Source organism: Paraburkholderia metrosideri (genome assembly GCF_904848625.1).
GTDB lineage: Bacteria > Pseudomonadota > Gammaproteobacteria > Burkholderiales > Burkholderiaceae > Paraburkholderia > Paraburkholderia metrosideri.
The window spans coordinates 457,157-514,827 of sequence record NZ_CAJHCP010000001.1; the positions used below are offsets into that span (position 1 = coordinate 457,157).

A 57,671-nucleotide genomic window follows, 5' to 3' on the forward strand; every position below is an offset into this window, starting at 1 on the left:
TCGGTGCTCAACGGGCTGCATGCGCTCGCCGAGTTCGGCGCACATGACGACGACTGGGTGCTGGTGCACGACGCGGCTCGCCCCGGCATCACGCCGGCGTTGATCCGCACGCTGACCGGCGCGCTGAAGGACGATCCGGTGGGCGGCATCATGGCGCTGCCGGTCGCAGATACATTGAAGCGGATCGACGCCGGCTCGCACGATGGCCGCATTGCCCGCACCGAAGCGCGCGACGGCTTGTGGCAGGCGCAGACGCCGCAGATGTTTCGCATCGGCATGTTGCGCGAAGCGATCCTGCGCGCGCAGGCCGACGGTCACGATCTCACCGACGAAGCGAGCGCGATCGAATGGCTGGGTCACGCGCCGAAGCTGGTGCAGGGCGCGTTGCGCAACTTCAAGGTGACTTATCCAGAAGACTTCGATCTGGCCGAGGCGATTCTGTCGCGGCCGTCGGCCTCGTGATGGATTTCAATTTTAGCTAGCGGACTTGAGGACTTGACGCATATGGATTTCAGAATTGGGCAAGGGTATGACGTGCATGCGTTGGTGCCGGGACGTCCGTTGATTATCGGCGGGGTGACGATTCCTTATGAGCGCGGGCTGCTCGGCCATTCAGACGCTGACGTGCTGCTGCATGCCATCACCGACGCGCTGTTCGGCGCGGCCGCGATGGGCGATATCGGCCGCCATTTCTCGGACACCGACGCGAAGTTCGCTGGCGCGGACAGCCGCGTGCTGCTGCGCGAATGCGTGGCGCGCGTGACGGCCGCGGGTTTTTCGATTGCGAATGTGGATAGCAGCGTGGTCGCGCAGGCACCGAAACTGGCACCGCATATTGAAGGAATGCGCGCGAATATTGCCGCCGATCTCGGGTTGCCGGTGGATCGGGTCAACGTGAAAGCCAAGACCAATGAGAAGCTGGGCTATCTGGGCAGAGGCGAGGGGATTGAAGCGCAGGCGGCCGTGTTGTTGATCAGGAATTGATCGTCGGGTTTTGTTTCCCTCGGGCAGCCGAAGGAAACAAAACCACCGCGCTATTTCCCTTCAGCAGCAATGCACTGCGCGGTCGCATTGATCACCGCCGCGATCCGGCCCACGTCACGCAGTTGCGTCGTGCTCATTCCCTCGGCCACCAGCGTATCGAAGTGCGACTTCACACAAAAATGGCACTCGCCGATAATCGACGCCGCCAGCGCATACATCTCGAAGCGCCGCTTGTCCACACCGCCGTGCGACGCATAAGCGTTCATCCGTAACTGCGCCGGTTGCGATTTCAGATCGGCGTCACCCGTCATCTCGACGTACGGGTACCAGACGTTGTTCATGCCCATCAGCGCGGCAGCCGTCAGCGCGCCCTGGGTTTCTTCCGGCGACAGCACGCCCGCATTGCGGATTGCATCGACGATCACCGTGCTCTTCGCGGCGAACGCAGCAGCGAGCGCCACGCCCACCGAGTCGTTCCCTTCGAGCGACGACCGTGCGATCGTGCCATCGAGATTCAGCCGGATGTCCTTCGCGTAGTCCGGCACGAGCGCCTTAATCGAAGCCAGGAATTCCATTAGCATCTCCTATCGGTTTGTCGATAAAAAAGCCCGCGGCTTGTCAGGCCGAGCGGGCTTTCGGGCTGCTGGCTGGCAGCACGGCTTTACAGCGTTGCGCCGCCGACTGCGCGGTTGCAAGGACACAGTTCGTCCGTTTGCAGGCCGTCGAGAATCCGCAGGATTTCCTCGGGGTTGCGGCCCACGTTGAGGTTATTCACCGAAACATGCTGGATCGTATTGTCCGGATCGACGATGAAGGTCGCGCGCAGGGCGACGCCAGCTTCCTTGTCGCGCACGCCGAGCTGATCGATCAACTCGCCCTTCACGTCGCCGAACGAGTAGTGGTTCAGCTTGTTCAGGTCTTTATGCTCACGGCGCCATGCCAGCTTCACGAATTCATTGTCGACGCTACCGCCTAGCAGCACTGCATCGCGTTCTTCGAAATCTTTGGCGAGCTTGCCGAATTCGACGATCTCCGTCGGGCACACGAACGTGAAATCCTTCGGGTAGAAATAAATGATCTTCCACTTGCCGGGGAACGAATGCTCGGTGATTTCTTCGAACGCCGACGAGCCGTTTTCTTCATGATTGTTAAAGCCCGGCTTCGCAGCAGCGACGGTAAACGCTTCGACTTTATCGCCAACGGTTTTCATGCGAGTGCTCCTTCGTGGGTTGGAAAAACAGCATGTTGAGGCTATCTGCCCGTCATAACGGGCGCGTTACACCGTCCCACTATAGTTCTATTGAACTATCCGACCAATAGTTTGTTCCTAACGATCCGGATAGTTATTATTCAATGCGAAGCCCGTCTTCAGCGCGTTGGCGGAGCCCGGCGAAGCCCGTTCCGGTCATGCGCCTTTGGCGAGCGGAAACTCGATCGTGACCTCGAGTCCCGGTCCTGGCGTGCGATTGCGCAGACGCAATGCGCCGCGATAACGCCCCACCAGCCGCTGCACAATTGCCATGCCAAGGCCTGTGCCGTTGGCTTGCGTGCGTGCCGAATTGACACGATAGAACGGCCGTGTGACAAGCGCTAGCTGGTCTTCTGGAATGCCGGGGCCTTCGTCGACCACGGTCAGTTCGACTCGCGAGTGCGACACGCGGGTTTCGAGAATCACGTGCGGGATGCCGTCGCCATCGCTCAGCCCATATTTGCGCGCGTTCTCCAGCAGATTGCCGACCACACGGCGCATATCGGTTTCATCCGCTTCGATCACCGCCGACGGCGCGAGTCGCGTGATCAGCCGCATGCTGTCCTCGCTTTGCATCCGCGCAGCGAGTTCGCCGGCAATCACGGACAGGTCGACCGGCTCCGGCGTGCGTTGCACGGGACGCGCGTAGTCGAGGAATCGTCCGATGATCATGTCCATCTGCTCGATATCGTCGACCATCGCGTCCTTGGTGCTCTGGTCGGACGGACTCATTTCGGTTTCGAGCCGCAGACGCGCGAGCGGGGTGCGCAGATCGTGCGAGATGCCTGCGAGCATCAGCGCACGGTCGGCCTCGAGCTGTTCGAGGTCCTGGACCATCTGGTTGAAGCTTCGGTTTGTTTCGGCGGCCACACCCATGCCGCGTTCGGGCAACGGCTCCGGCGACTGGCCCGAACCGACCTTGCGCGCGGCCATGGCAAGCCGCGCGAATGGACGGTTCACGAGACTCGTGATGAAGGCCGCGCCGAATAGCGACAGCGCGAGCGCGAACACGCCCCAGCCGGCCCACTGCAGACCGGTTGCGTTGTCGAGCTGATCGCGGTCGAGCGCCACCCAGTAATCGTCGTCGTCGATCTTGAAGCTGATCCACACACCGTTGATGTCATTCACGCTCTGCGCAATGACAGTGTCGTCGCCGAGACGCCCGCGAATGTCGTGTTCGATCAGCCGGTTCAGCGACTCGTCGGGCTGGAGCTTGTATTTGTCGGTGGCTTCACGCGGATACACCCGCACGCCTTCATTACTCTCCAGATCCTGCAGCAGCGCGCGCCGCAGGTCGGGATCGGAATAAAGGAGCGCGGTGCGTGTGAGCTTCACGATGGCGACGAGCTGCAGCGCTACGCGCTGCGCGCGCGGCTCGCGTTCGATCACGCGAAAGCTCTGGAACCAGGCGGCGAGACTCACTGCGATCAGCAATGCGATCAACAGAAAGGTCCGCCAGAAAAGGCCGCCGAACGCGAGCGTCAGGAGGCGCCGGTCGATCCGCATGGGCCCTTCTTATCTGAGATCAAAGACAGCAACGATTTTGCATCGGACCGGCGTAAGCGCGGGAGCGCGAACGCTGGACGATGCCGTGCCTGGGACCAGGGTCAACGCTGAAGCGTCAACTCTGGTCGACGCGGTGCATGGGACCAGAGTAACCGCTAAAGCGTCAACTCTGGTCGACGCGGTGCATGGGACCAGAGTAACCGCTAAAGCGTCAACTCTGGTCGACATAAAAGATGAGAGCAAACTCAGGCCGCACCGTCGGGGATAAAGACGTAGCCCAGACCCCACACGGTCTGAATGAAGCGCGGGCTACCCGGGTCCGGTTCGATCAGCTTGCGCAGACGCGAAATCTGCACGTCGAGACTGCGGTCGAAAACTTCGTATTCACGCCCACGTGCGAGCTCCATCAGCTTTTCGCGTGACAGCGGCTGACGCGGATGGCGTGCGAACACCTTGAGCACCGAGAACTCGCCCGTGGTCAGCGGAATCTCCTGGCCGGCCTTGGTGAGCGTGCGAGTGGCGAGATTCAGCGCGAACTCGCCGAACTCGAACACCTCAGTGGTCTCCGACGGCGCGCCCGGCAATTCGGACGGCGACTGGCGGCGCAGCACCGCGTGAATTCGCGCGACCAGTTCGCGCGGATTGAATGGCTTGGGCAGATAGTCGTCGGCGCCCATTTCGAGCCCGACAATACGATCGACATCTTCACCCTTGGCCGTCAGCATGATGATCGGCGTGCGGTCGTTGCTGCCGCGCAGGCGGCGGCAGATCGACAGGCCGTCCTCGCCGGGCAGCATCAGATCGAGCACCAGCAGGTCGAAGCGCTCACGCACCCACAGCTTGTTCATGGACGGCGCGTTCTCAGCAACATAGACATTGAAGCCCTGTTCACCGAGGTAGCGGCGCAGCAGATCGCGCAGGCGCGGATCGTCATCGACGACGAGGATTTTCGAAGGGTTTTTGGTTTCCATGGTCGGCATCTTAGCGCGATTAGAAAGTGGTGCGCGGGCGCATCATTTCTGGGGTTACAGTCAGTTACAAAATTTACCCGGACTGTGGCACGACGTAAAGCGGCGGCAGGTAGACTCCTTTACTGAATGCGGCTGTTCGGTGGATACTTCACTCGACTAAAACTCTCGCACCCGGCTAGTTACCGGGGTCTGTATAAGCATTTGAGGTAGCCGGTTGCCGCGCCACGAAGGGAACAACATGAAGGGAGGGGTTTGGCCAAATGTGCGCCTGAGCGTCATTGCACTGGCAGTAGCCGGTACGCTCGCAGGCTCACTGGGACCAACGCTCGCCCATGCCCAGCCTTCCGCCGACAGAGCTGCGAGTGAGCGCGCGCCCAGATCGGGCAATTCGCGTGCGAACCACCACAATCTGAATAACGACGAACGTCCTGCATCAGACGTGATGTTGCGCACTGCAGTTCCCCCCGATCTTGATCAACGTCGTCGTGACGGTCATATGACGCCCGACGAACGACGCCTATTGCGGCAGCACATCGAAGATGCTGTCCGTGAACTTTATAAGCGGTAGCTATTTCTGTGCCTGACCTGGGCGCCTGTCTCATGCGGTTCCTTCGCGTGAGAAATTCTGTTTCAACTCCACCGTCAACTTCTCTACGCCGTCTGCCGTTGAAGCGTCAGGGCGATACGTGTATTGCTACGTCGACGTTTTTTGCGCGACGTGATCCCACCAGGGAGATGGACGATGAAGTTGCCGGCGCGTGGTAATCGCGGTCGATGGTTTGTAGCCTCTGCCATGTCATTGAGCGTGGCTTTGGGTGTGAGCTTGCTATGCGATTCGTTGGCCTTGGCCGCCCAGCGGGCTGTGCCGGCTACACGACATGCAGCGCATCGCACGGGGGCTAAAGCATTTGCAGCATCGGAGACTTCCGACGGCGAGCAGACCCTCCTCGACGCCGACGACGCGCGCTTCTTCCTGACGCGCGTCGGCTTCGAACCGGATCGCGCCGAAACTGCGCAATATGTTGGCCTTACCCGGCAACAGGCAGTCGACAAGGTGCTCGCTTCAGCACGAACCGAGGCGCTCACGCCATCGCCCGATTGGGTGAGCGAACCCATCCCCACACGAGACGCGCGCAAGGCGTGGACCGCCGATCAGCGTCGGGACGAGCAGCGACTGCGCGCGCAGCGTTACGAAGTATTACGCGCATGGTGGGTGCGTGAGATGTTGGCCACGCCATCGCCGCTCACCGAGCGCATGACGTTGTTCTGGCATAACCACTTCACGTCGGGGCAGGACAAGGTAGCCTTTCCGCAGCACATGGCACAGCAAAACCTGCTGTTGCGTCGAGACGCGCTGGGCAATTTCGGCGACTTGCTGCACGCCGTAGCGAAAGATCCGGCGATGCTGCAATACCTCGACGGTGCAAGCAATCGCAAAGGCCGCCCCAACGAAAATTTCGCGCGGGAAGTGATGGAGTTGTTCACGCTTGGCGAAGGGCATTACACGCAGCGCGACGTATCGGAGGCGGCGCGTGCCTATACCGGCTGGAGTCTCGATCCCGACACGCAGGCCTACGTGTGGCGCGCGAATCAGCACGACGACGGCGATAAGACCGTGCTCGGTCAAACCGGTCCGTTCGATGGCGACCAGGTGCTCGACATCCTGCTCGCGAGTCCTGAAACGGCGACGTTCGTGACCACCAGGCTGTGGCGCGAGTTCGTCTCCGATACGCCCGACCCGCTTCGCATCGCACCGATCGCGCAGCAGTTTCGCGCGAGCCACTACGAGATCAAGGTGGCGCTGCGCGGGCTATTTCTGAGCGATGCGTTCTGGGACGACGGCAACCGTGGTGTGCTCGTCAAATCTCCGGCGGAATTCGTGGTCGGCACGTTGCGCGCGTTCGATGTGAGCTATGACAACGCTGGGCCGTTCGTCGCGCAGATGCGCACGCTCGGCGAGAACCTGTTTTATCCGCCGAACGTCAAAGGGTGGCCGGGCGGTACGACGTGGATCAATAGCTCGACTCTGCTCGCACGCAAGCAGTTCGTCGAACAACTGTTTCGCGCGACCGAAGCGGCGCCGATGCGCATGAGTCGTCCACTTAACGCGAAGTTCGCGGCGAGTGATGTGACGGTCGGCATGCAGACAGATCCGCAGCCACCCCATGCCATTGCATCAGCCAAAAGCGCTCGAGGTGGCGTACGCTTTGACATCGATACGTGGCTTGCTCAATACAACACCGCTCCTGCTTTGAAGCCGGGGTTGTCCGCGGAGCTTCAGTTGCAGCACGCGGTCCTGCCGTTCACGCCGGTGGACGCGATCGCAACAGATTCGACCGCGAGCGCCTATCTGGAAGCGTTGCTGATGGACCCGGCGTATCAGTTGAAATGACCCGCCCGGTGGGTCGCCCATCGCAGCGCGACTCACGTCGTCACAAGAAAAAACGAGGTGCAGGATGAACCGACGCAGCTTTCTTTCGATGAGCGCAGCCGCCAGTGCAATGTTGTGGTTGCCGCGTGCGTTCGGTGCGCAGACGGCATTGCCTGATGGATTGTCGGGTAACGGCTATGACAATCTGCTGGTCCTCGTCGAACTGAAGGGCGGCAACGACGGCTTGAATACCGTGATTCCGTTTGCCGATCCCGCGTATTACGACTTGCGCAAGAACATCGGCATCAAACGCGAGCAGGCAATTCAACTCGACGAGCGCACGGCGCTGCATCCGTCGCTGCATCCGCTCGTGCCGCTCTGGCAAAGCCAGCAACTCGCAATCGTGCAGGGCGTCAGCTATGCGCAGCCGAACCTGTCGCATTTCCGCTCGATCGAGATATGGGACACCGCGTCGCGTTCCGATCAATATCTGCGCGAAGGCTGGTTGACGCGAACGTTTGCGCAGGCACCGGTGCCAACTGGTTTCGCGGCGGACGGCGTCGTGATCGGCAGCGCTGAAATGGGACCGCTCGCGAACGGCGCACGGGCGATTGCGCTGGTCAATCCAACCCAGTTCATCAAGGCCTCCCGGCTTGCCACTCCTGTGTCTTTGCATGAACGAAACCCCGAGTTGGCGCATATTCTCGACGTCGAAAACGACATCGTGAAAGCCGCGGATCGCTTGCGTCCCACGCAAGCTCAGGTGCCGTTAAAGACGGTGTTTCCTGGCGGCGCGTTCGGCAATTCGATCAAAACGGCGATGCAGGTGCTGGCCGCCGGCGACTCGCCGCAGGCGCAACCGCAAAGCGGGCAGGGCATCGCCGTGATCCGTCTGACACTGAATGGCTTTGATACGCATCAGAATCAGCCGGGCAGCAGGCCGCGTTGCTCAAACAACTCGCTGACGGATTCGTGGCGATGAAATCTGCGCTCGTAGAGCTAGGGCGATGGAACGAAACGCTGGTAATGACTTATGCGGAATTCGGGCGACGTCCGCGGGAGAATCAGAGCCGAGGTACCGATCACGGTACCGTGGCGCCGCACTTCGTCATGGGCGGCCGCGTGCGCGGCGGTTTGTACGGCGTTCCGCCAACGCTCGCGCGGCTCGACGGCAATGGCAACTTGCCGGTCGGCGTGGATTTTCGACAGCTTTATGCGACGGTGCTGGGGCCGTGGTGGGGGCTCGATGCGTCGGCCGTTCTGCAGCAGAGGTTCGAGCCGTTGCCGCTGTTGCGCGTTTGACGAGGGCCTGGTCTGCGTGGGCGACTTCGACGCGGGCGCCGGCGCGGCAGACGTGGCGGGTGATGGCTTGACTGGCCCGATGACGGTGAGGCTCATGCGCGCGTGAATGCGGTGTCGCCGAGCCGTGTCCGAACCAGCGGCGCACCTTCTGGCCGCGCTGGCGGTCTCCCTTTCTATTTGGCGCGCCACGAAATCCAGAGCTTGCGGATCGGCGTCAGTGCAATCTGCTGATGCAGAACCTGGTAGCCGTCGCGCTCGATTTCATCCAGCAGCGCCAACGCCAAGGCGGCTAGCGCAAGCAGCGTACGCTGCGAACGACGCTCGCAGCCGGGTATCGCATCCAGCGCCTTTTGCAATGCCGTGCGTGCGCGGGTGGTTTCGAAGCGCATCAACTCGGTGAATGCGTCGCTGTATTTGCGGTTGATCAGGTCGGCGGCGGTGACGTTATAGCGCTGCATTTCGTCGATCGGAATATAGATGCGCCCGTGGCGCGCGTCATTCCCCGTTTCGACGACGAACTGCGCAAGCAGCAGCGCCTCGCCCAGCGGCGCGGACCATTGCGCCGACTGCGCGGCGTCTTTTGCCGTGACGCGCGCGATCAGCGCAGCGAAGTTGCCGCCGACGCTGTCTACATAGCGGCGCAGATTCGGATAATCGAGGTAGCGCGCCTGGTCGAGATCCATTTCGAAGCCGGCGAGCAGCGCCTGCAACGCGGGATATTCCGCTTTCACGTCGGGTAGATAAGCCGCCAGCGCCTTTGAAACCGGATGCGACGGCGAACCCGAAGCCAGCGCGGCGATCTCGTTTTGCCACCACGCGAGCTTGGTGCGGCCGATGGTGGGATCGCTGGTCTCCTTGACCGTTTCCTCAAACTCGCGGCGCAACGCGAACAGCGCGGTGAGAAGCGGCTGACTTTTCGCGGGCGCTTGCCGAAGCGCGTAGTAAGTGCTCGATCCGGGGAGAGCCGCTTTCTGCTGGCAATATTCGTCGAAATTCACTGGATTGGCGTGGTGGGGAAGGGCAGGCGAAGAAGGCGGGCACGGTATTCGTGCGTCGAGCCAAAAATTGTAGCATCGGCGGTGAGTTGGGAGAGGCCACAGATGCAGACAAGCGCGAATCAATCGGTTAGAATCTCGCGCTTACGCTTTCGGACGCAGGTTGTTGGTGCGTCTGCAAGCAGGCAGGACATCGGGTGGGACGCACAGCGGCTCGCCCGGCTGCGAGGGTGGCGAAATTGGTAGACGCACCAGGTTTAGGTCCTGACGCCCGCAAGGGTGTAGGGGTTCGAGTCCCCTCCCTCGCACCATTTATTTGAAGCGAAAAACCCCGTTAAGTCTTTGGACTGACGGGGTTTTTTGTTTTGGTCCATGGCTCGTTCACCTGCCGGGCAATGCTTGCCCGGCAACGGTCACGCGGCCGGTGTTTCCGGTTGCGACGGCGAGCCCGGCAGTTCGGCCTGGGCCGCGCCTTCGAGGAAGCGACGGGTCGATTCGAAGGCTTGCAGCATCGGATCTGGCCACGGTGTTTGCAGCATGACCGCCTGATGATTTTCAAATGCCGACGACAAAAGCTTGACCAGTTCCGGCGAGCGCAGGTGGCGCAGCAGCACACTAACGGCGATTGCCGTCGCCTGGCTGGCGCCGGCGGTTTGAAGTTCCGAAGCGGTCAGGGCCGCAACCTGTTTATTGATGTCCACAGAAACTTCCTTGGATGAAAAGTGGGAGAGTGAAGGCTCGGTGGCCAATCCCGAATTTTGACATGGTTGGCAGCGCGTCGCGAATCTGACGCCACGGGCATGCGTGGGTGACGGCTTGTGAGTCGTGGAGGAATGACGCCCGTGCTGCTTGCTAGTTGGGTCTGAGATTTTTGGAGCGGGGCCTGCATGGGATCGCACAGCGCGAGCGCAGCCGGCTGCATGATTGCGCGGCGTACGCCGTACGGCACACGGCGCGACGGCGTTTTCCTCATTGCGGTGATTGCTCCATTCTGGCCGAGGTCTGCTGGTCTACGAATGTGGTGTGCTGTGGCAGCGAGCGGTCTGGCTTCTCGGGCAAAATGCGACGCTGCCGGATGGGTCAGTTCTTCGCGCTGCCTTAAAAACCGTTACCTCTGACACGCCAGATCACTTTAGTTTCGGTATTCTGGATAACCTGCGCCGCGGCCGCACAGATGGCGCAAGGTGGCGCAGTCGTGATGTTCGGCTTCACCGTCGATATGCTGCTGGCGCTCAGCGCTCATTCGGTTTTTTTTCGACTTGTCACAAGCGGCCGATATTGACGCGGCTCGTGCTGCCTGGCGGCTCGGGACGCACCAGCCCACCAGCGGCGTCTCGTACCGTTCCGTCATGTGGTTCTGGAAACCTGGCAATGAAGCATGTGTTGAAACTGACTGGCTGGTGTCTGGCAATGGTGCTCGTGTGGGTCGCGGCGCCAGCCGTCGCGGGCGACAATCTCGCGCCGCGCGATTTCGCACGACATTTCGTATTGCAACTCGACGACAGCGCTGCGTCATCTTTCAGTATGACGCTGCCGGCGAGCGTCTATGCCGCGAGTCAGCGCAGCGATCTCGGTGACATTCGCATATTCAATGGGGCGGGTGAGTCTGTGCCGTACTCGCTCGACACGCCACGATTGGCGTCGCGCGCGCTACCCAAAACGCGGTCGGTGGGTTGGTTCCCGCTGCCGTCGGCGCCGGCCGGCGGCAGCGCTATGCCGACCGGAGTGGCAATCGCGGCCGACGGATCATTGCGGGCAACGGCGGCTCCGCCGTCTGGCGCTCAACATGTGGCTGACCTGGTCGACCTCGGACGCCTACCGCGGACGGCACAGGTCAGCGCGTTGCTCGTTCATCTGCGGGATGACAATTTTCAGGGGCGCGTCACTGCCGAGGCCAGCGACGATCTGCGTCACTGGCAGCCTGCCGGCGACGCGCAACTGCTCAAGGTCAATTACAACGGCGGCACCCTGAGTCAGGACCGTATCGAACTGAACGGTGTACACGCACGTTATCTGCGCCTGCACTGGCTCGACGGTACGCCGTATGTCGATTCGATGGACGCGAAGATCGAGACCGTCGGCGCTGGCTCCGCCCAGACTGTCGACGCGAAGCGGGAGTGGCACGAAGGAATCGTCGCCCGTATGGGCCTGAAGCCGGGCGAGTACTTTTTCACAACGGGCGGTTCGTATCCCGTCGACCGCTTACGCCTGACTTTGCCGCAGCCCAACACGGTCGCTCCCGCCATCGTTTATTCAAGAACCGGACTGGACGCGCCGTGGCGACAGGTGTCCAGCGAGACGCTTTTCCGTCTGCACAACGGCACGGTGGAGCAGAGCAATGCGCTGCTCGAATTTAAAGCTGATACCGATCGTCAATGGCGTGTGGTCGTCGATACACCTAATGGCGGTCTGGGCAACGGGGCGCTGATCGTCGCGGAGGGCTGGCGTCCAGCAACGCTGACTTTCGTTGCGCAAGGGAGCCCGCCATTCACGTTGGTGGTGGGGCGCGCGGAGGCGGTGCCGGTGGCCGTGGGTCGCAACGCGTTGCCGGTGGATGCTGCGTCGGCGACCGGGGTCGCGCGGCTGACTAGCGAGCCGCCTGTGGCACAGCCGGCAAGTGCACAATTGGCGGCTAACGCGCCGGACCCGTCGCGCGGCTATTTGCTATGGGCTGCCTTGCTGCTGGCCGTGGGTTCGCTCGGCGCGATCGGTTGGCGGATGGCGCGCGGCGCACGCATTCGGACAACTGAAGTGCCGGACGGCTTCGCCAGCGGTGCTGGATCACTGAGCGCTACGGCTAACGACAATGCAGCGGCCGATGCCGAAGGTTCGGGCGACGTGAAGAGGTGATTTGGGGTGATTTGCCCTCGGCGAAGCGTGAATGCGCACGGGTCCCGGGCGCCATGCTCGATCAGCCAACAAACCTGTTCGCAAAGACGCGACCACGTAACGGCGTGGATGGGGAAAGCAGTTGCTACGCAAAGTGACGGGCGACCCATTGCCGTGCGCGATCCAAGTCGACGCGCGACGACTGCTTCTACCGCGCCGACATCGTTTCAATTATTTTGTCGAGTGCCTCGCCGAACGCGGCCTTTTCCTGTTCGTTGAGGCAATCGAACAGGTCCCCGTTCCATTTCCGGGCAATCGGCATCACCTTCCGAAAAAGCGCACGGCCTTCCGCTGTCAGCGAGACCAGTACCACGCGTCCATCGTCGGCACTCTGCTGACGTTGAACAAGTCCTTGCTGGATCAGCGCTTCCGCTGCGCGGCTCGCCTGGCTTTTATCCAGGTTGGCGTGTCTCGCCAATTCCATGATCGAGAACGGTCCGAACGAGCCCACCGACGCAATGACCCGTGCCTCGGGCAAAGTCACGCCGAGTTTCTCCTGATAGCGCTCGCTGATGCCACGCTCCGCGAGTTTGTTGAGCACATGCAGCCGGTATGTGAGGAGTTGCTCGAGCCCGGCTTTAACGGAGTCCTTCATGGTCATCCCGTGATGAGTGGAGCGGTCGTGGCGCTGCGATTGTTGCCGTAACCGCCCCTCCGGTCAACGCGCGCCGGGTTTCGGGTCGGAGGCCGGCCCGAACTTCAGACGCGTCAGTTGTTCAGCCTCGTTGGCTAACAGGTTTGCCGCGTCGCGAATCGCAATCTCAAGCGTAATCGGCCCGGGCGCGGGTGAAAAACAGCCGCTGAAATATTCGGAAAGACGGGGCAGCGCCGCGGAATCTATCGCGCCCGAGAGGAGCGTGGCGGGCACACCCGCTGCCTGCGCGTGACGGCAGGCGATGAAGGGCGCCTTGCCGTGCAGCGTTTGCACGTCCGAGCGGCCTTCGCCCGTGATCAGCCAGTCTGCGCCCTCGAGCGCCGCGTCGAGGCCGATCTGCCGTGCGACGGTTTCCGCACCTGGCTCGAACTTCGCACCGAGCATATGCAGCGCGAAGCCGAGTCCGCCCGCCGCGCCCGCGCCAGCCTGGTCGCGCGCCTCGCGCCCGAGCGCTGCTTCGAGCAGGTCTGCAAAATGGGCGAGGGCTGCGTCGATCGATTCGATCTGTTCCGGTTTTACACCCTTTTGCGGACCGAATACCGTCGTCGCGCCGTGATCACCGGTCAGCGGATTGTCCACGTCGGACATGCCGACGAACGTCGTGTCGACGAGCCGTGCGTCGAGTTGGGAGACATCGAGGCGCGCGACGCGCGCAAGCTGTTCCGGTGTGCCTTCGAGTTCGTTGCCCTGGGCGTCGATCAGTTTCAGGCCGAGGCCGGTCAGCAAGCCAGCGCCGCCGTCGTTCGTGCTGCTGCCGCCCAGCGCAACGAAAAACCGCCTCACGCCAGCGTCCAGCAGCGCCCGAATCGCTTCGCCCATGCCTCGAGTGCTGCGCGCTTCGACGGGCACGCCCATTCCAACCTGATCCGTAATACCGACAACTTCAGCCGTTTCGATAATCGCGCTGCCGTCTGCGAGAAGTCCTGTTAGCGCTTCGCGCAGCGGACCGGCGGCGCCGCGCACGTTCAGCTTGCGACGCTCGCCGCCGCTCGTGAGCATGGCCTCGAGCGTGCCTTCGCCGCCGTCGGCCATGGGGCAGAGCCGCACGCTGGCATCGGGCCGCGCGCGCTGAATGCCGGACGCAATGGCCTGCGCGACCTGCTCTGCGCTAAGCGAGCCTTTGAAGGAATCGGGAGCAATGACGACGACAGGCGAGGACGGCGAATTCGGCATGGTGTCTCTGAATGGTTGGAATCGTTTCGACGGGCGGGGATGGTCAATGAAGATCTGATGCTGGCCCAGTCCCAAGCTCGTTCGTTAGCTTATCAGCATGGGCGCGCGGACTGAATATGTCGAACGGCATAGCCGGAATGGTCCGCCGGGGCCCGCGGGTCGACCGGTACCGTTTCGCGATGTAGCGGGCTGGACGTCAGTGCGGCGTAGTGAGTGGCGACGGGTGATAGGGCGCGGTCGCCGCGGCCGTAGCCGCCGCTACGGCAACGGCCGCGCCTGCTGGCCCTCGTTGCCGCTCACTAGCCATTGCCGAATAAATGTCGCCGCTGATGAGCGAAAGGTGGCTTATGCCGGGGCGGCGTCCGACCCGCGCGGAAACCATGCCTAAACAACGCGGAAATCGACCGGAATACCTGGAAAAACGCGCTCATTCATCGAATCCCGGCTAGGCGCGCAAATAGTTTGCTAAAATATTCGGCTCTTTGGACCCAACCGTGCTGCCGGCGGCCTGCAAGCCCGCGGCGCAGGCGCGCAATCGATGCTAAACGACGGAAACGGACGCAAACGCGAACGTACGCGCGACATCGAAAAGCGGCACGGAGAAGATAACTGATTCGCTCGAATAATTTTAGGACGATTGAAGCCATGGCTAACGTTGTTGAAAACCTCGGCAAGCTCGAACGCCGCGTAACGATTTCCCTGCCGAAGGATGCCGTGCAGAAGGAAGTGGACTCGCGTATCCGTCAACTCGCGAAGAACGTGCGCATGCCGGGTTTCCGCCCGGGCAAGGTGCCGCTCAAGATGGTGACGCAACAGTATTCGGGCCAGGTGGAAGCAGAAGTGCTGAGCGACAAGGTCGGCAAGGAATTTTTCGACATCAGCCGCACCGAAAACCTGCGCGTTGCCGGCCAGCCGAGCTTCGCACCGAAGGCCGACGTCGCTGAAGGCGACTACGCATTCGACGCAACCTTCGAGGTGTACCCGGAAGTGAAGCTGGGCGATGTCGCCACGGCTGAAATCGAACGCACCACGACCACCATCAGCGAAGCGGAAATCGACCGCACGCTGGAAATCCTGCGCAAGCAACGCGTGCATTTCCACGCTCGCGGCGAAGCCGGCGAGCACGGCGACGGCGGCGCTGATACGCAAGCCAAAGACGGCGATCGCGTGACGGTCGACTTCGTCGGCAAGATCGAAGGTGAAGTGTTCCAGGGCGGTAGCGCTGACGACTTCGCCTTCGTGCTGGGCGAAGGCCGCATGCTGCCGGAATTCGAAAAGGCAGCGCTGGGCCTGAAGGTCGGCGAGTCGAAGGAATTCGACCTGGCGTTCCCTGAGGACTACCACGGCAAGGACGTCGCAGGTAAGACGGCGCAATTCACGATCACGATGAAGAAGATCGAGTGGCCGCACCTGCCGGAAATCGACGCTGACTTCGCCAAGTCGCTCGGTATCGAAGACGGCGATCTCACCAAGATGCGCGCTGAGATCAAAGACAATCTCGAACGCGAAGCGAAGCGCCGCACGCAAGCCATCGTCAAGAATCAGGTGATGGACGCGCTCCTGAAGATTTCCGAACTCGACGTGCCGAACGCACTGATCGAGCAGGACCAGGAACGCCTCGTCGCAATGGCACGTCAGGATCTGGAGCAGCGCGGCGTGCCGAACGCCAAAGATGCACCGATCCCGGCTGCCATGTTCAAGGAACAGGCTGAGCGCCGCGTCAAGCTGGGCCTCGTGCTGGCTGAACTGGTCAAGGCTAACGAACTGCAAGCCAAGCCGGAACAGATCCGCGCCGAAGTCGACGAGTTCGCAAAAAGCTACGAAGACCCGAAGGAAGTCGTCCGCTGGTATTATTCCAACCAGCAACGTCTTGCTGAAATGGAAGCGTACGTCGTTGAAGCCAACGTCGTCGATTTCGTTCTGGGCAAGGCGAAGGTGACGGACAAGGAAGTGAGCTTCGAAGAACTGGCAAGCGCAACGGCGCAAGCGTAAGCGTCGCTGCAACGGCGTGCCGGCTGTCGGAGCGACGGCCCGCACGCCGTTTTTTTGTGCTCTGAATGTGCGTTGCATTTTGCATCGTGTTCGCACTGATCGCGTACTTGAATGCGGGCTCGTCGACCACACCTGTCTAGCATCTAATATTGAGAATATTTCCAGACAAGGATCCATTGCATGACCTTTCGCGCTCAAATGCTGGACACGTTGACCTCCCAATCGTCGCGGGATCTCGAAGCGCAGGCGCTCGGACTGGTGCCGATCGTCGTGGAAACGAGCGGCCGGGGCGAGCGCTCGTATGACATTTACTCGCGTCTGCTGAAGGAACGCATTGTGTTCCTCGTCGGCGAGGTGAACGATCAGACGGCTAATCTGGTTATCGCGCAGATGCTGTTTCTGGAAAGCGAAAATCCGGACAAGGACATCAGCTTCTACATCAACAGCCCCGGCGGTTCGGTGTCGGCCGGTATGGCGATCTACGACACGATGCAGTTCATCAAGCCGGACGTTTCCACGCTGTGCATGGGTCTCGCGGCAAGCATGGGCGCATTCCTGCTGGCGGCTGGCGCGAAAGGCAAGCGTTTCGCGTTGCCGAATTCGCGCGTGATGATTCACCAGCCGCTGGGCGGCGCGCGCGGTCAAGCTTCGGACATTGAGATCCAGGCGCGCGAAATTCTGTATTTGAAGGACCGCCTCAACAATCTGCTCGCGCACCATACCGGCCAGCCGGTCGAGCGTATCGCCCGCGACACCGACCGCGACAACTTCATGTCCGGCGATGACGCGCAAGCTTACGGTCTGGTCGACCAGGTAGCGCACAAGCGTCCTTGATCTGGTGCGGATTTGCCCTGAATTGGGGCAGATCCGTTGTCGGACCATTGTGAAATAATCAAGACTCGTCCGAGCGCCTGCGGCAAACGCCGTCACCTTGGCAACCCCGCCGCGCCCAAACTGCGAGGCGGGGGCAAACGGCGTATCATGTAATTGAGTGTCCGGAGGCTCACACATCTATGGCGGACAAGAAAGGTTCTAACAGCGAGAAGCTGTTGTATTGCTCGTTTTGCGGTAAAAGCCAGCATGAGGTAAAAAAGCTGATTGCTGGCCCGTCGGTGTTCATCTGCGATGAATGTATCGACCTGTGTAACGAAATCATTCGCGACGAGGCCGCAGGCGCAGGCATTGAAGCGGGCTTGTCCAAGTCCGATCTGCCAAGTCCGCAGGAAATCCGCGAAATTCTCGATCAGTATGTGATCGGTCAGGAACGTGCGAAAAAGATCCTTGCTGTGGCGGTGTACAACCACTACAAGCGCCTTAAGCACCTCGACAAGAAAGACGAGATCGAGCTGTCCAAGAGCAACATCCTGCTGATCGGCCCGACCGGTTCCGGCAAGACGCTGCTCGCGCAGACGCTTGCCCGCCTTCTGAACGTTCCGTTTGTGATTGCCGATGCAACCACATTGACGGAAGCCGGTTATGTCGGTGAAGACGTCGAGAACATCATTCAAAAGTTGCTGCAGAACTGCAACTACGAAGTCGACAAGGCTCAGCGCGGCATTGTCTATATCGACGAAATCGACAAGATCAGCCGTAAGTCCGACAACCCGTCTATCACCCGCGACGTATCGGGTGAAGGCGTGCAGCAGGCTTTGCTGAAGCTCGTTGAAGGTACGATGGCGTCGGTGCCCCCGCAGGGTGGCCGCAAGCATCCGAATCAGGACTTCATTCAGGTCGACACCACCAATATTCTGTTCATCTGTGGCGGCGCGTTCGACGGGATCGAAAAGGTCATCGTCGATCGTACCGAGAAGACGGGCATTGGTTTCGGCGCGAGTGTGAAGAGCAAGCAGGACCGTGACGCGGGCGAAGTGCTGCGCGAAGTGGAGCCGGAAGATCTGATCAAATTTGGTTTGATCCCCGAACTGATCGGTCGTTTGCCGGTGGTTGCCACCCTCGGCAAGCTCGACGAAGTGGCGCTGATGAAGATCCTCGTCGAACCGAAGAACGCATTGGTGAAGCAGTACCACAAGCTGTTCAATATGGAACGCGTCGAACTGGAGATTCGTCCGGGCGCGTTGCAGGCTGTGGCGCGTAAGGCGATCCGTCGCAAGACAGGCGCACGTGGTCTGCGCTCCATCCTGGAACAGGCGTTGCTTGATGTGATGTACGACCTGCCGCAAATGAAAGGCGTCAGCAAGGTCATCATCGACGACAACGTTATTGACGGCGACGGCAAACCGCTACTGATCTACGAAGACGCGCCCAAGGTCGCGGGTTCGAACTGATCGGCTTTCGAGTTCTGCAAAAAAAGCCGTTCATGGCAACGTGAACGGTTTTTTTCGTTTATCGTGTGGTCATTGAAGCTTGTTTTCACAATGGAGTCACTGAACCTTCGGAGTCACTGAACTTTTCCCACACGCGGAGGCCTTGCAATAGTTTCTGCTGGCCTCACCTATCGAACGAACTGATTCCACTCATGGGGAAATGAAATGTCAGGAACCCAACTCCTCCCGCCGGAACGCATTACGCTCCCGCTGCTCCCGCTGCGTGACGTAGTCGTTTTCCCGCACATGGTGATTCCGCTCTTCGTAGGCCGCCCGAAGTCGATCAAGGCTCTCGAAGCAGCGATGGAAGGCGGTAAGCACATCATGCTCGTCGCCCAGAAAACGGCTGCGAAAGATGAGCCGACCGAAAAGGACATGTACGAAGTAGGGTGTGTTGCCAACATCCTGCAAATGCTGAAGCTGCCCGATGGCACCGTTAAGGTGCTCGTCGAAGGCTTGCAGCGCGCGAAGACGCTTTCCATCGAAGAACAGGAAACGCAGTTTTCGTGCGAAGTCATGCCGCTCGAACCCGACCATGCCGACAGCGCTGAAACTGAAGCGCTGCGCCGCGCAATCGTGTCGCAGTTCGATCAGTATGTGAAGCTGAACAAGAAGATCCCGCCTGAGATCCTGACGTCGCTGTCGGGTATCGACGAGGCTGGGCGTCTGGCCGACACGATCGCGGCGCATCTGCCGCTCAAGCTCGACCAGAAGCAGCACATCCTCGAAATGTTCCCGGTTATCGAGCGACTCGAGCACCTGCTCGCGCAACTCGAAGCTGAGATCGACATCCTGCAGGTTGAAAAGCGCATCCGTGGGCGTGTGAAGCGCCAGATGGAGAAGAGTCAGCGCGAGTACTACCTGAACGAACAGGTCAAGGCGATCCAGAAGGAACTCGGCGAAGGCGAAGAAGGTGCGGATCTCGAAGAGCTCGAAAAGCGCATCACGGCTGCCCGCATGCCGAAGGAAGCCAAGAAGAAGGCCGATGCCGAGCTGAAGAAGCTCAAGCTGATGTCGCCGATGTCGGCTGAAGCGACGGTCGTGCGCAACTACATCGACACGCTGATCGGCCTGCCGTGGCGCAAGAAGAGCAAGGTCAACAATGACCTCTCGAATGCGGAACGCGTGCTTGACGAAGACCACTTCGGTCTCGAGAAAGTGAAGGAACGCATTCTCGAGTATCTCGCGGTCCAGCAACGTGTCGACAAGGTCAAGGCGCCGATCCTGTGCCTCGTTGGGCCTCCGGGTGTCGGTAAGACGTCGTTGGGCCAGTCGATCGCTCGCGCTACGAACCGTAAGTTCGTGCGTATGGCGCTCGGCGGGGTGCGCGACGAAGCTGAGATTCGCGGTCACCGTCGTACGTATATCGGTTCGATGCCCGGCAAGATTCTGCAAAGCCTGACCAAAGTCGGCGTGCGCAATCCACTCTTCCTGCTCGACGAAGTCGACAAGATGGGTCAGGATTTCCGCGGCGATCCGTCGTCGGCTCTGCTCGAAGTGCTTGATCCGGAACAGAACCATACGTTCGCCGATCACTACGTCGAAGTCGACTTTGATCTGTCGGATGTGATGTTCGTGGCGACGTCGAACTCGCTGAACATTCCGCCGCCGCTGCTCGACCGGATGGAAGTGATCCGTCTGTCGGGTTATACGGAAGACGAGAAGGTCAGCATCGCGCAACGTTATCTTTTGCCTAAGCAAAAGAAGAACAACGGCCTCAAGGAAGGCGAGGTCGATGTAACGGAAACCGCGATCCGCGACATCATTCGTTACTACACGCGTGAAGCGGGCGTTCGTTCGCTCGAGCGTGAAATTTCGAAGATCTGCCGCAAGGTCGTGAAGATGCTTCTGCTGAAGAAGGCGGAAGGCGCGGTGAAGGTCGACGGCAGCAACCTCGACACGTTCCTTGGTGTGCGCAAGTATGACTTCGGTCTGGCTGCGAAGGAAAATCAGGTTGGTCAGGTCACGGGTCTCGCGTGGACGGAAGTGGGCGGCGATCTGCTGACCATCGAAGCCGCGGTGATGCCGGGTAAGGGCAATGTGATCCGCACTGGTTCGCTCGGTGACGTGATGAAGGAATCCGTCGAAGCTGCGCGCTCGGTTGTGCGTTCGCGTTCGCGTCGTCTGGGCATCAAGGACGAAGCGTTCGAGAAGCAGGACATTCACATCCACGTGCCGGAAGGCGCAACGCCGAAAGATGGTCCTTCGGCTGGTATCGCGATGACGACGGCGCTGGTGTCGGTGTTGACCGGTATTCCGGTTCGTGCCAACGTGGCGATGACGGGCGAAATCACGTTGCGTGGTGAAGTTCTGCCAATCGGCGGCCTGAAGGAAAAGCTGCTGGCCGCGCATCGCGGTGGCATCAAGCTGGTGCTGATTCCGGAAGAAAACGTCAAGGACTTGACGGAGATTCCGGATAACGTGAAGAACGCAATCGAAATCGTGCCGGTCCGCTGGATCGACAAGGTGCTCGAACTTGCGCTCGAACGTGTGCCGCAAGCGTTGCCGGAAGAAGAGGCAAAGCCTGCAGCGCCGGTCGCCGCTGAGCCGGCCAAGGACGCTGGCGCAACCGACGTCGTGAAGCACTAAAGCAGTTAGCAACGCAGTTGCTTGCTGGTTAAAAAACCCGTGGTCATCACCGCGGGTTTTTTATTGCCCAAACGAATTGCGACCCGCATTTAACGCTGCCACGTTCCCACCTTTTGAGTAAAACGGGAGACGCATGCGAAGCGTGCCGAACTCGCATCTCGCAGCTGCAATCTACGATTAAAAAAACCTGTTTAAAAAGGCTCTAACTCAGGCTCAACCCCGGTTGACACAAGGGTTTCGGCCAATTCTAATGAGGCGGCTCGGCGTTACCGCCAGCCACGTGATGATCCAGGTGCGACAGAGCACCGTCACGATTGCCATAAACATTCTCGGGGGTAGGAATGAACAAGACGGAATTGATCGATCACATTGCTCAGCAAGCCGACATTTCGAAGGCTGCGGCAGGTCGTGCACTCGATGCTGTGATCGGTGGCGTCAAGGGTACGTTGAAGAAGGGCGGTTCGGTGACGTTGGTCGGCTTTGGCACGTTCGCGGTCGGTAAGCGGACGGCGCGCACGGGACGTAATCCGCGCACCGGTGCAGAGATCAAAATCAAGGCAGCAAAAGTTCCTAAATTTAGGCCTGGCAAAGCTCTGAAGGATGCGCTAAACTAACGGGCTTGCTGCTTGAGGAAAGGCGGGTTCGTTAGAAAGAAGTACGGCGAATCGTGCTGAACCGAAGTGCCAGAATAGTTGGCATGAAGTGGTCGGTCAGGCAGCAATAGCAGAAGCACATGAATCATGAAGCTGGGTGCTTAGCTCAGTTGGTAGAGCGGCGCCCTTACAAGGCGTAGGTCGGGAGTTCGAGCCTCTCAGCACCCACCAGTTTCAGATTTGATTCGAGTGTTTCAGCGCAGTGACGCAGTATAAGGAGTGGTAGTTCAGTCGGTTAGAATACCGGCCTGTCACGCCGGGGGTCGCGGGTTCGAGTCCCGTCCACTCCGCCAGTATCCACGAAAGGCGAACTCCGGTTCGCCTTTTTTATTGCCCGCTGTTGTAAGATCGGGCGTTCTGTTTTTGGCACCCCTCACGCATGCTCGATTTTTTCCGTAATCACAAACGCCTGATGATGTTCATGCTCATCCTCGTCATTGTGCCGGGGTTGGGTTTTGTGGGTATTCAAGGTTTCCGCGGCTTCTTCGACGAAAGTGCAAACGTCGCAAGCGTCAACGGTCACAAGATCACTCGCGCAGAGTACGACGACGCGATGCGTCAGCAACTCGACCGTGCCCGTCAGATGCTTGGCGCGCAGTTCGACATGAAATCGTTCGATACGCCGCAACGTCGCCGCGACATGCTCGACGGTCTGATCGAGCAGCGTGTACTGGCCGATGAAACGCAACGTTTGCATCTGACCGCATCCGACGACGCAGTGCGTCGCGTGCTGCTGAACGATCCGGTGATCTCATCGCTGAAGAATCCTGATGGATCGATCGACGTCGACCGCTACAAGCAATTGCTCGCCATGCAGGGCATGACGCCTGATCAGTACGACGAACGTGTGCGCTACAGCCTTGCTACGCAGCAACTGCCGGCAAGCATTCAGGGCAGTGCTTTCACGTCGAAAACCCTCGCGCAGCAACTGACCGCACTGGCCGAACAGCAGCGCGAAGTGCAAGGCATTGCGTTCCATCCGCGCGACTACGCGACGAAGGTGCAGCCGACCGACGCGCAAGTGCAGGCGTATTACGACGCTCATAAAAGCGAGTTCGCGACGCCGGCCACGGCCACTATCCAGTACCTGGTGATGTCGCCGGCTACCTTGGGTGCCGCCGCGCAACCGAGCGACGCCGATCTGAAGAAGTACTACGACGACAACATCGCGCACTTCCGTACGGACGGCGAGGTGCGTGCGAGCCACATCCTGATTTCGGCGCCCAAAGATGCGAGCGCGGCCGACAAGGCCAAGGCGAAGCAGAAAGCCGAGGAGTTGCTCGCTCAGGTCAAGGCCCATCCGGATCAATTCGCGCAGATCGCTCAGCAGAACTCGCAGGATCCGGGTTCGGCATCGAAGGGCGGGGATCTGGGTTACTTCGGCCGAGGCATGATCGCAGGTGGTCAGGCATTTGACGACGCAGCGTTCGCGTTGAAGAAGGATGAAATCAGCGGCATCGTTCAGTCCGACTTTGGTTTCCACATCGTCAAGGTGACGGACGTGAAGCCTGCCGTCACGAAGCCGTTTGACGAAGTGAAAGACCAGATCGCGAAAGATCTGAAGACGCAACTGGCAGGCAAGGCATTCACTGACGATTCGGAGGGCTTCACGTCGATCGTCTACGAAAAGGCAAAGAGCCTGCAGCCGGCCGCCGATAAGTACAAGCTGCAACTGCAAACCGCCACGGTCACGCCGCAGCCGGATCCGAAGTTGCCGGCTGACAGCCCGCTGAACAATGCGAAGTTCCTCGCGGCGGTGTTTGCGAATGACTCGGTGCAGGCGCGCAATAACACGCAGGCTATCGACGTTGGCGGCAACACGCTGATCGCCGCACGCGTGACCGACTACAAGCCGGCAACGGTGCCGCCGCTCGACGCGATCAAAGATGCAGTCCGTCAGAAGGTGATCGCGGCTCAGTCGGACGAAGCGGCGCACAAGGACGGTATCGCGAAGCTTGCCGAGTTTGAAAAATCGAAGGCGACGACGGGCTTCTCTTCGCCGCTGAAGGTTTCGCGCAATGACGCGCAGGGTGTACCGCCTGCCGCATTGAGTGCAATCTACAAAGCCGATGCGCAAAAATTGCCTGCTTACGTGGGCGTGGATCTCGGTGATGACGGCTATGCGATCTATCGCGTGAACTCGGTTGTAGCAGGTGCGCCGATCGATCCGAATCGTCTGACGGCTGCGCAGCAGCAGATCGCGCAGGTGGCATCGCAGTCTGAAGTCGAGGCGTACGTGCAGGCGCTGCGTGAGCGTTCGAAGATCAAGTTCTACGGCTCGCTCGACAGCAGCAGTAACGCGCAAGGCAACGACTAATCGTCGTCAGCACTTGAAAGACTGGCCGCAGAGCACCGCGAGCCGGTACAAAAAAAGCCCCGCAATTGCGGGGCTTTTTCGTTTGCCGATCGCGCGGATCATCCGCGGATCATCAAACGGCCTGTTGCTACGCATCCAAGCGTTGCGTCAGATGTTAAAGGCAGCCGCTGATTGCGCCGCTTGCCTCACCACTCGCACCACCGCTCCCTGCGCGGAAACCGACCCAGGTGCCCTTGCCGGTGTTCGACGGGCGCACCACAGCTGCTGCGCCGTTAGGCGGTTGCTGACCCGGGACAAACACGTCCATGGCCTGGTCGTTGGCCAGGGTGTTTTGCGTGACGACCTGCTGTTGTGAACCGTCAGCCCATTTCTGCGCGATGCAGGTGGCAACGGCCTTCGGCGGTTGCTGGCTTTGACCGACGGATTGCACGCCAGCAGGCGGTTGAGCGGCGCAGGCAGAAATTGCCACGGTCAAAGCGATTAACGGTAGGTATTTCACGTTATCTCCTCGGAAGTCGCTCTAAAATCGAGCCGGGTTACACGGGATAGGAAAGTGTCAGAACAAACTTGCCGATCCGCGTTCCCAAAGTTCTGGAAACAAGTTGTTAGCAATCTTTTCAGTGCGGCGAACTTGTACGAAGGAGTGGCTGGACTGCGGGCCACACGTTGTTGAGTAGCACTGGCTGTGCCTGCTGGGTCGGATGGATCTGGTCCGCCTGGAACATCTCCGGCTTGTCCGCGATACCGGCAAGCAGGAACGGGACGAGCGGCACCCGCAATTCCTTCGACAGATCGCCGTACAGTCCGTGGAACTTTTGTGTGTAGTCGGGGCCGTAATTGGGCGGCACATACATACCCACCAGCACGACCTTGGCATGACCTTGCTGCGCCTGCTCGATGATCGTGCGCAGGTTGTCTTCGGTGGTGGAGAGCGGTACACCGCGCAACGCGTCGTTGGCGCCGAGTTCGACGATCACGATGCTTGGCTTGAGCCGCTGCATCAGGGCGGGCAAGCGTGCCCGTCCGCCGCTCGTGGTGTCGCCGCTGATGCTTGCATTGGCAACGCTATAATCGATTCGCTTATCGGACAGACGCTGGCGCATCAACGCAACCCAGCCGGTGTCGCGAGGCAGGCCGTATTCGGCGGAGATGCTGTCGCCGAGTACGACGATCACCGGTCGGGCAGGCTCTGGCGCGTTGGTGGCCTGAGCGGCGATGGGCATCGAAAAGAGGGCTGCGGCCATCACGGTCGAGCCGAATGCTGTAGACAGCGCCACGGCGCGCGGGGCTATGGCGAGCACTTTCAACCTACGCTTCACCATGCTAAACAAAACTGATCCAGTCATTGAAGTGCGGGGTTTGTGCAAGAAGGTTAAGGATGCAACGGGCGAACTGACGATTCTCGACGACATCGATCTTGCCATCGATGCCGGCAGCAGTGTGGCGATCGTCGGTGCATCCGGGTCGGGCAAGTCTACGCTGCTTGGCTTGCTCGCAGGATTGGACAGCGCGAGTTCGGGGTCGGTTCGGTTGCTGGGCCGCGAGCTCGGCGAACTCGACGAGGACGGGCGGGCTGCATTACGCAGCGGCTCGGTCGGCTTCGTATTCCAGTCGTTTCAACTGATGCCGCATCTGACCGCACTCGAGAACGTCACGTTGCCGCTCGAACTGCAAGGCGGTGTCGGCACGCGCGAGGCGGCAGAGCGGGCGCGTGGTCTGCTTGAACAGGTCGGGTTGGGGCAGCGTACCGGACACTATCCGAAGTTGCTGTCGGGTGGCGAGCAACAACGCGTGGCGCTGGCTCGGGCCTTCGTCACGCATCCGGCCATCCTGTTCGCCGACGAGCCCACCGGCAGTCTCGATGCCGCAACGGGTCATGCCGTGATCGATCTGATGTTCGAGATGAACCGCGCGAACGGTGCTACGTTGATTCTCGTCACCCACGACATCGAACTGGCGCGTCGTTGCGACAAGACGGTGACGATCGACGCAGGGCGCATTGCGTGATCTAACGCAATGGCCAAACATCGTTGATGTAAAAAAAAAGCGGGCCACGAGGGCCCGCTTTTTTGTGCATTTTTTGTTCCTGCCAGCAACTGCCGGCATCGGCTAACTATGCGTTGCTCACTTCTTCAACGCCGCCCGCGCCCGCGCGATCAACGCCGAGGTCGACGAATCGTGCTTCTTTTCGTCGACGCTCGCTGCGGTCAGATCGGCCTCGACGACCTTGCCGAGAATCTTGCCGAGTTCGACGCCCCATTGATCGAACGGGTTGATGTTCCACACCGACGCCTGCACTAGCACCTTGTGTTCATACAACGCGATCAGCGCGCCGAGCGAGCGGGCGGTGAGCGCCTCGAGGATCAACGTGGCAGTCGGCCGGTTGCCCGGGAAGGTCAGATGCGGCGCGAGTTCAGGCTTGTCCGGCCCCGCCACTTTCTTCGCTTCTTCAAGCGTGCGGCCGAGCATCAACGCCTCGCTCTGCGCGAAACAGTTAGCCAGCAGCTTCGGATGATGACTGACCAGCGGATGCTCCGGCGTCAGCACCGCGACGAAGTCGATTGGGACAATGGTCGGCCCCTGATGCAGCATCTGGAAGAACGCATGCTGGCCGTTCGTGCCCGGCTCACCCCACGTCACTGCCGAAGTCGGATAGTCGACAAATGCACCGTCGAGCCGTGCCGACTTGCCGTTGCTCTCCATCTCCAGTTGTTGCAGATACGACGGCAGGAAATGCAGCGCTTCCGAATACGGCGCGACCAGATAGCTTTGCGAGCCAAAGAAGTTGCGATACCAGATACCGATCATGCCGAGCAGCACGGGCAAGTTCTTCTCGAGCGGCGCGTCGCGGAAATGCTGGTCCATGTCGTTCGCGCCGGCGAGCAGTTCGTCGAACTGTTTCGGGCCGACCGAGATCATGATGGACAGGCCGACCGCCGACCACAGCGAGTAGCGGCCACCAACCCAGTCCCACATCTCGAACACGTTCTCTTTCGCAATGCCGAATTTGACGACTTCGGCCGGGTTCGCCGACACGCCGACAAAGTGTTTCGCCAGCGCGCTTTCCGGGCAGCCTTTCTCGACGAACCAGTCGCGCAGCGAGCGCGCGTTGGTCATCGTTTCGAGCGTCGTGAAAGTCTTGGAGACGATGATCGCGAGCGTTTCCTCGGGATCGATCTTCTGCATCACGTTGTACAGATCGGCGCCGTCCACGTTCGACACGAAGTGCGTGGTGATCTCCGGCGAGGCCAGATGATGCAGCGCGTGCACGACCATCTTCGGCCCGAGATCCGAGCCGCCGATGCCGATGTTCACCACATAGCGGATCCGCTTGCCGGTATAGCCGGTCCATGCGCCGCTGCGCACCTGGTCGGCGAACGCGGCCATCTTCGCGCGCTCGGCCTTGATCTCGGCATGGAACGGCGCTTTCGGACCGGTTGCGCGCAATGCGGTGTGCAGTGCGGCGCGGCCTTCGGTCGGGTTGACGACCTCGCCCGCGAACATCGCGTCGCGGCGCTTTTCGACGCCGGCTTCGCGCGCGAGTTGCACGAGCAGTTTCAGGGTTTCATCGGTGATGCGGTGCTTCGAGAAATCGGCCGCGAGTCCGCCGCCCGCGAACGCGAAGCGCTCGGCACGGGTAGGGGCGGGGTCGTTCTCGGGGGCGAACCAATCGCGCATGTGCGCATCGCGAATCTTCTCGTAATGCGTTTGCAGCGAGGACCAGGTGGGGAGCGAGTTCTGGGTCATAGCGTCCGTCTAACCAGGGGGCACGAAGAAAGGCCGCGCGTGAAGCGCTGCCGAGGATGATGCAACGATGCTGTTAGAACGATGCCACGCTGCCGGGTTCTGCTTCGCGAGACGCGGTGAGGTTTCAACGGACACTTGACGGTTCAGAGAGTCGCCCGGCTCCGGTTGAAAGTTCACCGCTGCCCGCGATCCGATTGCAACCCGGCACGCAGCGCAGTTACCCAGTATAGCGGCGATGCATGACAGGCTGCTTGGGTTTGGGCATCCAGTGCAAAAGTTGGGACGCGGATTGCATCAAACCGGCATCAAATGGACGTCGCCGGGTAGAACAGCCGGTTCAGTAAGGTCCGCACCATTGGCGCCAGTTCGCCAGCCGTCAGGCCGGCCGGACCATGGCCTTGCGCGGTGAGAGTGTCGGCGGCGAGGCCGTGCAGGAAGACGCCTGCCAGCGCCGCCTCGTAACGCGGCAAATGCTGCGCAAGCAATGCGCCGATGATGCCGCCCAGCACGTCACCGGTGCCCCCGGTGGCGAGTGCCGCATTGCCGGTCGGGTTGATCGCGAGACGGCCGTCGGGCGCGGCGATGATCGTGCCGGTGCCTTTCAGTACCACGACGCTTGCGAAGCGCGCGGCGAGCGCGCGGGCCGCGCTGAGCCGGTCGCGCTGCACGGTCGGCGCGTCGCTGCCGAGCAGGCGCGCGGCTTCGAGCGGATGCGGCGTCAGGATGCACGGATCGCCCTGCACCCCGCGCGCGGTCACTTCGGCCGCGAGCGAGGGGTCTTTGGCGATCAGGTTCAGTGCGTCGGCATCGAACAGTTTGGGCACATCGAGTGGCAGCACGTCGTGCATGACGCGCGTCGCGCGGTCCCGGTGACCCATCCCGCAACCGACGGCAAGCGCATCCATCGAATCGAGCGGCAGGTCGTCGATGGCATGCAGCATGAGCTCCGGGTGCGGCGGATCGTAAGGCGGAGCGCCTTCGCCCAGCAGCGCGACATGCACCTTGCCCGCGCCGGTATACAGCGCCGCGCGCGACGCGAGGATCGGCGCGCCGCACATGCCGGTGTCGCCGCCGACCACCGCGAGGCTGCCGAACGTGCCTTTGTTAGTCGCAAAATCGCGCGGCGGCAGGAACGCGCTGAACAGCTCGGGCGCGTTCAGCTGGACCGCTGTGCGCGTGCTGATGTCGACGCCGATCGGCGCGACGGTCACCTGGCCGGCAAGGTCGCGCCCTTGTGCGGTGAACAGCCCCGGCTTCGCGCCGATGAAGGTGATCGTGTGAGTCGCACAGACCGCGACGCCGTCGCCGTTGCCGTTCCCGCTACCCACCACCGTGCCGGTGTCGCTGTCGAGTCCGCTCGGGACGTCGAGCGCGAGAACGCCGCCTTTGCGGGGCGCTGTTTTAGCGCGTTGCGACAACTGCCGCGCGACGCTCGCAAACACACCGTCGAGGGGACGCGTCAGGCCGATGCCGAACATGCCGTCCACCAGCCAGCGGAAGCCGTCCAGCGACGCGGGCGGCGCCGACGTGATCGGCACACCCGCGGCGCGGGCCGTATCGAGCGCCCAGCGGGCGTCGTCGGGTTTCACTTCGACCGGCATGCACAACTCGACGGCGATGCCCGCGTTGTGCAACGCGGTCGCCAGAATCAACGCGTCGCCGCCGTTGTTGCCGGGGCCGGCGATCAGCCAGACACGCTGCTTCGATTTTTCGATCGATGTGTCGCGAGTGATCTGCTCATGCAGAAAGCTCGCGGCCGATTCGCCGGCGCGGCCCATCAGCGTGTGCTTCGGCAGCGCGGCTTGGGCCTGCGATTCGGCGATTCGCAGATCGGTTAGCGACAGCAGCGGCAGCGCCCGACGATGCGGGTTGATGAGGGTAGGGGGCGTGTGGTCGGCGTCTGTCATGGCGAGGCCCGGCGTTTCGCGTTGTTGCGACGCGCGGAAGCAAAGGAAGTCGCTATGTTAGTGCCGATACGCGCGCGATGCGCGTATGTTTGCGGCGCGCTTCAGTACGGGCGCGCCATTTGAAGCGGGGTTTCCGATGACGTAGTTGACGTCACGGGAGGAGTTTGTCTGCAATTGACCAACCATGAAAACCTGCCGGTTTTCATGGTCGCCAAAGCTGAAACTAGAACCGCGGACTTTACTGAAACCTACTGAAACCGGTCCGCCCGAAGCGCAGCCAGCGTATCGGCCGGCAAGTCGGACGGCTGGCCCGAAATCAGGTCGGCGACCAGTTTGCCTGCGCCGCAGGCCAGCCCCCAGCCCGCCGGACCATGCCCGAGATTGACGAACAGACGTGGATGCAACGCGTTGCCGATCACCGGCAAACCATCCGGCGACAGCAGCTTGACGCCTTCCCACGGCAGCGCCGCCGAAATCCGCGCCGCGCCCGGAATCCAGTCGTGCGTGGCCTGGCCGAGCAGCGCCAGCGCTTCCTTCGTGACCGCTTCGCCCAACGGTTTGTCGATCTGGCCGGCGCTTTGCAGCACTGCACCGCCCGCAATCCGCAGCCGATGATTCATCCGGCTGATGCCGATCCGCTTCACCGCGTCGACGATGGCCACATGGGGCGCGCATTCCTCATGGGCGATCGGCGCGACCAGCGTATGCAGCCGCAGCGGATGCAGCGGCAGCCGCAACCCGAGCCGTTCGAGCAGCGCAAGGCTGCCGTAACCGGCCGCCACCACCACCGCATCGGCATGAATCACGTCGACTTCGCGTGAACGGGCATCCGAACCCGGACGCGGCGCCAGTTCCACCGACGCGCGCTGGCCCTCCAGCCGGATCGCCGACACTTCACAGCCGAGCATGAATTGCACGCCGCCTTGCGCGTCGAGTGTCTGTTTGATGAGTTTGGCGAACAGTGGACAGTTGGCCGTGCGTTCCTGGTCGAACAGCACGCCGCCGGCAAATTCCGGCTCGGTGCGCACCGAATGCTCGAACGCCGCACATTCGGCCGGCGTCAGCACGTGATGCGGGACTTCGTACTGGCGCAGCAATTCGAGCGCGGGCTGGGTCTGTTCCCATTCGTGCTGCGAGCGCACCAGATAAAGCACGCCGCCCGACTGTTCGAATTCGAGGCCGAAACGCGCTTCGACATCGGCCAGTGCGTCGCGCGATGCTTCGATCAGCGGACGCAGCAAGCCGTACTGGCGGCTGAACGCGTCCGGTTCCTGCAAAGCGGCCAACTGTTTGACGAACTGACGCGCCTGCCCATTGAAGCCGGTCTTGCTGATCACGCCGTTCTTTGCGTTCTGCCGGCTCGCCATGAAGGTCGGGCCGAACCAGACGTCGAGCGGGGTGGGCAGGACCGTGCCGCCGTGCCCGTAGGTCGCGCCTTGCGCGACGGTGGCGTGGCGCTCGACGACGCATACCCGGTGGCCGGCCGCGCGCAGGTGATAAGCGGTAGCGGCGCCTGCTATTCCGCCGCCAATGACGATGACATCCATGTTCTGATTCGAGTTGCCGACGGGACGCCAACGTGGCGTATCCGTTCTGGCGTGACATGCGGCGCTGCCTGGCATAACCCGGGCCGCTCGCGCCGATCTGGTGAAAGGGCGAATGATAGCAGTCAAACCGCTGGCGCGGCCACGCGGGCGCCGCATCGCCGCCGTCCTGCAAGATGGGCCGAAGCCGCACTGTCAGGCCCGCTGGAAGCCTGTTCCCGGGGTATAATCCCGGACTTCCTTTCCGCCTCACGTCGCCTGTATGTTCGAGTCTGCGGCATCGCAGAGCGACGCAACGTCAAGTCCATGGCCCACTTCTCGTGTTTCCCCGGCGCTTCGGCCCTTTCCGATTTCCGTCAAACCCGCCTGCTCGACACGCTCACGCGCATCGATCCCAACATTACGGGCGTACGCGGTCAATTCCTGCATTTCGTCAATGCGCAAACCCCGCTCTCCGCTGAAGACAACGCGAAGATCGAAGCGCTGATGCACTACGGCGATCCGCTCGAAGAAACCAAAGAGCGCGGTTCGGTCGAAACTTTCCTCGTGGTGCCTCGTTTCGGCACGCTGTCGCCGTGGGCCAGCAAGGCAACCGACATCGCGCACCTGTGCAACCTCACGAACGTGCGCCGTATCGAGCGCGGCGTCGAGTACACGGTGACGCTGAAAAGCGGGCTGCTGGGCGGCAAGAAGGCATTGTCGGACGAAGCCCGCGCAGCGGTTGCCGCCGCGCTGCACGACCGCATGACCGAAAGCGTCGCGCCGTCGCGTGATCATGCGCTGCATCTGTTCGACGAACTGCCGGCCAAGCCGCTGCAAACCGTCGACGTGCTGGTTCATGGCCGTGGCGCGCTCGAAGCCGCCAACACGGAGCTGGGCCTCGCGCTCGCCGACGACGAAATCGACTACCTGGTCGACGCGTTCACGAAGCTGGGCCGCAATCCGACCGACGTCGAACTGATGATGTTCGCGCAGGCCAACAGCGAGCACTGCCGCCACAAGATTTTCAATGCCGACTGGACTATCGACGGCGAGAAGCAGGACATCTCGCTGTTCAACATGATCCGCAACACCGAGAAGCTGAATCCGCAAGGCACGATCGTCGCGTATTCGGACAACTCGGCGATCATGGCGGGCGGCATGGCCGAACGCTGGTTCCCGCGCACGCCGGAGCAACTTGGCGCGAGCGAATTGCCGGAACACTATCGCCGCAACGTCGAGCTCACGCACACGTTGATGAAGGTGGAAACGCACAATCACCCGACCGCGATCTCGCCGTTCCCGGGCGCCGCAACCGGCGCGGGCGGTGAAATCCGCGACGAAGGCGCGACCGGCCGTGGCGCGCGTCCGAAGGCGGGTCTCGCTGGCTTCACGGTGTCGAATCTGGAACTGCCGGACGGCGTCGAGGCATGGGAAAACGCGCGCGACGCTGCGCAGCCGCTCGGCCACCGCAATCCGGCTGACAAATTCGAAGCGTATGGGCGTCCCGACCGTATCGCGTCGCCGTTGCAGATCATGATCGACGGCCCGCTCGGCGGCGCTGCGTTCAATAACGAGTTCGGCCGGCCGAATCTGGGTGGCTATTTCCGCGCGTACGAACAGAATGTCGCGGGCCTCGTGCGCGGTTATCACAAGCCGATCATGATTGCCGGCGGTATCGGCAACATCTCGGACCAGCACACGCATAAACACGATCTGCCGGAAGGCTCGCTGCTGATCCAGATTGGCGGTCCGGGCATGCGCATCGGCATGGGCGGCGGTGCGGCCAGCTCGATGGCCACCGGCACGAACACCGCAGAACTCGACTTCGACTCGGTTCAGCGTGGCAATCCGGAAATCGAGCGGCGCGCGCAGGAAGTCATCAACGCGTGCTGGCAACTCGGCGACAAGAACCCGATTCTGAGCATTCACGACGTCGGCGCGGGCGGTTTGTCGAACGCGTTTCCCGAAGTGGTGGATGGCGCGAGCAAGGGCGCGGTGTTCGATCTGCGCAAGATCCAGCTGGAAGAAAGCGGTTTGTCGCCGCGCGAAATCTGGTCGAACGAAGCGCAAGAACGTTATGTGCTGGCGATCGCGCCGGCCGATCTGCCGGCCTTCGAAGCGATGTGCAAGCGCGAGCGCTGCCCGTTCGCGGTGATCGGCACGGCTACCGCCGAGCGTCAACTGAAGCTGATCGACTCCGAGCAGAAAGACAACGCGCACGAGCCCGTCGACATGCCAATGGAAGTGCTGCTCGGCAAGGCGCCGCGCATGCATCGCGACGTGAAGCGCGTCGAGCAGAAGCTCGAACCGGTCGACGTCACCCATATCGCGTTGCCGGAAGTGGCGGTGAGCGTGCTGCGTCATCCGACGGTGGCGAGCAAGTCGTTCCTGATCACGATCGGCGACCGCTCGGTGGGCGGCACGACCGCGCGCGACCAGATGGTCGGTCCGTGGCAGGTGCCGGTGGCCGACGTCGCGATCACGACGATGGACTACGCGGGCTTCACCGGCGAAGCGATGACGATGGCCGAGCGCACGCCGCTCGCCGTCATCAACGCACCGGCGTCGGGCCGCATGGCGGTTGGCGAGGCGATCACGAATATCGCGGCGGCGCCGATCGCGTCGCTCGACAAGCTGAAGTTGTCGGCGAACTGGATGGCTGCCTGCGGCGCACCGGGTGAAGACGCGGCGCTGTACGACACGGTGAAAGCCATCGGCATGGAACTGTGCCCGGCGCTCGGCATCAGCATTCCGGTCGGCAAGGACTCGCTGTCGATGCGCACCAAGTGGGAAGACCGTGGCGTCGCGAAGGAAGTCGTCGCGCCGGTCTCGCTGATCATCTCGGCGTTCGCGCCTGTCGAAGACGTGCGTCAGCATCTCACGCCGCAACTGCGGCGCACGAACGGCACAGACGGCGTAGGCGACACCGTGCTGATCGCCATCGATCTCGGCCGCGGCAAGCATCGTCTGGGCGGCAGTATCCTCGCGCAGGTGACGCAGCAGGTCGGCGACACGGTGCCCGATGTCGACGATCCGGAAGACGTGAAGCGCTTCTTCAACGCAATCCAGTCGCTGAACAACGACGGCAAGCTGCTGGCGTACCACGACCGTTCAGACGGCGGCCTGTGGGCGACGGTGTGCGAAATGGCGTTTGCGGGTCACGTCGGCGTGTCGCTGAACGTCGACATGCTGGTGCTCGATCCGCATCACGAATCCGATTACGGCGACGCGAAAGACTGGGCGAAGCAGACCAGCGGCCGTCGCGAAGATCGCACGATCCGCGCGCTGTTCAACGAAGAACTCGGTGGCGTGATTCAGGTGCGCGCAGCGGACCGCGACGTAGTGCTCGGCGCATTGCGCGAGCATGGCCTGTCGGCGTGCTCGCATGTGATCGGCAAGACCAACGAGCGTGACACGATCGAAATCTATCGCGACGCGAAAAAGATTTACGAAGCGCCGCGCGCCGATTTGCATCGCACGTGGAGCGAAGTGAGCTGGCGAATCGCGCGTCTGCGTGACAACCCGGCTTGCGCCGACGCCGAATACGACACGCTGCTCGACGCGGCCGATCCGGGCATCACGCCGGTTTTGAGCTTCGATCCGGCTGAAGACGTTGCTGCGCCGTTCGTCGGCAAGAGCGCGCGTCCGCGTGTCGCGATTCTGCGCGAGCAGGGCGTGAACTCGCACCTCGAAACGGCCTATGCATTCGACCGCGCCGGTTTCGACGCGCACGACGTGCACATGAGCGATCTGTTGTCGGGTCGCGCGAATCTGGCTGACTTTGCCGGTGCGGTGGCGTGCGGCGGTTTCTCGTACGGCGACACGCTCGGTGCAGGCGAAGGCTGGGCGAAGACGATCCGCTTCAATTCGCAACTCGCCGACATGTTCGCCGAATTCTTCGGCCGCGACGACACGTTTGCGCTCGGCATCTGCAATGGTTGCCAGATGATGAGCAGCCTCGCGTCGATGATCCCGGGTGCGGAAGCCTGGCCGAAATTCACGCGCAACAAGTCGGAGAAATTCGAAGCGCGTTTCTCGCTGGTCGAAGTGCAGGCGTCGCCGTCGATCTTCTTCGCCGGCATGGAAGGCTCGCGCATTCCGGTGGCGATCGCGCACGGCGAAGGTTACGCAGACTTTTCGCAGCAGGGCGATGCGTCGAAGGCGGCGGTGGCGATGCGTTATATCGACCACCGTGGTCAGGCGACCGAACAGTATCCGTTCAACCCGAATGGCTCGCCGGACGGCATCACGTCGGTCACTACCGGCGACGGCCGCTTCACGGTGCTGATGCCGCACACCGAGCGCGTGCATCGCGCAGTGCAGATGAGCTGGCATCCGGAAGGCTGGGGCACGGGCAGCACGGACGCAAGCCCGTGGTTGCGTGTGTTCCAGAACGCGCGTCGCTGGCTGGGTTGATTGGCGCACGGTTGCCGCTTTGATGAGCGGTGGCCTTGTTGTACTTGCTGTACCGCGCGGCGCACTTTCCACTTGCTCCGCGCAACGCGAACAAACCTACAGCATCAAAAAAAGCTGCCCTCGGGCAGCTTTTTTATTTCTGAAATTCCAGCCGCGATAGAAGTAGCGATTCAAAACACCGCTCCACGCGCTTCTGGCTTATCTGCGGGAGCGGCGTCGCTGTGCCCGCGCTTCGCATTTCGCACCTCGCACTCCCACGCTCCCACGCTCATCTAGCCGGCAGCAACAAAAAAGCCGCCCAAGGGCGGCTTCTCTGCATGTCAATTTTCATCAACCCAAGCGGTACTTAAACAACCCACCGCTTATTGAATCTTCGCGTTCTTACGCAGACCTTCTTCAAACGCTTGCAGCTTTTCCTGCTGGATCTGCTGAACGATCTGCGGACGAACCTGCTCAAGCGGCGGCGGCGTCACAGCGCGTACGTCGTCGACGCGGATGATGTGCCAGCCGAATTGCGTATGCACCGGCGCGTCGGTCATCTGGCCTTTCTGCAGCTTCTCGGCCGCAGCCGCGAATTCAGGCACATAAGCCTTCGGGTCCGACCAGTCGAGGTCGCCGCCGTTCTTGCCCGATCCCGGGTCCTTCGAATATTGCTTGGCCAGATCTTCGAAGCTTGCGCCAGCCTTGATCTTTGCGATCAGGTCTTTGGCCTGCTGTTCGTTGTCGACCAGAATATGGTGCAGGTGATATTCCTTGCCGCCCGCATCTTTGATCAACGAGTTGTAGCGCGCGGTGACTTCCGCGTCGCTCGGCTGGTTGTTCTTCACGAAGTCTTCGATCAGCGCGCGCAGCACGACGGTTTGTTGTGCAACGGCGATTTGCGCCTTGATGTCCGGACGATTTGGCAGGCCGCGGCGCAGCGCTTCCTGCATCAGGATCTGGCGGTTCACCAGCTCTTCGCGCACTGCCATTTGCAGTTGCGGCGTATTTTGCTGGCCTTGATGAACCAACTGATCGATCAATGCATCGGCTTGTGCTTTCGGAATCGGCGTGCCGTTCACGACAGCGATGTTCTGTGCAAATGCAGGTGCGGCTGCACATGCAGCCAGCAATACCCAAAGGCGGGTTTTCTTCAAGGTCATCGGAAGTTCCTAGCGGGGCAACAAAGCAAATTCTTCGGGCGTATACGCCGTGATGGCAAGGGCATGAATGCCGCGCTGCATGGCATCGGCCAGCGCATCATACACCATGCGATGCCGTGCTACGCGGGGCTTTCCGGCAAACGCGACCGCCACGATCGTGACACTAAAGTGACCGCCCGCCGACGCGCCGGCGTGGCCCGCGTGCTGTGCGCTGTCGTCGGTGATCTGGATCGACGCGACCGGCGCGAGCGCGGCGGTGAGGCGCGCTTCGATCAGCGCGGCGCGTTCAGCCGTAGTGGCGTGCATGAAAATATCGGTCATCTCATTCTTCCTTCATGTACTTCGACAGCCACAAACTCTGCCCGACGATGAACACCAGCAGGCAGCCGGTTGCGCCGAACAGCTTGAAATTGACCCACTGGTCGGTCGTGTAGTGATACGCGACGAACAGATTGACGAGCCCGAGCAATACGAAAAACGCTGCCCAGATCAGGCTCAACTTGCTCCAGATGGCGTGCGGCAGTGTGATCTGCTTGCCCATCATCGCTTCGATCAGATTCTTGTTGAAGGCCGTTTGCGACACCACCAGCGCGACGGAAAACGCCCAGTACAGCACGGTCGGTTTCCACTTGATGAAGGTGTCGTTGTGCAGCACGAGCGTCGCGCCGCCGAAGATGGTGACGACGCCGAGACTCACCCACAGCATCGGGTCGACCTTGCGGTGGCGGAAGGCCACCCACGCGATCTGCACCAGCGTGGCGACGATCGCCACTGCCGTCGCCGTGAAAATGCCCCAGAGCTTGAAGGCGACGAAGAACAGGATGATCGGGAACAGATCGAACAGGAATTTCATTATCTGGTCGGGAAATCGGAGAGTGAGTCGGAGAGTGAGGACGCAGTGCGAAGCGCCCGGTAGTGTACGCCGCGTGGGTTCGACGCGGCAGGCTGTTGGCGATAAACGGTGCCGGGTGCAGCCTGTCGCGTACTCATCGGGCGTCGGTCATTCGGAGCGGGCCAGCGTGGGTTCGCCGTTCCGCCACAAGCGGCGTGCGGCACAAAAAGCCCGCCAAAGCCGCCTGGACCCAGCGAAACAAAGCGGAATAAAGCGAAACACAGCGCAAGCCGCTCGCCAGCCACTCGCAAACCGCAGCAGGCAGGATGAAGGGTCACGTGCCCAGTAGGCCCCTCATCACCGACGTCTTCCAGCCACGCGTCGCGTTACTTGGGCTCGAATTGTAACGCAGCCGAATTGATGCAGTAACGCAGGCCGGTTGGCGCAGGGCCGTCTTCGAACACATGACCCAGGTGGGCGCCGCAGTTCTTGCATTGCACCTCGATGCGCAGCATGCCGTGTGCACGATCGGTTTTTTCGGCAATCACTTCGCCGTTGATCGGCTTGAAGTAGCTTGGCCAGCCACAGCCTGCATCGAACTTGGTGTCGGATTCGAACAGCGGCGTGCCGCAGCATACGCAGTCGTAAATGCCGCGGTCCCAGTGATCGTGATAGCGGCCCGTGAACGGGCGTTCGGTGGCCGCATGGCGGGTCACCTGATACTCGACGTCGGAAAGCTGCTTGCGCCACTCGGCGTCGTCTTTCTGCACGGCGGGTGCATCGGTCTTGAGGTCTTCGGGCTTGTTCATGGTTGGGTTCCTGTCTCGGGCTTGTTTTGGGGACGGCTCATTGGTCAGGCTTCATTCATGCCGGGCCGCGCCGGATGCGTGCGTCTGGCGGGCTGGGCGGCTTGCGCGCATCACGACGAGCAACTGACTTCCAGCGAACTCGCCCAGTCTGGCGGCAGCCCCGCATACGCTTCATGCTCGGGTTGCTCGTCGAACGGGCGGCGCAGCACCGCGGCGAGGCGCTCCACTTCGGAAAAATCCTTCTCTTTCGCGTGACGGATCGCCGTTTCCGCGAGGTGATTGCGAAGTACGAATTTGGGGTTCACCGCGTTCATTGCAATGGCGCGCGCGGCGTCGTCGCGTGTTTCGTGGGACAAACGCGCGCGATAGTCGTTCGCCCATGCGTCGAACGCGGCGCGGTCGAGGAACAGGTCGCGCACCGGCGCATCGCCGCTCGCGTCGTGCTTCGACATGCGCGCGAGATGGCGGAACGTCAGCGTGAAATCGGCGCGGTTCGCGTGCATCACTTCGAACAGGCGGTTGACCAGCGTGTCGTCGCCGTCGCGCTCGAGGTCTAGCCCGAGCTTCGCGCGCATCCGGCGTTCCAGCGCGGGCGCAAAGCGGGCCTTGAAACCGCCGAGCACACGCTGTGCATCTTCAATCGACTTGTCGCCGCGCACGCTTTCTTCATGCTGTTCGCCGAGTAGCGGCAGTAAGCCTTGGGCGAGACAGAACAGATTCCAGTACGCAATTTGCGGTTGCATCTTGTACGAGTAACGGCCTTGCGAATCGGAATGATTGCAGATGTAGCCGGCGTCGAAGCCGTCCATGAAACCGAACGGACCGTAGTCGATCGTCAAACCGAGGATCGACATGTTGTCGGTGTTCATCACGCCGTGGCAGAAGCCGACCGCCTGCCACTCGACCATCAGGTCGGCGGTGGACGTGACTGCTTCGCCAAGCAGCGCGAGATACGGATCTTCCGCGTCGCGGCAATGCGGATAAAAACGCTCGATCACGTGATCGGCGAGCGCGCGCAGTGCGTCGGTCCGATCGTTCGAATAGAAGTGTTCGAAGTGGCCGAAGCGCACGAAACTCGGCGACACGCGGGTGACCACGGCAGCCGTTTCGACGGTTTCGCGGCGTACCGGCTGATCGGAGCCGATCACGCACAACGCGCGGGTAGTCGGAATGCCGAGATGATGCATCGCCTCCGAACACAGATATTCGCGGATCGACGAACGCAACACCGCGCGGCCATCGCCCATGCGCGAATAGGGCGTGCGCCCAGCGCCTTTGAGTTGCAGCTCGAAACGCTGCCCGGCATGTTCGATTTCGCCGAGGCCGAGCGCGCGGCCGTCGCCGAGTTGTCCGGCCCATACGCCGAACTGGTGGCCCGAATAGACCGACGCGTAGGGCAGTTTGTCCGCTGCCCATTCACGCGTGAGGTTGCCGGAGAACAGCTCGGCAAAGCCTGGATCGTGCTGAATGTCGGCGTCGAGACCGAGCAGCGCGGCGGTCTCCGCGGAAAAACCGACCATGTAAGGTGCGGGTAACGGCGCCGCTGGCAGGCGCGTCAGAAACGCGCTGCCGAGCTGCGCAAACCCGCTCGCGGACGATGCAGTCAACGCGTTGGAAAGATCCGCTACCGCTTCGGATAACCCTGCAATGCTTGGGGAAAACGACATATTGAGCGCCTCTGGATTAACCGATATTGTAAGTCCGCGCCTGCGGAGCTGCTGGCCAGCCTGTTGACGCTGTCGTAACGATCTTTCGCCGGCCTTGAAGCGGTGTCCGGCGGCGCATCCCGACGCGTCCACGCAAGTCCTCACGGCTCCCGGCCCGAATCCAACCTGAGCGAAACAGAACAAGCCGAGGAGACCCTGTTTTATGACGACGCCGCTGCTGGGCCAGATGATGGACGTGCCGCTAACCGTGTCCTCGTTGCTCGCGCATGCCGCGCGGCATTTCGGCAGTAGCGAAATCGTGTCGCGGCGCATTGAAGGCGATCTGCATCGCTATACCTACCGGGACTGCGAAAAGCGCGCGAAGCAGCTCGCGCAGGCGCTCATCGCGCTCGGTGTCGAACCCGGCGAGCGGGTCGCGACGCTCGCGTGGAACGGCTACCGGCATCTGGAAGCGTATTACGGCACGGCCGGTTTCGGCTCGGTGTGCCATACGATCAACCCACGGCTTTTTCCCGATCAGATCGCCTACATCGTCAATCATGCAGACGACGCGTACGTGCTGTTCGACGCAACCTTCGCGCCGCTGGTCGACTGCCTCGCGCCGCAATGTCCGAAAGTGCGCGGCTGGATCGCGCTGACCGACGAAGCGCATCTGCCGTCGATGCAAACGCCGGTGCTCTGCTACGAAAGGTTGCTCGACGCGCAGGACGGCCATTTCGACTGGCCGGCTATCGACGAGCGTCAGGCGTCTTACCTTTGCTATACGTCCGGCACCACCGGCAATCCGAAGGGCGCGCTGTATTCGCATCGCTCGACGGTGCTGCACGCGTTCGGCGCGGCGTTACCCGATGCGATGTGCCTGTCTGCGCGCGACGCGATCCTGCCGGTCGTGCCGATGTTCCATGTGAACGCGTGGGGCGCGCCGCACGCGGCGCCGCTGACCGGCGCGAAGCTGGTGCTGCCCGGTAAGGATCTCGACGGCAAATCGCTTTATGAACTGATGGAAAGCGAGGGCGTCACGTTTTCAGCGGGCGTGCCGACCGTATGGCTCGGCTTGCTGAACTACATGCGCGAAGCGGGCGTGAAGTTTTCGACGCTCAACCGCACGGTGATCGGCGGCTCCGCGTGTCCGCCGGCCATGCTGCGCACCTTTGAAGACGACTACGGCATCCAGGTGATCCATGCATGGGGCATGACCGAAATGTCGCCGCTCGGCACGCTGTCTAAACTGACGTGGGAGCAGAGCCAGCGGCCGCTTGCCGAGCAACGCAAATCGCTCGAAAAGCAGGGCCATGTGCTCTATGGCGTCGATATGAAAATCGTCGGCGAAGATGGGCGTGAATTGCCGTGGGACGGTGTCGCGTTCGGCGATCTGCATGTGCGCGGGCCGTGGGTGATCGACCGGTATTTCCGCAAGGACGAGTCGCCGCTGGTGGACGGCTGGTTTCCGACCGGCGACGTCGCGACCATCGACGCCGACAGTTTTCTGCACATCACCGACCGCTCAAAAGACGTGATCAAATCCGGCGGCGAGTGGATCAGTTCGATCGACGTCGAGAATGTCGCGATTGCTCATCCGGCGGTGGCGGAGGCGGCGTGTATCGCATGCGCGCATCCGAAGTGGACCGAGCGTCCGCTGCTGGTGGTCGTCAAGCGTCCGGGCTTCGACGTGACGCGTGAAGAACTGCTCGCGTTCTACGACGGCAAGGTGGCGAAATGGTGGATTCCCGACGACGTCGCCTTCGTCGACGAACTGCCGCACACGGCCACCGGCAAGCTGCAAAAACTCAGGCTGCGCGACATCTTCCGCAATCACGTGCTGCCTTCCGCGCTGGAAGACGAAAAGAACTGTCCGCTTGCCAGGGGAAACCCCGCCTAACGATAAATTGAACGAGCGTGCTTTTTTGTGTATTCTGCCTGCTGACCCCGGACAATCGGAAAGATGGACAATGAGTTGCGCCGCAGTTGAGTAACGCGCCAGCTCGATGAACCGGACAGGCGGCACGCAACGTGCCGCCTCATTGCATGGATCGCATGGAGGCAGGCAGATGGCAGTGGACTACACAACTCATGACGGCGTGGCCGTCATCACGCTGAACAATCCTCCCGTGAATGGCCTCGGCCTTTCGACGCGAGCGGGCATCGTCGACGGGATCGAGCGCGCGCAGAACGATCCGGCCATCAAGGCCATCGTGCTGACGGGCGCGGGCAAAGCCTTTTCGGGCGGCGCCGATATCACCGAATTCAATACGCCTAAAGCGACTCAGGAGCCGACGCTCGGCACGGTCATCAAGGTCGTCGAAGGCAGCGCAAAGCCCGTTATCGCGGCGATTCACAGTGTCGCGATGGGCGGCGGGCTGGAACTGGCGCTCGGCGCGCATTACCGGATCGCCGCTCCCGGCGCGCAGATCGCGCTGCCGGAAGTGAAGCTCGGCATCCTGCCGGGCGCGGGCGGCACGCAGCGTCTGCCGCGTGCAATCGGGCTCGAAGCGTCGTTGAACATGATCGTGTCGGGTGCGCCGGTGCTGTCGGAAAAGCTCGCCGACTCGGGTCTCTTCGACGAAGTCGTGCAAGGCGATCTGGCCGAAGCGGCGCTGGCGTTTGCACGCAAGGTCGGTGCGAAAACGGGCCCGCATCCGCGAGTGCGCGATCGCAAGATCGAGCATCCGAATGCGGCCGGTTTTATCCAGTTCGCACGCAATAGCGTCGCGGCCATCGCAAAGAATTTCCCGGCTCCGCAAAAGTGTATCGACGCGGTGGAAGCGGGCGTGCAGAACGGTTTCGACAAGGGTCTCGCATTCGAGCGTGAATGCTTCATGGCGCTCGTGCAGACGCCGGAAAGCCATGCGCTGCGTCACGCGTTCTTCGGCGAGCGTGCGGCGAGCAAGATTCCCGATGTGCCTGCCGATACGCCGGTGCGCGAGATCAGCAAAGTGGCCGTGATCGGCGCGGGCACGATGGGCGGCGGCATCGCGATGAACTTCATCAACGCGGGCATTCCGGTCACGCTGCTGGAAACGAAACAGGAAGCGCTCGACCGTGGCCTTGCGACGATCCGCAAGAACTACGAAGCCACGGTGAAAAAGGGCAAGCTCAAGCCCGAAGCGCTCGAACAGCGCATGGCGCTGCTCACGCCCACACTTTCATACGACGACCTCAAGCAGGCCGATCTGATCGTCGAAGCCGTGTTCGAAGAACTCGGCGTGAAGGAGCAGGTGTTCAAGCGGCTGGACGAAGTGGCGAAACCCGGTGCGATTCTCGCGTCGAACACGTCGACGCTCGATGTCGACAAGATCGCCGCATTCACGAAGCGTCCGCAAGACGTGGTCGGCATGCACTTCTTCAGCCCGGCCAACGTGATGAAGCTGCTTGAAGTCGTGCGTGGCAAGGCAACGTCGAAAGACGTGCTGGCCACTGTGATGAAGCTCGCGAAGAAGATCAGGAAGACGGCCGTGGTCTCGGGCGTTTGCGACGGTTTTATCGGCAACCGGATGATCGAGCAATACATCCGCCAGGCGCTGTTCATGCTCGAAGAAGGCGCATTGCCCGCGCAGATCGACAAGGCCATCGAGAAGTTCGGCTTCGCGATGGGTCCGTTCCGGATGAGCGATCTGGCCGGCAACGACATTGGCTGGGCGATTCGCAAGCGGCGCTATCAGGAGCATCCCGACATGCACTACTCGAAGGTCGCCGACCGTCTGTGCGAGATGGGGCGCTTCGGCCAGAAAACCGGTGCGGGATGGTACGACTACAAGGCGGGGGACCGCGCTGCGTATCCATCGAAAGTGGTCGACGAGATGATCGGCGAGTTCTCGAAAGATACCAACGCCGGGCGCCGCAAGATCAGCGACGAGGAAATCGTCGAACGCCTTGTTTTTTCGCTCGTCAACGAAGGCGCGAAGATTCTCGAAGAAGGCATTGCGTCGAAGGCGTCGGATATCGACATGGTCTATCTGACTGGCTACGGCTTCCCGCTTCATCGCGGCGGTCCGATGCTGTACGCGGACACAGTCGGCCTCTATAACGTCGAGCGCGCGATTCGCCGCTACGCATCGCGGGCGAATGGCGACGCGTGGAAGATCGCGCCGAGTATTGCGGAGCTGGCTGCGAAGGGCCGGGGTTTTAATACCAACGGTTGAGTACGCGACGGGCTACCCGATTGGAATGACTGAGGGGGTGCGTTGAGGTGTTTTGAGCGCACGGCGAACTGCTGGCGCGCGATGATCGATAGCTTGACGTACCGACTAATTTGTATGGGACGTGAGCAGGCGCTGAAGCGCTGACTTACGTTGGCATACGCGATGGTATGGGACGTGAGTAAGCGCTAAAGCGCTAACTCCCGTCGACATACACAATGGCATGGGACGGGAGTAAGCGCTGAAGCGCTAACTCCCGTCGACATAGGAGACATGCATGACTGATGCCGTAATCGTATCGACCGCCCGCACGGGGCTCGCCAAATCATGGCGCGGCGGTTTCAACATGACGCATGGCGCGACGCTAGGCGGCCACGTGACCCAGGCCGCCGTCGAGCGCGCGAAAATCGACCCGGCTCGCGTCGAGGACGTGATCATGGGTTGCGCGAATCCGGAAGGCGCGACAGGCATGAATATCGCGCGGCAGATCGCGCTGCGCGCGGGTCTGCCGGTCAGCGTGCCGGGCATGACAGTGAACCGCTTCTGTTCGTCGGGCTTGCAGACCATTGCGCTCGCCGCGCAACGCGTGATCGCCGGTGAGGGCGACGTGTTCGTCGCCGGCGGCGTGGAATCGATCTCGTGTGTGCAGAACGAAATGAACCGCCACATGATGACCGAAGGCTGGCTCAGCCAGAACAAGCCGGAAATCTACTGGTCGATGCTGCAGACCGCCGAAAACGTCGCGAAGCGCTATTCGATCTCGAAGGAACGCCAGGACGAATACGGCGTGCGCTCGCAACAGCGTGCGGCGGCCGCGCTCGAAGCCGGCAAGTTCAAAGACGAAATCGTTCCGTTGACCGTGCTCGCAGGTGTCGCCGACAAGGCGACCGGCCGTCTCTTCACGAAGGAAGTCACCGTCAGCGGCGACGAGGGCATTCGCGCCGACACGACGCTCGAAGGCGTGTCGAAGATTCGTACCGCGATGCCGGGTGGCGTCGTGACGGCAGGCAATGCGAGCCAGTTCTCGGATGGCGCGTCGGCCTGCGTCGTGATGAACGCGAAGGTCGCGGAGCAGGAAGGTCTGCAACCGCTCGGCATTTTCCGTGGCTTCGCAGTGGCGGGTTGCGAGCCGGACGAAATGGGCATCGGCCCGGTGTTCGCCGTGCCGAAACTGCTGAAGCAGGCCGGCCTGAAGGTCGAGGACATCGACCTGTGGGAACTGAACGAAGCGTTTGCCGTGCAGGTGCTGTATTGCGCGGACAAGCTCGGCATTCCGCATGACCGGCTCAATGTGAACGGCGGCGCGATTGCGGTCGGCCATCCGTATGGCGTGTCGGGCGCGCGCCTGACGGGCCATGCGCTGATCGAAGGCAAGCGGCGCGGCGCGAAACTCGTCGTCGTGACGATGTGTATCGGCGGCGGGCAGGGCGCGGCGGGATTGTTTGAAGTGGTGTGATCCAGCGCGCACGGCGGTGAAATCGGAAGGAGCGGGTGCCAGTGGTTCAACGTGATGACAGTGAACCGTGGCGCCCGTTTTTTAACCGCCTGTACGGCTACTGAGCTGCTACTGAGCGGCTACTACGCGACTAGTGCACACCTACTGCGAGCCAAGGCCCGCAACCGGCAGCTTCAAGGTTCCCTGATCGATGAATCGCGTGGTGCCGGTCAGGCCGTTGGCGAGCTTGCCGCGTAGCGTGTACGGAATTTGCCCCGATTCCATTGCGCCGGGTAACGCGAGCGCCTGGCGAACCACCGTGAACGCCGGCACGCTCAGCGGCACACTGATCACGGTCTCGCCAAAGCGCGGCACCGTGCCGCTCTGATCGCTGACGCCGCTGGCAAAGGGCTTGCCGTTCAGATCGAGATCGATCGAGATGCCGTTGAAGTTGACCGTGGAGTCGTTAGGATTCTGTACGCGCAGCTTGATGTTGAAGCGCATTTCGAGTCCCTGATTGTCGATCGGCTCGATACCGGCGACATTGACGCGCAGCGGGTCGCCGCCGAACAATCCGGCACACCCGTTGAGCGCGACGCAGACGAGCGCGCCGATCGCGACAAGACGGAAAACACGGGTGAAAGTACCGGACAGCAGCGCGCGAACGAAGGACATGACCGGCACCTCGAAGGAAGCGATTGGACATGCATTGTAGCTGCCGCGTGAACCTGGGCAGACGCGTTCAGGCGATGCGCCGCCGCTTCGCGTTGACGAGCGCCGCCAGACGATGCACAGCCTGATTGACGACCCGGCGGGCGACGTTTTCGGCGCGCGAAGTCTGCACGACGAACGCCACGCTACCGGGGCTGGCTGCGCTAATCGACACGACACCGCGTTGCGGTGTCACGAATTGCTCGCCTTCGTGCAGCGTGATCGACCTAAGCGGAACGGCGTTGCCGAGCCACGCAAGCGAATGATCGCGAAAGCTGAGTTGCAGGGTGCCTTCGGTGGCCACGATCGAGGTGCCGGCTTGCAGATCGCGCACGCTGATCTGGCCTGCGGCAATGCAGGACGGTGCAGTGGGTACAGCGTCGAATGGCAGGCCATCACAGGATTGGGATTGACGCACAGGCATGACCGGATTCCTTTAAACAGTTTTCATGTTTCATGTCACCCAGCTTATTGAGTCCACTCGCGTGAAAACAGCCACAGCTTTCGGTAATCTGAACCGGTACAGAAGTGCTTACCCGCATGCTGTATCGGTTGGAATCGTGCCGATCTGTATCTGTCGCGACATGCGCACTGCCCGCACCATCGGTTCATGAGCCAAGTCATCGTCAGCCACCAGGGCCAGTCTTTGGACCGCCCAACGGATACCCAGCCGCTTTACCGGCAACTGGCCGATCAGTATCGCCGCGCAATCGGCAACGGCGTGCTGCGTCCAGGCGACCGCATGCCGTCCATGCGCGCGTTCATGCAGCGCCACGGCGTGAGCCTCGCGACGGCGACCGAGAGTTATCGTGTGCTCGAACGCGCCGCGCTGATCGATGCACGGCCGCGCGCCGGCTATTTCGTGCGTGCACCGCAAACGGCAGCGTTGCCCGCGGCGTCCGAACCCGATCTGGCCATGCTGCCCGGTGCCGCCCAGTTCGTCGGCATTCACTCGGCCATTTCATCGATCGTGGCGACATTCCAGCGCTACCCGGACGCGCTCAATCTCGGTGGCGCGACCGCATCGTCCGATCTCTTTCCCACCGACGCGTTGCAGAAAGCCGCACTGCGCGCGTTGCGCAAGCGGCCCACGTTGCTGACCGCCGCCGGTCCCGATCAGGGCGATCCGGGCTTGCGCGCGATCATTGCGCGCCGTGCGCTGGAGGCCGGCATTCAGATCGCTTCTGACGACATCATCATGACTCACGGCGGCATCGAAGCCGTGAACCTCGCGTTGCGGGCGGTCACGCAGCCAGGCGACACCGTCGCGGTCGAATCGCCCTGTTTTTTCGGCTTGTTGCAGGTGCTCGAAAGCCTCGGTCTGCGCGCGCTGGAAATTCCAGCGAGTCCGACCACCGGCCTCTCGGTCGAAGCGCTGACGTTCGCGCTGCAAACGCATCCCGATCTCAAGGCTGTCATGGTCGTGCCGAATCTGCAAAATCCGCTCGGCAGTGTGATGCCCGATGCGCACAAGGCGAGTCTCGTCGAATTGTGCGCAGGTGCCGGCATCGCGCTCATCGAGGACGATCCGTATCGCGAACTGGTTGACGCCGCGCAGCCGCCCAGGTCGCTGAAGGCATGGGACACGGACGGCACCGTGATCCATTGCACGTCGTTCAACAAATCGCTCGCACCGGGTATGCGGGTGGGGTGGATCAACGGTGGCCGCTGGCATCCGCGCATCGGCATGCTGAAGTTCGCGCAATCGCGGCATAACGAGCAACTGTCGCAAGTGGTGCTGGCGGGGTTTCTGGAAACCAGCGCGTACGAACGCCATTTGCGGCGCCTGCGCGAGAGCTTGCGGATTCAGCGTGAGCGAATGGCCGCGGCGGTGGCAGCGTCGTTTCCCGACGGCACGCGCTTCACGCCGCCGCGCGGCGGGATGTTTTTCTGGATCGAGTTACCGCGCGAGGTGTCGTCGGCGGCCTTCTTCGAGGCGGCTCTCGCAGACGGTATTCGGGTGATGCCCGGCACTGTGTTTTCGAACGGTGGACGCTTCGATCATTTCATTCGGCTGAGTTGCCCGGATACCGATCTCGAGCGCGCGGATGAAGCAATCCGCAGGCTGGGGCGGCTCGCTACGCGGATGGCGGCGCATGCGTTCGTGCCATAGCGGGTATCATTTCCTGCTGCGCGTGGGTGTGAGCGAAGTACGCATCCACGCACTCTGAAGTTCAACGAATACGCTGGTGGTGCTGCACCTGCCATCGACGACGAAATCTGAATACCGCAATGACCGATCCATCCTCATCCACTCAACCCGGCAACACTACGCTGCCTGAGAGCCCGTTTGTCGACCGGCTCGGCGCGCAACTGCTGTCGGCCGCCGACGGCATTAGCGAAGTCGTGCTGCCGTTGCAGCCGGATCACATGAACACGTGGGACGTCGCGCATGGCGGCGTCACGATGACGCTCGCCGATGTCGCGCTTGCGATGGCCGCGCGCAGTCTGGCTGGCGACGGCGTTGGCGTCGTCACCGTCGAAATGAAAGTCAACTTCATGCAGCCCGGCCGTGGTGAATTGCGCGCGACCGGCCGCGTGTTGCACCGCTCGACCACGATGGCCTATTGCGAAGGCGAGATTCGCGACAGCGAAGGCCACTTCGTCGCCAAGGCGCTCGGTACGTTCAAATATATGCGACGCCTCGCCGTGGGCCGCGACGTGACGCAACAGCGTTTGCGCAGCGACCCGTCGGCGAAACCCGGCCCCAGCGACGGCTGATCGCTGTTGCGCTCAGCGCTCGTCGCTCGAACCGTTGAAATCAATCGCTGGTTGCTTCGACAGATCATCGTCATCTCATTCATAAACAATTTAAGGAGACGCCCGTCATGACCCAGATCAACCGTCAACTCGTGCTCGCTTCGCGTCCGCAAGGCGCGGTGACGCCCGATAATTTCCGTCTCGTCGAAACGCCGCTTGCGCCGCTCGCCGACGGTGAAGTGCGCGTGCGCAATCACTACCTGTCACTCGATCCGTACATGCGCGGCCGCATGAGCGACGCCAAGTCATATGCAACGCCGCAGCCGCTCGACGAAGTGATGATCGGCGGCACGGTGGGTGAAGTGGTCGAGTCGAACAACCCGAAGTACGCAGTCGGCGACAAGGTCGTCGGAATGTTCGGCTGGCAGGAATACGGCACCTCGAACGGCAGCGGCATCCAGAAGGTGGACGACACGCATGTGCCGCTGTCCGTCTATCTCGGTCCGGTCGGCATGCCCGGCGTCACCGGCTGGTATGGACTGAACCGGATCATCGCGCCGCAAGCGGGCGAGACGGTCGTAGTCAGCGCGGCAAGCGGCGCGGTGGGCAGCGTGGTCGGCCAACTGGCGAAGCTGGCCGGCGCACGCGCGGTCGGCATTGCGGGTGGCGCGGACAAGTGCCGGTATGTGGTCGAGACACTCGGCTTCGACGCATGTGTCGATTACAAGGCGGGCAATCTGTATAAGGACCTGAAGGCGGTGACGCCGGACGGCGTGGACGGCTACTTCGAAAACGTCGGTGGCGAAGTGCTCGACGTGACGCTCGCGCGCATGAACGCGTTCGGGCGTATCGCGCTGTGCGGATTCATCGCGGGCTATGACGGCGAGCCGATCCCGCTCAAGCATCCTTCGCTGATGTTGACGCAGCGGCTGCTGGTGCAAGGGTTTATCGTCAGCGAGCACATGGAAGTGTGGCCCGAAGCGCTCAAGCAACTCGGCACGCTGGTCGCGCAGAAAAAGCTGCAGTATCGCGAGACGATCGCCGAAGGGCTCGACGCTGCGCCTGAGGCTTTCATGGGTCTGCTGAAGGGCAAGAACTTCGGCAAGCAGCTCGTCAAGCTGATCTGAACCCGCTGAAAATCTGCAGCCGCGGCGCGTCGACCACGCGCCGCTCAACCCCGGGGAATCTCGCTATGTTCGAATTCGCAGACAAGGTGGCCGTGATCACCGGCGCGGCCAGCGGCTTTGGCCGCGCGTTCGCGCAGAAGGGGGCGTCGCTCGGCATGAAGCTCGTGCTGGCCGACGTGAATCCCGATGCGCTTGCACAAACGGTCGACGCGTTGCGCTCGAACGGCGTCGAAGTAATCGGCGTGCCGACCGATGTATCGAACGCGGCTCAGGTCGAAGCGCTCGCGCAGGCGGCGCTCGATGCGTTCGGCAAGGTGCATCTGCTGTTCAACAACGCGGGCGTGGGCTCGGGCGGCTTCCTGTGGGAAAGCTCGGCGAACGACTGGGCGTGGGTTTTCAACGTCAACGTGATGGGCGTCGCGCACGGTGTGCGAGTTTTCACGCCAATCATGCTGGCGCAGAACGAGCCCGCGCATATCGTCAACACGGCGTCGGTGGCGGGCTTGCTGTCGCCGCCTGCGATGGGCATCTACAACGCGTCGAAACACGCGGTGGTGTCGTTGACCGAGACGCTGTACCACGATTTGCAGCTGGCGCAGGCGGGCCAAACCTCACATGCCGCACATGCCGCTCACGGCGCGAACGTCTCGGCGGCAGGCCCGCTGGTCGGCTGCTCGCTGTTGTGCCCGGCGTTCGTGCCGACCGGTATCGCCGACGCGGAGCGTGCGCGCCCTGCGGAGTTGCGCAACGATAGCGGACCCACCCGTTCGCAGATCGCTGCCGATAAACAACTCCAGCGCGCCGTGCGTTCGGGCAAGCTGACCGCCGACAACGTCGCCGACATTACGTTCGAGGCCATCGCCGCGCGGCGTTTCTACATCGTCACGCACCCTGGCATCATGGCGACCGTGGAACTGCGTCACGAAGACATCGAGCACTTGCGTAATCCGTCCGATCCGATGTCGCTGAAGCCGGAAGTGAAGAACGCCAACTGAGCGTGCTTGCGCGCTCCTGGCGCGTTGATCGCATGGCCAGCGTATGGCCTGTCACGCCGGTTCTTTCAATTTTCGGCGCGTATGCGCCACAACATGCACGATGCCGCTAAATCCGAAGATCGAGCAGGTGCTCGACATGATCGAGCGGGCGAAGCGCCCGCAGTATCACGAAATGACCGCGCAACAGGCGCGCGCATCGTATGAAAAAAGCGCGCCGATTCTGGAGATCACGAGCGCGCCCATGTTCACGCTCGACGATTTGCACATTCCCACTCGCGATGGCGCGGCGATTCGCGCGCGTTTATATCAGGCGGTCGAGCCCGGTTGGGCCGAGCCTGCGCCAGCGTTGGTGTATTACCACGGCGGCGGCTTCACGGTAGGCAGCGTCGATACGCACGATGCGCTATGCCGGATGTTCGCGCGCGATGCTCAGTGCACGGTGTTATCCGTGGATTACCGGCTCGCGCCCGAGCACAGATTTCCCACTGCTGTCGACGATGCTTTCGATGCGTTGACGTGGCTGCATGCGCACGCCGCCGAGTTTGCCGTCGACGCAAACCGGCTGGCGGTCGGCGGCGATAGCGCAGGCGGGACACTGGCCACGGTCTGCGCGGTGCTGGCGCGCGACGCGGGCATCCATCTGGCGCTGCAATTGCTGATTTACCCGGGCACCACGGGCTATCAGAACACCGGTTCGCACTCGCGGCTCGCCAACGGCTATTTGCTGACGGGCGATACGATTCAATGGTTCTTCGACCAGTACGTGCGCGATAAAGGCGACCGGGACGACTGGCGTTTCGCACCGCTCGATGGCCAACGCGGCGCCCCCGATTTCAGCGGGGTTGCGCCGGCATGGATTGCTACGGCGGAATACGATCCTTTAAGCGACGAAGGGGAGGCCTATGCGGAAAAATTGCGCGCGTTGGGTAATAGCGTGACGCTCAAGCGCTACCCCGGCATGATCCACGAATTTTTCAAAATGGGCGGCTACGTGCCCGAAGTCGCGCACGCGCATGCCGACGCGGCGGCGGCGTTGCGCGCGGCGTTTGGGCTTGAGTGACGCATCACACCCTCTCACGCTCGATATTGAATGCGAAGCTGCGTTCAAAGTCCCCCGGCCGCGCAATACGGTGCGAGCCGTTGTCGTCGCTGCGTTCGGCGACGGCCACGCTGACCACTTCGCCATGCGCGCTCACCCGCAACGCCGTCGTGCCGCGCGTGCCATATTCCGGCGTTTCGATAAATGCCGCCGACAACGCCCGTTCGCGTTCAAGCGGAATGCCGGTGGACGGCAATTCGTCATCGCGGGCAAGCCGTGGATCGCGCATCAGATCGATCAGACGTTCGAGCGTCGGCATCGCGTCGCGGGTCAGCAGCGTGCCGAGTTCCGTGCGTTTTTTGACGAGCTTTGGCCATGCAGTATCGAGGACCGCGTTCGAAATGCCATGCGTGCCGGCCTGAAGCAGAGCCGGTGCCGAATCCGAACGGTTGCAGTACCACGCGAGTTCGCGCCGCGTCCAGTCACCCACCAGCAGATTGAACCCGTTATAGATATCGCCGGTTTGCGCAACGTGTTGGAGATACGCAAGCGGGCTGTCGTGCGGGATGCCGCCGGAATCGTGTGCCGAACCGCTCAGCCAGTCGCTCACCAGCGTGCCGCGCGTGGGCGCGTCGGCGCGCATTTCATGCGGCGCGCGGTAATTGGTCAGCGCGGCAAACCGGCCGTCTCGCGACATACCGAGCCACGTGCCGCCGCCCACCAGATCGCGGCCCGCCAGCACGCCCGGCGCGTCTTGCCACCAGCTGATCGGATCGGCCGTGCGTCGAAAGAATTCGTCGCGATTCGCGGCGAGCGTGAACAGCGGGCCGTCGACCGCGTCGGGTCGCCAGTCGAAAACGATCAGGCACATCGGGGACGATCTCCCGCTTGAGGTGAAGGGGCGTGGGTGTCGACGTGTGGAACGGGCCAGCAAAAAGCGGCGCCTGATTGCGCCGCTCTTTACCGCCCAGGAGTCATTAAACCTCGGTTGGCAGGCCGTACGGCAGCGTGAGGAACTGGAGTGCCGGGCCTTCTGCCGCGCCCAGATGTACTGAGCCGCTTTCCAGCGCCGCGAGCTTGATCTCGACCAGCAGATCGACGCCGCCGCCTTGCGCGGACGCCGCATTGACGATCATCCCGCACGGCTGGCCAGGATCGTCGGAATGGAACAGTTCCGCGCCGGGCCGCACCGTGTCAAGGTCGCCGGCCACATTCGCGAGCGAGGTGCGGCGCTTGATCGTGCCGCGATACTGGCTGCGCGCGACCACTTCCTGGCCGGGGTAGCAGCCTTTGCGGAAATTGACCGCGCCAAGCACGTCGAAATTGACCATTTGCGGCACGAATTGCTCGACCACCGGCTGCGTGATGCGCGGCTCGCCCGCGCGGATGTCGAGCCAATCCCACACGGCCGGGGACACCCGTTTGAGCTTGTCGTCAAGGGTGGCCAGGTGCGTTTCGACCTGGGCCTTCGGTCCGATCCACAGATAGCGCAGGCGGCCCAACGCATCCGGCACGCGAATCAGCGAGCCTGCCGTGCTGTCCACCTGCACATGGACGCCGTCGGGTAACGCGTCGAATACGCCGGACAGCGCTTTGCGCACGTCGCCGGCAAGACCTACTTCGGCCAGTTCGCCGCTCGCGTCGATGAGCTTCGCCTTGGCCCGCAGCACGAACATGGTCAAGCGCTTCTGCACCGCCGCCTGGACGTCTTTCGACACCAGCAGGCGAATCGTGTCGCCGCTGCGCCAGGTCAGGAAAGAGGCCAGCAGGCGACCCTTGGCCGAGCAGTAGCCGGCAAGACGCGCGCTGGCGGCATCGAGATGCTGGGTATCGTTGGTCAACTGGCCGTGCAGGAAGCTCGCCGCGTCGTCGCCGGTGGCGTCGATCACGCCGAATTGCGTGAGCGGCATGTAGGCGCCGTGTTGGAGCACGGCCTCGAATTCTTCAGCCGACGGCCGCGCCAGCACGGGCAATCCAGCGGCGGCGGGGTTCGTGGCGGTGCCTGAAGCAGTGCCTGAAGCGGTAGCGAGCGGTGTGTTCATGGATTCCGGGAACAGTCAATTCTGACTTTGGCTGAGGCAAACAGCTATTATATGCAGTCAACCCACCTCCCGTTTCGCATGTCCCTGTTCAAGAAATGTTTCGTCGCCGGCTCAATTGTCGTTGTGCTGGCCGCAGCCGCAATGGCCGCCGGATATCACTGGGCCACCAGCCCACTTGAGTTGACCCCCGCGCAACTCGACGTCACCGTCAAACCGCACAGCAGCCTGCGCAGTGTCGCGCAGCAGCTCAATCGCGGCGGCGTGCCCGTCGAGCCGGAGCTGTTCGTCGTCATGACGCGCTTGCTGGGCCTGCAGACCGATCTGAAATCGGGCAACTACGAGTTCAAGACTGGCGTCACCCCGTACGAGGTACTGCAGAAAATTGCCCGGGGTGACGTCAATGAATACGTCGCCACGATTATCGAGGGCTGGACCTTCAAGCGCATGCGCGCCGAACTGGATGCGAATCCGGCGCTCAAGCACGACACGTCCGGTATGAGCGACGCCGACCTGATGACCGCGATCGGCGCGCCGGAAGCGTCGATCGGCAACGGCGAGGGCCTGTTTTTCCCCGACACGTATCTGTTCGACAAGAACACCAGCGACCTCGATGTCTACCGTCGCGCGTACCGGCTGATGCGGCTGCGCCTCGACGAGGCATGGGTCGCGCGCGCGCCGGACCTGCCGTACAAGACGCCGTACGACGCGCTGACCATGGCCTCGATCATCGAAAAGGAAACCGGCAAGAAATCCGACCGGCCGCTGGTGGCCGCGGTGTTCGCGAACCGTCTGCGTGCGGGCATGCCGCTGCAGACCGACCCGACCGTGATCTACGGGATGGGCGAGAGCTATGCCGGTCACATCAGAAAGAAAGACCTGCAGACTGACACTCCCTACAATACCTACACCCGCATGGGCCTGCCGCCCACGCCGATTTCGCTGCCGGGTGTCGCATCGCTGCAGGCGGCGATGAATCCGGCGCAGAGCACCGCGCTGTACTTCGTATCGCGCGGCGACGGCAGCAGCATCTTTTCTGACACCCTCGGCGATCACAACAAGGCCGTGGACAAATACATTCGAGGGCAATGATGGCGCGCGGCAAATTCATCACGTTTGAGGGCATCGACGGGGCCGGCAAGACGACCCATCTTGGCTGGTTTCGCGAGCGTCTCGAACAGAAGGTCGCGAGTACCGGCCGTTCGGTCGTCATGACCCGCGAGCCGGGCGGTACGCCGCTCGGCGAACAGATCCGCGAGATCGTGCTGCATCAGAAGATGGACCTCGAAACCGAGGCGCTGCTGATGTTCGCGCTGCGCCGTCAGCATCTGGCCGAGGTAATCGAGCCGGCGCTCGCGCGCGGCGACTGGGTGCTGTCAGACCGTTTTACCGACGCGACTTTCGCGTATCAGGGCGGCGGCCGGGGTCTGCCGCGCGACAAGCTGGAAACGCTGGAGCGGTGGGTGCAGGGCGGTTTTCAGCCGGACCTGACGGTGCTGTTCGACCTGCCGCCCGAGGTCGCCAGTGAGCGGCGTAGCGCGGCACGCGATCCGGATCGTTTCGAGAGCGAATCGACGGCGTTTTTCGACCGCACGCGTGCGGAATATATGCGCCGGGCTGAAGAGGCGCCTTACCGGTTCGCTATCATCGACTCTTCGCAAAGCATTGCGAGAATTCAGAAGCAACTCGAAGAAATCGTTGTATCACTATGATATTAAAATCATAGTTCGGCGCGCCCCCAGTGGTATGAAAGGTTCGCGTTATGCTTCAGATAACGCCATCAACTGATTGATTTCAAAGAGAAACGATGATTTATCCGTGGCAAGCCGATGACTGGAACCGCCTGCAGCAACTGCGCGGCCACTGGCCGCATGCGCTGCTGCTGCATGGCCAGGCGGGCATCGGCAAGCTGCGCTTTGCGCAGCATCTCGCGCAAGGGCTGTTGTGCGAGGCGCAACTGGCCAACGGCGAGCCATGCGGCAAATGCGTGGCCTGCAACTGGTTCACGCAAGGCAATCATCCGGACTACCGGATCGTGGTGCCCGAGGCGCTGGCCGCGGAAGCGGGTCTCAACGCTGCCGGCGCGGACGAAAAAGCCGACAAGCCCGACGCCGACGAAACCAAGAAGACCCGCACGCCCAGCAAGGAAATCAAGATCGAACAGATTCGCGGTTTGCTCGATTTCGTCGGCGTGGGTTCGCATCGTGGCGGCGCGCGCGTCGTCGTGCTGTACCCGGCCGAAGGGCTGAACCTCGCGGCGGCCAATGCGCTGCTCAAAACGCTCGAAGAGCCGCCAGCGGGTGTCGTGTTTCTGATGGTGTCGGCGCGCGTCGACCGTCTGTTGCCCACCATCATCAGCCGGTGCCGCCAGTGGCCGATGACCGTGCCCGCGCCGGACGCCGCGACGAAGTGGCTGACTGCGCAGGGTATCGCCGAAGCGTCCGCACTTCTTGCCGAAGCCGGCGGCGCGCCGCTCACGGCGCTCGCGCTCGCCAGTGACGAAAACCGCACGCTGCGCGACTGGACGCTGAAACAACTGGCCGCCGGACCCGACTGCGATGCTTTCGCGTGTGGCGAGGCGTTGCAAAAGCTGCCAGTGCCATTGGTGCTGGGCTGGCTGCAACGCTGGATGTACGATTTGCTGGCGCAGAGCACCGCAGGCGCGCCGCGCTATTTTCCGCAGGCCGCCGGCGCGCTGACGCGTTGCGCGTCGCAGGCCGATGCCAGCGCGTTTGCGCGTTTCATCCGCACCGTGACGCGCCAGCGCGCAGTCGAAAACCATCCGCTGAATGCGCGACTCGTTTTCGAGGAACTGTTTATCGGCTATCGCGAGCTGTTCGCCTAAGCCTTCACGCGGAACCCGCCTGCCACGGCGCGCACAGGCTGCCGCGCAATCGCAGGCCGGTTGCGCGACCCGTTAATTTGTCATTGCCCTCCATCACAATTCAAAAAGCACCATGAGCCTTTCTTACCGCGATGCCACGCTCGACGATCTGCCCACCATCGTCGCTATCTACAACTCGACCGTGCCGTCGCGGCAAGTCACCGCCGACCTCGAGCCGGTCAGCGTCGAAAGCCGGCTGGCGTGGTTTCACGCGCATGGTCCGCAAAAGCGTCCGTTGTGGGTGGTGGAAGATTCGGAAAATCCGGGGCGCGTGATTGCATGGCTGAGCTTTTCGGATTTCTACGGCCGTCCGGCCTATCTGCGCACCGCCGAAGTCAGCATTTATCTCGACGAGCGCGCGCGCGGCAAGGGCCTCGGCAAGCAACTGCTGGCGGCCTCGCTCGCGGCGGCGCCGGCGCTTGGCATCGACACGGTGCTGGGCTTCATCTTCGGCCACAATGACGCGAGCTTGCGGCTGTTCCGCGGCTTTGGCTTCGACACGTGGGGTTCGTTGCCGCGGGTGGCCGTGCTCGACGGCGTGGAGCGCGATCTGGTGATTCTCGGCAAGCGCCTCGACGCGCACGCTGCA

Annotated in this window: 47 protein-coding genes, 3 tRNA genes and 1 pseudogene (2 of these 51 running past the window's edge); 29 read left to right on the top strand and 22 right to left on the bottom strand. The window is 62.0% G+C overall.

Annotation, left to right across the window (positions count from 1 at the left end; all coding sequences use genetic code 11):
• Both ispD and ispF read left to right on the top strand, forming a co-directional pair.
• Positions 1–462 carry the 3' portion of a 2-C-methyl-D-erythritol 4-phosphate cytidylyltransferase gene (gene ispD / locus LMG28727_RS01985; protein WP_201640627.1) on the top strand. Its footprint begins 252 nt before the window's first position, so 462 of the gene's 714 nt are visible here — the last part of the coding sequence; its start codon lies off the left edge, out of view; its stop codon occupies positions 460–462.
• Between the two features lie 42 nt (positions 463–504).
• A complete protein-coding gene (gene ispF / locus LMG28727_RS01990) occupies positions 505–984 on the top strand; it encodes a 2-C-methyl-D-erythritol 2,4-cyclodiphosphate synthase (RefSeq protein WP_201640628.1) in 480 nt (159 codons plus the stop codon).
• A gap of 50 nt (positions 985–1,034) precedes the next feature.
• Here ispF and LMG28727_RS01995 read toward each other — a convergent pair whose 3' ends face one another.
• From LMG28727_RS01995 to ompR, 4 genes are all read right to left on the bottom strand, one after another.
• Complete coding sequence (locus tag LMG28727_RS01995; RefSeq protein WP_201640629.1) at positions 1,035–1,559, bottom strand: carboxymuconolactone decarboxylase family protein; 525 nt, start codon at positions 1,557–1,559, stop codon at positions 1,035–1,037.
• Positions 1,560–1,645: 86 nt separating this feature from the next.
• Positions 1,646–2,194, bottom strand: a complete 549-nt coding sequence (locus LMG28727_RS02000; RefSeq protein WP_201640630.1) for a peroxiredoxin — start codon at positions 2,192–2,194, stop codon at positions 1,646–1,648.
• Positions 2,195–2,389: 195 nt separating this feature from the next.
• Positions 2,390–3,739: an ATP-binding protein gene (locus tag LMG28727_RS02005; protein ID WP_201640631.1), complete on the bottom strand. Its 1,350-nt coding sequence runs from the start codon at positions 3,737–3,739 to the stop codon at positions 2,390–2,392.
• Between the two features lie 245 nt (positions 3,740–3,984).
• Entirely contained in the window at positions 3,985–4,719 is a 735-nt protein-coding gene (ompR, locus tag LMG28727_RS02010; protein WP_006048917.1) for an osmolarity response regulator transcription factor OmpR, read from the bottom strand.
• Positions 4,720–4,948: 229 nt separating this feature from the next.
• Here ompR and LMG28727_RS33955 point away from each other — a divergent pair, with 229 nt between their 5' ends.
• From LMG28727_RS33955 to LMG28727_RS02020, 3 genes and pseudogenes are all read left to right on the top strand, one after another.
• The gene (locus LMG28727_RS33955) at positions 4,949–5,278 is read left to right on the top strand and encodes a hypothetical protein (RefSeq protein ID WP_236591559.1); all 330 of its coding nucleotides are present in this window, start codon (positions 4,949–4,951) and stop codon (positions 5,276–5,278) included.
• A gap of 225 nt (positions 5,279–5,503) precedes the next feature.
• Positions 5,504–7,102 carry a DUF1800 domain-containing protein gene (locus LMG28727_RS02015; protein ID WP_201640632.1) on the top strand — a complete coding sequence of 533 codons (1,599 nt, stop codon included), beginning with the start codon at positions 5,504–5,506 and terminating at the stop codon, positions 7,100–7,102.
• Positions 7,103–7,166: 64 nt separating this feature from the next.
• Positions 7,167–8,383, top strand: a pseudogene (locus LMG28727_RS02020) (DUF1501 domain-containing protein).
• A 173-nt stretch (positions 8,384–8,556) separates the two neighbouring features.
• Here LMG28727_RS02020 and LMG28727_RS02025 read toward each other — a convergent pair.
• Complete coding sequence (locus tag LMG28727_RS02025; RefSeq protein WP_201640633.1) at positions 8,557–9,381, bottom strand: squalene/phytoene synthase family protein; 825 nt, start codon at positions 9,379–9,381, stop codon at positions 8,557–8,559.
• Between the two features lie 221 nt (positions 9,382–9,602).
• On the opposite strand from LMG28727_RS02025, the gene LMG28727_RS02030 reads away from it, so the two are divergent.
• Positions 9,603–9,689 (top strand) — tRNA-Leu (locus LMG28727_RS02030).
• A gap of 102 nt (positions 9,690–9,791) precedes the next feature.
• Here LMG28727_RS02030 and LMG28727_RS02035 read toward each other — a convergent pair.
• Entirely contained in the window at positions 9,792–10,079 is a 288-nt protein-coding gene (locus LMG28727_RS02035; RefSeq protein ID WP_201640810.1) for a hypothetical protein, read from the bottom strand.
• A gap of 670 nt (positions 10,080–10,749) precedes the next feature.
• Here LMG28727_RS02035 and LMG28727_RS02040 point away from each other — a divergent pair.
• Positions 10,750–12,228 (top strand): DUF3999 domain-containing protein, encoded by a 1,479-nt coding sequence (locus tag LMG28727_RS02040; protein ID WP_201640634.1) that lies wholly within the window; start codon positions 10,750–10,752, stop codon positions 12,226–12,228.
• Positions 12,229–12,415: 187 nt separating this feature from the next.
• Here LMG28727_RS02040 and LMG28727_RS02045 read toward each other — a convergent pair whose 3' ends face one another.
• Positions 12,416–12,862 carry a MarR family winged helix-turn-helix transcriptional regulator gene (locus LMG28727_RS02045; protein WP_201640635.1) on the bottom strand — a complete coding sequence of 149 codons (447 nt, stop codon included), beginning with the start codon at positions 12,860–12,862 and terminating at the stop codon, positions 12,416–12,418.
• Positions 12,863–12,925: 63 nt separating this feature from the next.
• A complete protein-coding gene (locus tag LMG28727_RS02050; protein WP_201640636.1) occupies positions 12,926–14,095 on the bottom strand; it encodes a glycerate kinase in 1,170 nt (389 codons plus the stop codon).
• A 645-nt stretch (positions 14,096–14,740) separates the two neighbouring features.
• On the opposite strand from LMG28727_RS02050, the gene tig reads away from it, so the two are divergent.
• The 8 genes from tig to LMG28727_RS02090 all read left to right on the top strand — a co-directional run bounded on the left by tig (position 14,741) and on the right by LMG28727_RS02090 (position 23,970).
• Entirely contained in the window at positions 14,741–16,087 is a 1,347-nt protein-coding gene (tig, locus tag LMG28727_RS02055; RefSeq protein ID WP_201640637.1) for a trigger factor, read from the top strand.
• A gap of 180 nt (positions 16,088–16,267) precedes the next feature.
• Positions 16,268–16,921 (top strand): ATP-dependent Clp endopeptidase proteolytic subunit ClpP, encoded by a 654-nt coding sequence (clpP, locus tag LMG28727_RS02060; RefSeq protein WP_201640638.1) that lies wholly within the window; start codon positions 16,268–16,270, stop codon positions 16,919–16,921.
• A gap of 179 nt (positions 16,922–17,100) precedes the next feature.
• Positions 17,101–18,372, top strand: a complete 1,272-nt coding sequence (gene clpX / locus LMG28727_RS02065; RefSeq protein ID WP_201640639.1) for an ATP-dependent Clp protease ATP-binding subunit ClpX — start codon at positions 17,101–17,103, stop codon at positions 18,370–18,372.
• Positions 18,373–18,576: 204 nt separating this feature from the next.
• On the top strand, positions 18,577–21,000 hold the full coding sequence (gene lon / locus LMG28727_RS02070; protein WP_201640640.1) for an endopeptidase La: 2,424 nt from the start codon (positions 18,577–18,579) through the stop codon (positions 20,998–21,000).
• A gap of 341 nt (positions 21,001–21,341) precedes the next feature.
• Positions 21,342–21,614: an HU family DNA-binding protein gene (locus tag LMG28727_RS02075; protein ID WP_201640641.1), complete on the top strand. Its 273-nt coding sequence runs from the start codon at positions 21,342–21,344 to the stop codon at positions 21,612–21,614.
• A 134-nt stretch (positions 21,615–21,748) separates the two neighbouring features.
• Positions 21,749–21,824: transfer RNA gene (locus LMG28727_RS02080), tRNA-Val, on the top strand.
• A gap of 45 nt (positions 21,825–21,869) precedes the next feature.
• Positions 21,870–21,946: transfer RNA gene (locus tag LMG28727_RS02085), tRNA-Asp, on the top strand.
• A gap of 86 nt (positions 21,947–22,032) precedes the next feature.
• Complete coding sequence (locus LMG28727_RS02090; protein WP_201640642.1) at positions 22,033–23,970, top strand: SurA N-terminal domain-containing protein; 1,938 nt, start codon at positions 22,033–22,035, stop codon at positions 23,968–23,970.
• A gap of 154 nt (positions 23,971–24,124) precedes the next feature.
• Here LMG28727_RS02090 and LMG28727_RS02095 read toward each other — a convergent pair whose 3' ends face one another.
• Positions 24,125–24,469, bottom strand: coding sequence for a hypothetical protein (locus LMG28727_RS02095; protein ID WP_201640643.1), 345 nt, complete (start codon positions 24,467–24,469; stop codon positions 24,125–24,127).
• Between the two features lie 118 nt (positions 24,470–24,587).
• Positions 24,588–25,292, bottom strand: a complete 705-nt coding sequence (locus tag LMG28727_RS02100; protein WP_201640644.1) for an arylesterase — start codon at positions 25,290–25,292, stop codon at positions 24,588–24,590.
• Between LMG28727_RS02100 and LMG28727_RS02105 the strand changes: the two genes are divergently transcribed.
• Positions 25,291–25,977 carry an ABC transporter ATP-binding protein gene (locus LMG28727_RS02105; RefSeq protein WP_201640645.1) on the top strand — a complete coding sequence of 229 codons (687 nt, stop codon included), beginning with the start codon at positions 25,291–25,293 and terminating at the stop codon, positions 25,975–25,977. The two genes, LMG28727_RS02100 and LMG28727_RS02105, sit on opposite strands and share 2 nt — an antisense overlap.
• 117 nt (positions 25,978–26,094) lie before the next feature.
• Here LMG28727_RS02105 and pgi read toward each other — a convergent pair whose 3' ends face one another.
• The 3 genes from pgi to LMG28727_RS02120 form a co-directional block, all read right to left on the bottom strand.
• Positions 26,095–27,717, bottom strand: coding sequence for a glucose-6-phosphate isomerase (pgi, locus tag LMG28727_RS02110; protein WP_201640646.1), 1,623 nt, complete (start codon positions 27,715–27,717; stop codon positions 26,095–26,097).
• A gap of 305 nt (positions 27,718–28,022) precedes the next feature.
• A complete protein-coding gene (locus LMG28727_RS02115) occupies positions 28,023–29,624 on the bottom strand; it encodes an NAD(P)H-hydrate dehydratase (protein ID WP_201640647.1) in 1,602 nt (533 codons plus the stop codon).
• A 248-nt stretch (positions 29,625–29,872) separates the two neighbouring features.
• A complete protein-coding gene (locus tag LMG28727_RS02120; RefSeq protein ID WP_201640648.1) occupies positions 29,873–31,171 on the bottom strand; it encodes an FAD-dependent oxidoreductase in 1,299 nt (432 codons plus the stop codon).
• 303 nt (positions 31,172–31,474) lie between these two features.
• Between LMG28727_RS02120 and purL the strand changes: the two genes are divergently transcribed.
• Positions 31,475–35,566: a phosphoribosylformylglycinamidine synthase gene (purL, locus tag LMG28727_RS02125; RefSeq protein WP_201640649.1), complete on the top strand. Its 4,092-nt coding sequence runs from the start codon at positions 31,475–31,477 to the stop codon at positions 35,564–35,566.
• A gap of 362 nt (positions 35,567–35,928) precedes the next feature.
• Here the strand turns inward: purL and LMG28727_RS02130 are convergent, their stop codons facing one another.
• From LMG28727_RS02130 to LMG28727_RS02150, 5 genes are all read right to left on the bottom strand, one after another.
• Positions 35,929–36,708, bottom strand: coding sequence for a peptidylprolyl isomerase (locus tag LMG28727_RS02130; RefSeq protein WP_201640650.1), 780 nt, complete (start codon positions 36,706–36,708; stop codon positions 35,929–35,931).
• Positions 36,709–36,717: 9 nt separating this feature from the next.
• Positions 36,718–37,029 (bottom strand): BolA family protein, encoded by a 312-nt coding sequence (locus LMG28727_RS02135; protein WP_201640651.1) that lies wholly within the window; start codon positions 37,027–37,029, stop codon positions 36,718–36,720.
• Position 37,030: 1 nt separating this feature from the next.
• Positions 37,031–37,561: a septation protein A gene (locus tag LMG28727_RS02140; RefSeq protein WP_201640652.1), complete on the bottom strand. Its 531-nt coding sequence runs from the start codon at positions 37,559–37,561 to the stop codon at positions 37,031–37,033.
• A gap of 365 nt (positions 37,562–37,926) precedes the next feature.
• Positions 37,927–38,349 (bottom strand): peptide-methionine (R)-S-oxide reductase MsrB, encoded by a 423-nt coding sequence (gene msrB, locus LMG28727_RS02145; RefSeq protein ID WP_201640653.1) that lies wholly within the window; start codon positions 38,347–38,349, stop codon positions 37,927–37,929.
• A 110-nt stretch (positions 38,350–38,459) separates the two neighbouring features.
• Positions 38,460–40,016, bottom strand: coding sequence for a protein adenylyltransferase SelO (locus tag LMG28727_RS02150; protein WP_201640654.1), 1,557 nt, complete (start codon positions 40,014–40,016; stop codon positions 38,460–38,462).
• Positions 40,017–40,218: 202 nt separating this feature from the next.
• Between LMG28727_RS02150 and LMG28727_RS02155 the strand changes: the two genes are divergently transcribed.
• The 3 genes from LMG28727_RS02155 (at position 40,219) to LMG28727_RS02165 (ending at position 45,608) form a co-directional block, all read left to right on the top strand.
• Positions 40,219–41,895, top strand: a complete 1,677-nt coding sequence (locus LMG28727_RS02155) for a 3-(methylthio)propionyl-CoA ligase (protein WP_201640655.1) — start codon at positions 40,219–40,221, stop codon at positions 41,893–41,895.
• Positions 41,896–42,064: 169 nt separating this feature from the next.
• Positions 42,065–44,155, top strand: coding sequence for a 3-hydroxyacyl-CoA dehydrogenase NAD-binding domain-containing protein (locus LMG28727_RS02160; RefSeq protein ID WP_201640656.1), 2,091 nt, complete (start codon positions 42,065–42,067; stop codon positions 44,153–44,155).
• 274 nt (positions 44,156–44,429) lie between these two features.
• Positions 44,430–45,608, top strand: coding sequence for an acetyl-CoA C-acyltransferase (locus tag LMG28727_RS02165; protein ID WP_201640657.1), 1,179 nt, complete (start codon positions 44,430–44,432; stop codon positions 45,606–45,608).
• Between the two features lie 141 nt (positions 45,609–45,749).
• Here LMG28727_RS02165 and LMG28727_RS02170 read toward each other — a convergent pair whose 3' ends face one another.
• Positions 45,750–46,262: an LEA type 2 family protein gene (locus LMG28727_RS02170; protein WP_201640658.1), complete on the bottom strand. Its 513-nt coding sequence runs from the start codon at positions 46,260–46,262 to the stop codon at positions 45,750–45,752.
• A 67-nt stretch (positions 46,263–46,329) separates the two neighbouring features.
• The gene (locus LMG28727_RS02175; RefSeq protein ID WP_201640659.1) at positions 46,330–46,722 is read right to left on the bottom strand and encodes a hypothetical protein; all 393 of its coding nucleotides are present in this window, start codon (positions 46,720–46,722) and stop codon (positions 46,330–46,332) included.
• A 186-nt stretch (positions 46,723–46,908) separates the two neighbouring features.
• Here LMG28727_RS02175 and LMG28727_RS02180 point away from each other — a divergent pair, with 186 nt between their 5' ends.
• The 5 genes from LMG28727_RS02180 (at position 46,909) to LMG28727_RS02200 (ending at position 52,180) form a co-directional block, all read left to right on the top strand.
• Positions 46,909–48,411, top strand: coding sequence for an aminotransferase-like domain-containing protein (locus tag LMG28727_RS02180; RefSeq protein WP_201640660.1), 1,503 nt, complete (start codon positions 46,909–46,911; stop codon positions 48,409–48,411).
• A 119-nt stretch (positions 48,412–48,530) separates the two neighbouring features.
• Complete coding sequence (locus tag LMG28727_RS02185; protein ID WP_201640661.1) at positions 48,531–49,019, top strand: PaaI family thioesterase; 489 nt, start codon at positions 48,531–48,533, stop codon at positions 49,017–49,019.
• 107 nt (positions 49,020–49,126) lie between these two features.
• The gene (locus LMG28727_RS02190) at positions 49,127–50,125 is read left to right on the top strand and encodes an NADP-dependent oxidoreductase (RefSeq protein WP_201640662.1); all 999 of its coding nucleotides are present in this window, start codon (positions 49,127–49,129) and stop codon (positions 50,123–50,125) included.
• Positions 50,126–50,190: 65 nt separating this feature from the next.
• Positions 50,191–51,120 carry an SDR family oxidoreductase gene (locus tag LMG28727_RS02195; RefSeq protein WP_201640663.1) on the top strand — a complete coding sequence of 310 codons (930 nt, stop codon included), beginning with the start codon at positions 50,191–50,193 and terminating at the stop codon, positions 51,118–51,120.
• 100 nt (positions 51,121–51,220) lie between these two features.
• Entirely contained in the window at positions 51,221–52,180 is a 960-nt protein-coding gene (locus LMG28727_RS02200; protein ID WP_201640664.1) for an alpha/beta hydrolase, read from the top strand.
• A 4-nt stretch (positions 52,181–52,184) separates the two neighbouring features.
• On the opposite strand, the gene LMG28727_RS02205 is transcribed toward LMG28727_RS02200, so the two are convergent.
• Together LMG28727_RS02205 and ygfZ are read right to left on the bottom strand one after the other, a co-directional pair.
• Positions 52,185–53,030 carry an NRDE family protein gene (locus LMG28727_RS02205; protein WP_201640665.1) on the bottom strand — a complete coding sequence of 282 codons (846 nt, stop codon included), beginning with the start codon at positions 53,028–53,030 and terminating at the stop codon, positions 52,185–52,187.
• A 106-nt stretch (positions 53,031–53,136) separates the two neighbouring features.
• Complete coding sequence (ygfZ, locus tag LMG28727_RS02210; protein ID WP_201640666.1) at positions 53,137–54,201, bottom strand: CAF17-like 4Fe-4S cluster assembly/insertion protein YgfZ; 1,065 nt, start codon at positions 54,199–54,201, stop codon at positions 53,137–53,139.
• A 78-nt stretch (positions 54,202–54,279) separates the two neighbouring features.
• Here ygfZ and mltG point away from each other — a divergent pair, with 78 nt between their 5' ends.
• The 4 genes from mltG to LMG28727_RS02230 form a co-directional block, all read left to right on the top strand.
• On the top strand, positions 54,280–55,290 hold the full coding sequence (mltG, locus tag LMG28727_RS02215; RefSeq protein ID WP_201640667.1) for an endolytic transglycosylase MltG: 1,011 nt from the start codon (positions 54,280–54,282) through the stop codon (positions 55,288–55,290).
• Positions 55,290–55,910 (top strand): dTMP kinase, encoded by a 621-nt coding sequence (tmk, locus tag LMG28727_RS02220; protein WP_201640811.1) that lies wholly within the window; start codon positions 55,290–55,292, stop codon positions 55,908–55,910. The genes mltG and tmk overlap by 1 nt, the downstream gene beginning before the upstream one ends.
• A 95-nt stretch (positions 55,911–56,005) precedes the next feature.
• Positions 56,006–57,043: a DNA polymerase III subunit delta' gene (locus LMG28727_RS02225; protein ID WP_201640668.1), complete on the top strand. Its 1,038-nt coding sequence runs from the start codon at positions 56,006–56,008 to the stop codon at positions 57,041–57,043.
• Positions 57,044–57,155: 112 nt separating this feature from the next.
• On the top strand, positions 57,156–57,671 hold the 5' portion of the coding sequence (locus LMG28727_RS02230) for a GNAT family N-acetyltransferase (protein ID WP_201640669.1). It continues 21 nt past the right edge of the window; the window shows 516 of its 537 coding nt (coding positions 1–516); its start codon is at positions 57,156–57,158; its stop codon lies beyond the right edge, outside the window.

Coding starts and splice junctions, on each gene's coding strand:
- LMG28727_RS02165 (WP_201640657.1), top strand. CDS start 44,430: ATGACTGATGCCGTAATCGTATCGACCGCCCGCACGGGGCTCGCCAAA.
- LMG28727_RS02155 (WP_201640655.1), top strand. CDS start 40,219: ATGACGACGCCGCTGCTGGGCCAGATGATGGACGTGCCGCTAACCGTG.
- LMG28727_RS02175 (WP_201640659.1), bottom strand. CDS start 46,722: ATGCCTGTGCGTCAATCCCAATCCTGTGATGGCCTGCCATTCGACGCT.
- tig (WP_201640637.1), top strand. CDS start 14,741: ATGGCTAACGTTGTTGAAAACCTCGGCAAGCTCGAACGCCGCGTAACG.
- LMG28727_RS33955 (WP_236591559.1), top strand. CDS start 4,949: ATGAAGGGAGGGGTTTGGCCAAATGTGCGCCTGAGCGTCATTGCACTG.
- LMG28727_RS02135 (WP_201640651.1), bottom strand. CDS start 37,029: ATGACCGATATTTTCATGCACGCCACTACGGCTGAACGCGCCGCGCTG.
- LMG28727_RS02120 (WP_201640648.1), bottom strand. CDS start 31,171: ATGGATGTCATCGTCATTGGCGGCGGAATAGCAGGCGCCGCTACCGCT.
- purL (WP_201640649.1), top strand. CDS start 31,475: ATGGCCCACTTCTCGTGTTTCCCCGGCGCTTCGGCCCTTTCCGATTTC.
- LMG28727_RS02130 (WP_201640650.1), bottom strand. CDS start 36,708: ATGACCTTGAAGAAAACCCGCCTTTGGGTATTGCTGGCTGCATGTGCA.
- LMG28727_RS02170 (WP_201640658.1), bottom strand. CDS start 46,262: ATGTCCTTCGTTCGCGCGCTGCTGTCCGGTACTTTCACCCGTGTTTTC.
- LMG28727_RS02200 (WP_201640664.1), top strand. CDS start 51,221: ATGCCGCTAAATCCGAAGATCGAGCAGGTGCTCGACATGATCGAGCGG.
- clpX (WP_201640639.1), top strand. CDS start 17,101: ATGGCGGACAAGAAAGGTTCTAACAGCGAGAAGCTGTTGTATTGCTCG.
- LMG28727_RS02045 (WP_201640635.1), bottom strand. CDS start 12,862: ATGAAGGACTCCGTTAAAGCCGGGCTCGAGCAACTCCTCACATACCGG.
- msrB (WP_201640653.1), bottom strand. CDS start 38,349: ATGAACAAGCCCGAAGACCTCAAGACCGATGCACCCGCCGTGCAGAAA.
- LMG28727_RS02190 (WP_201640662.1), top strand. CDS start 49,127: ATGACCCAGATCAACCGTCAACTCGTGCTCGCTTCGCGTCCGCAAGGC.
- LMG28727_RS02140 (WP_201640652.1), bottom strand. CDS start 37,561: ATGAAATTCCTGTTCGATCTGTTCCCGATCATCCTGTTCTTCGTCGCC.
- LMG28727_RS02150 (WP_201640654.1), bottom strand. CDS start 40,016: ATGTCGTTTTCCCCAAGCATTGCAGGGTTATCCGAAGCGGTAGCGGAT.
- LMG28727_RS01995 (WP_201640629.1), bottom strand. CDS start 1,559: ATGGAATTCCTGGCTTCGATTAAGGCGCTCGTGCCGGACTACGCGAAG.
- pgi (WP_201640646.1), bottom strand. CDS start 27,717: ATGACCCAGAACTCGCTCCCCACCTGGTCCTCGCTGCAAACGCATTAC.
- LMG28727_RS02225 (WP_201640668.1), top strand. CDS start 56,006: ATGATTTATCCGTGGCAAGCCGATGACTGGAACCGCCTGCAGCAACTG.
- lon (WP_201640640.1), top strand. CDS start 18,577: ATGTCAGGAACCCAACTCCTCCCGCCGGAACGCATTACGCTCCCGCTG.
- LMG28727_RS02000 (WP_201640630.1), bottom strand. CDS start 2,194: ATGAAAACCGTTGGCGATAAAGTCGAAGCGTTTACCGTCGCTGCTGCG.
- LMG28727_RS02100 (WP_201640644.1), bottom strand. CDS start 25,292: ATGGTGAAGCGTAGGTTGAAAGTGCTCGCCATAGCCCCGCGCGCCGTG.
- tmk (WP_201640811.1), top strand. CDS start 55,290: ATGGCGCGCGGCAAATTCATCACGTTTGAGGGCATCGACGGGGCCGGC.
- mltG (WP_201640667.1), top strand. CDS start 54,280: ATGTCCCTGTTCAAGAAATGTTTCGTCGCCGGCTCAATTGTCGTTGTG.
- LMG28727_RS02205 (WP_201640665.1), bottom strand. CDS start 53,030: ATGTGCCTGATCGTTTTCGACTGGCGACCCGACGCGGTCGACGGCCCG.
- LMG28727_RS02185 (WP_201640661.1), top strand. CDS start 48,531: ATGACCGATCCATCCTCATCCACTCAACCCGGCAACACTACGCTGCCT.
- ompR (WP_006048917.1), bottom strand. CDS start 4,719: ATGCCGACCATGGAAACCAAAAACCCTTCGAAAATCCTCGTCGTCGAT.
- LMG28727_RS02075 (WP_201640641.1), top strand. CDS start 21,342: ATGAACAAGACGGAATTGATCGATCACATTGCTCAGCAAGCCGACATT.
- LMG28727_RS02090 (WP_201640642.1), top strand. CDS start 22,033: ATGCTCGATTTTTTCCGTAATCACAAACGCCTGATGATGTTCATGCTC.
- clpP (WP_201640638.1), top strand. CDS start 16,268: ATGACCTTTCGCGCTCAAATGCTGGACACGTTGACCTCCCAATCGTCG.
- LMG28727_RS02005 (WP_201640631.1), bottom strand. CDS start 3,739: ATGCGGATCGACCGGCGCCTCCTGACGCTCGCGTTCGGCGGCCTTTTC.
- LMG28727_RS02040 (WP_201640634.1), top strand. CDS start 10,750: ATGAAGCATGTGTTGAAACTGACTGGCTGGTGTCTGGCAATGGTGCTC.
- LMG28727_RS02105 (WP_201640645.1), top strand. CDS start 25,291: ATGCTAAACAAAACTGATCCAGTCATTGAAGTGCGGGGTTTGTGCAAG.
- LMG28727_RS02050 (WP_201640636.1), bottom strand. CDS start 14,095: ATGCCGAATTCGCCGTCCTCGCCTGTCGTCGTCATTGCTCCCGATTCC.
- LMG28727_RS02015 (WP_201640632.1), top strand. CDS start 5,504: ATGTCATTGAGCGTGGCTTTGGGTGTGAGCTTGCTATGCGATTCGTTG.
- LMG28727_RS02195 (WP_201640663.1), top strand. CDS start 50,191: ATGTTCGAATTCGCAGACAAGGTGGCCGTGATCACCGGCGCGGCCAGC.
- ispF (WP_201640628.1), top strand. CDS start 505: ATGGATTTCAGAATTGGGCAAGGGTATGACGTGCATGCGTTGGTGCCG.
- LMG28727_RS02180 (WP_201640660.1), top strand. CDS start 46,909: ATGAGCCAAGTCATCGTCAGCCACCAGGGCCAGTCTTTGGACCGCCCA.
- LMG28727_RS02115 (WP_201640647.1), bottom strand. CDS start 29,624: ATGACAGACGCCGACCACACGCCCCCTACCCTCATCAACCCGCATCGT.
- LMG28727_RS02160 (WP_201640656.1), top strand. CDS start 42,065: ATGGCAGTGGACTACACAACTCATGACGGCGTGGCCGTCATCACGCTG.
- ygfZ (WP_201640666.1), bottom strand. CDS start 54,201: ATGAACACACCGCTCGCTACCGCTTCAGGCACTGCTTCAGGCACCGCC.